Genomic DNA, 57,671 nt, shown 5'->3' with positions numbered 1-57,671 from the left:
CGCGTGAGGCGGCGCGTGTCGATATTGGCGATCGCCACCACCCCGTTACGCTTCAGGTATTCCGGCAGTGTAGCGGTCATGCGCCAATTGGACGCCAGCTTCGGCAGATCACGAATGACCAATCCGGCCGCGTAGCACTTCAGGGATTCCGCATCCTCTTCGTTGGTGCCGGTATTGCCGATATGCGGATAAGTGAGCGTGACCATCTGGCCCATGTAGGACGGATCCGTGAGGATTTCCTGATAGCCGGTCATTGCCGTATTGAATACAACTTCGCCCATGGATTGGCCATCGGTGCCAATCGATGTGCCCCTGAATACGGAACCGTCGGCGAGGACAAGCAGGGCGGGTGAGGACTGAACCAAGGGAGACTCCAGGAGAACCAGACATAACCGCAAGTGGGCACAAAAAACGGGAAAGGCCGGTTGGACCTTTCCCGCGTTTTCATTGCGCGATTAAGAGGCTATTTTAGCCTAGATAGCGGTTCCGGGCAAACCAAAGTGGCAGTCACGCGCGTTCCACGATGAACCGCTACTTGAGCCCCAGTACGTCCTGCATATCGAATAAGCCGGCTTTCCGGCCCAATAGAAATCTTGCGGCCCGCATTGCCCCTTGGGCAAACGTCGACCTTGAAGAAGACTTGTGCGTGATTTCGATCCGTTCGCCAGTACCGGCATACATCACCGTATGGTCGCCAACGATGTCGCCGCCACGAATGGTGGAAAAACCAATAGTCCCGGATTTGCGTTCACCGATGAGGCCATGACGCGAAAATACACCGATCTCGTCGAGCGATTTGCCAATGGATTTTGCAGCGGTTTCGCCCAGCATCAGGGCAGTACCGGAAGGCGCATCGATTTTCGCCTTGTGATGCGCCTCGATGATCTCTATATCGTATTCTTCGTGCAGGGCTTTGGTGGCCATCTCGACCAGTTTGTCAAGAACGTTCATACCCAGGCTCATGTTGGCTGCGAATACGATGGCAATGTCTTTCGACGCCGCGTCAATTTCGCGTTTCTGATCAGCTGTAAACCCGGTCGTCCCGATCACCATGTTTACGCGCTGTTTGCGGCAGACTGCGAGGTGTTGCATCGTACCTTCCGGTCGCGTGAAATCGATCAGGACATGGGCATTCGCCAACCCCGCCACGAGGTCGGCGGTGACAATAATTCCCTTGGCATTGCCCGATATTTCACCCGCGTCATGGCCGAGCAGCGCACTTGCGCCTTGCTCCAGCGCCCCGGTAATCGCGATTCCGGGTTGTGATGCCGCCGCCTCCAGCAGCATGCGGCCCATGCGTCCGCCCGCTCCGGCGATGGCCAGGTTTAGCGCCATGACTATGATTTCGGTGGGGGTGCGCCAGGCGGCAACGCGTTTGGCAGTCCGCGCCGATCACCGCCGCCCGTAAGAATTTCCACAGGCGAAGCCTCGCCTTCAATTTTGGAGACTTTTTCCTTTTCGAAAAAGACCGTCACATGATATTTCTGCGACTCACGGCCAAAGGGGCCGTATTTGGTCGCCTGTTCATTGGTGAAATAGTAGTCCCACCGATTGGCATGAAACACATCCTGCAACAGCGGCGTGCCGAGCGCGTTTTTCACGTCGTTGCGGCTCATGCCTGGCTTCACCTTGGCGAGTTGCGCCTGGGTCACCAGATTGCCCTGCTGGATATCGATGCGGTGAACGCCAAAGCCGGCACAGCCCGCAAGAAGACCCGAACTTGCCACGAAGATTGCCGTAACGATGGCTGGCGAAAAATGGCGCATAAGCTGCTTTCCTGACCGGATAACCTGAACGAATCGGTAATTATAGCCCGTCAGACCATGGCGTCCGAAACGCGTTTCCCCGTTGCAATGCACGCAATAGCCAGAGAACGCCGCACAGCCAAAAACAGCATATGATTCTCGTAACCGGTCAATGAGGTCGCAATGTCCGAATCCAGAGAATTACGCAACATGGGCCTGAAGGCCACATTCCCGCGCCTGAAAGTGCTGGACCTGTTCCAAACTTCAAAGTTGCGGCACATGTCCGCCGAAGATGTATACAAACTGCTGCTGAATGAAAACGCGGACATTGGATTGGCGACGGTATATCGCGTGCTGACCCAATTTGAACAAGCCGGCTTGCTGATGCGGCACCATTTTGAAAGCGGCAAGGCGGTATTTGAACTCAACGAAGGCAGCCATCACGACCATATCGTGTGCGTCAATTGCGGATACGTGGAAGAATTCAATGATCCGGAAATTGAAAAGCGCCAGGATAAGATTGCCCGGCAACTCGGCTTCGTCATCAAGGACCACCACATGATCCTGTACGCTGAACACTGCCCACACTGCCCGCAGACCGCATCGCCAAAATAACACCATGAAGCCAACACTTAAGCCCGGGATATGCCACACGTTTCGATACACGATTCCGGAGTCGAAAACGGTGCCGTATATTTATCGGGAAGCGGTGGATTTTCAGGCGATGCCGCGGGTATTTGCGACGGGCTATATGGTGGCGCTGTGTGAGTGGGCCTGCGTGGATTTGTTGAAGTCGCATCTGGATTGGCCGAATGAACAAAGCGTGGGGACGCATGTCAATCTTTCGCATACCGCCGCCACGCCGCCGGGCCTGACGGTTACCGTTGAAGCCACGTTGGAAAAGGTCGATGGCCGCAGGTTGAGTTTTTCGATCCGCGCGCACGACGGTATCGACTCCATCAGTTCGGGCACTCACGAACGCTTCGTGATTGACCCGGTAAAATTCAATGAGAAACTGGCCGCGAAAGTGGCTTCCGCTTAGTGACCCAAGGAGTAGCGCGTGTCCCGATTACTGAAGTTATTTTTTATGCTTTCACTTTTGAGCCTGACCGGAATGCAGGCGTACGCATTTGAAAACACCGGCGGGTTGTCGGTCATTGCAGCAGCAGATCTGCCGAAAGAAGGGCGGGATACCCTTGCGCTCATCCGCCGGGGCGGGCCGTTTCCGTACAGCAAGGACGGTACGGTTTTCTCCAATCGCGAGCGCAGGCTGCCCAAACAACCGCGAGGCTACTATCACGAGTACACCGTAAAGACACCTGGGTCGCGCGATCGCGGCGCACGCCGCATTATCTGCGGCGGCAAACAGCAACTCAGTTGCTATTACACCGCCGACCACTACACCTCATTCAAAATAATCAAAGAGTAAAAAAGGACTGTCATGCCATCCCCCGAACTCAAGCTTGCCTTTGCCAGCGACGCGCCAAGTGGCGTTTTCTGGCTGAAGGCCCACGCCACGGTGACCGAATTATCCAAACTTGCGCATGGCAAACACATGGCCTTCTTTCATCTGGAAGGCAAGAAGATCGAGAAGAAGGAACAGTTTCTCAATCACGCCGCGGTCGCGATGAAATTCCCGTCGCATTTCGGCAACAATTGGGACGCCTTCTACGATTGCCTCACCGACATGGATTGGGTCGATGAAGAAGGCTATGTAGTCTACTTCGATCACACTGATGCCTTCACCGCCCACCATGAAAGTCAACTGGAAACCGTGATTGAGCTGTTTCAGGATGCGGTGGATTACTGGAAGGGTGAGGGGCGCTCCATGCTGGTATTGCTTTCCGGCGAGCACGCGCCGCCGGGGATCAAGAAATTCTAGAAAATTTTGGGGGTTGCCCCCAGCGAATACTGCGCAAAATCGCAGTTACCAATTTACTTGTAGTTCCACGAGTCACGATCTTCGAATTCGGCGTGTGAATTCATAAACTCCAGCACTGGCGGGCCGTTTCAGGCGTTTTCGGCCTGCGGGCCGCTCCAGCTATTGAGTTTTGTTTCTGTGCCTGCACAGCACAGCATTAATCGCATCGAAGTTGCGCACGAAAGCAACGACAACCCAGACTACCGGCAACGGGAGAAAATGCGACTACTCGGAACTCGCGATCAGCGCCGCATTGCCGCCCGCCGCGGCCGTATTGACCGTGACAGTGCGCTCACTTGCAAAGCGAAAAAGATAATGCGGACCGCCCGCTTTGGGTCCCGTACCTGACAATCCTTCCCCGCCAAATGGTTGTACCCCGACCACCGCGCCGATCTGGTTGCGGTTCACGTACAGGTTACCAACGCGCGCGCGCGCGCGGATGGATTCAATGGTTTCCTCGATACGCGAATGCACACCCAGCGTAAGACCGTAGCCGCTGCCGTTGATAGCGTCGACCAGCTGCATCAACTGATTCGCCTCAAAGGCGAATACATGCAACACCGGGCCGAACACTTCACTTTTGATGGTATCGAAGCTGGGGATTTCAAACGCGCACGGCGCAAAGAAATGTCCTTTTGGCAGGTCGAGCGGCAGCGGCGTTTGGCCGATCTGGCGAAACTGCGAGGCCATACGCTCACGGTGCGCGACCAGCATGTCGAGGGCTTCCCGATCAATGACCGGGCCGATATCGGTATCCAGGCGCCCTGGATCGCCCACCGTCAACTCCTGCATCGCACCTTCCAGCAAAGTCGCGATGCGCGGTGCAATGTCCTTTTGCACGCACAGAATGCGCAACGCAGAACAACGTTGCCCGGCACTGTTGAATGCCGACGCAATCACGTCGTTCACTACCTGCTCTGGCAGGGCGGATGAGTCCGCGATCATCGCGTTCAATCCACCGGTCTCGGCGATAAATGGAATGATGGGACCGCCTCGGTTGGCCAACGCGCGGTTGATCGCTTGAGCAGTTGAGGTTCCGCCAGTGAATGCAACACCGGCGATGCGAATGTCGGATACCAGCTTGGCGCCAATGATTTCGCCGCGCCCAGGCAATAGCGCAATGGCATCCTTCGGCATGCCCGCTTCCAGCAGTAGCCGGACCGCTTCAAAGGCGATGATCGGGGATTGTTCGGCCGGCTTGGCGATCACGGCATTGCCCGCCGCAAACGCTGCCGTGATCTGCCCCAGAAAGATGGCCAGCGGAAAATTCCATGGCGATATGGAGGCAAAGACGCCGCGTCCCTGCAAATAAAGATCGTTGCTTTCCCCGGTCGGCCCCGGAAGCCGCTGCGGCCTCGCAAAATGCTGACGGGTCTGCTCCGCATAGTAGCGGCAGAAATCCACCGCCTCACGCACTTCGCCTAGCGCATCGGGCAGCGTCTTGCCCGCTTCCCGCACGCAAAGCGCCATGAACTCTGCGCGCCGCTCTTCCAGTAGATCAGCCGCGCGATCGAGCACCGCCGCGCGTTCGGTTGCCGGCATGGGCTGATTGATGTAGCCGGCGGTGATCGACAGCGCCAGATCGAGAAGTTGTTCGTCGGCCTCCTCGACAACGCCAATCTTCTCCAGCGTCACCGGACTGATGGCGTCGATCGGCGCGCCGCGCATCGCGTCCCCGGCAATCAATGGGCGCGCGATGAAATCGTTCCGTCCCAATGTCGCCGACATCGCGGCAAACAGCGCGTCAGTCGCCGGAACTTCGGCGAAGCTGAAACCAGACGAATTAAGCCGGCTCACTTCCGATCCCAGGAAGAGTTTTCGCGGTGACGGCAATTTTCCGTTGGCTTTTTCGGTATTGGCCTCGCACAACATGATCGGGTCGGCGACCACATCATCGATTGACACGTCCGGATCGGCGATGCGGTTCACGAACGAAGAGTTTGCGCCGTTCTCGAGCAGGCGCCGCACCAGGTACGGCAGCAAATCTTCGTGGCTTCCCACCGGCGCATACACACGGCAAGCGGCAGGTTTGCCAAACACGGGATGCGCCAGCACGGCGTCATACAGCTCCATGCCCATTCCATGCAAGCGCTGGAACTCGAACCTTGAATCGGGACCGGCCTGCTCCAGGATGGTCGCCACGGTGTGCGCATTGTGCGTCGCGAACTGACAGTAGAACGCCTGCGGCTGCGATAGCATTTTTGCCGCGCACGCGAGATACGAAACGTCGGTATTCACCTTGCGCGTGAATACCGGATAGCCACTGAATCCCTGCATCTGTGCACGCTTGATCTCGCTATCCCAGTAGGCTCCTTTCACCAGCCGCGTCGTGATGCGTCGGCCGTGCGCGCTGGCAAGCGTCGCCAGCCAATCGATTACCTCGCTCGCGCGTTTCTGGTAGGACTGAACCGCGACGCCGAAACCTTCATATCCCGCGAAGCGCGCGTCACTGTAAATGATCCCGAACAACTCCAGCAGCAATTCGATGCGTTCCGTCTCCTCGGCGTCAAGCGTGATGCCGATACCGCCGTCGCGCGCCTGCTCAACAAGTATCATGACTTTGGGCAGCATTTCCGCCATCACCCGCTCACGTTTCGCGAGCTCGAAACGAGGATGCAGGGCAGACAACTTGATCGAGATGCCAGGCGCTTCAAATACGTTTTGCCCGGGCTGCACGTGCCGCGCAATTTCCGCAATGGCCACCTGATACGACTTGAAATAACGTTCCGCGTCGGCCATCGTCATCGCCGCTTCGCCGAGCATGTCGTACGAATGACGATACGTGGCCTGCTCTCCCGACGCCGCGCGCTTCAGTGCCTCGCCAATCGTGCGTCCCATCACAAACTGTTCCGCCATCAGTTTCATGCCCTGCCGCAGCGCGGTACGCACGATCGGCTCACCCGCGCGTCCCGCGAGCCGCGTCAGCCAACCACCAACATCCCCGAAGCTGTCCACTGTCGGCGCGACCAGTTTGCCGGTCAGCATCATTCCCCAGGTTCCGGCATTGACCAGCAAGGAGTCGGACGCGCCCAGATGTTTCTTCCAGTCGCCCTGGGAGAATTTGTCCTTGATGAGCTTGTCCGCCGTAAGTGTATCGGGAATTCGCAGCAGCGCTTCCGCCACGCACATCAGCAGCACACCCTCCTGCGTGGAAAGGTCGTACTGCGTGAGGAAAGATTGCATCCCCGCATGTTCGCGCTGCCTGCCTCGCACCGCTTCGACCAGTCGCCGGGCAGTCGCGTCGACCGCGGCCTTCTTGTCGGCGGGCAACTTCGCCGATTGCAGCAGCGCGGAAATGACACGCGATTCATCCGCGAGAAACGCTTCGCGTAGCGGAGAGAATGAAGGGAGCATGGCGAGCCTGCGTATTTGGAGTGTGCGCATTATCTCAAATGCAGGAATAAATGCACTGAGTGTTTCTGGTACGTAAAAACGCCCGCATCAAGCGGGCGTTTCAGGAAAAATGTGATTCGGCGACGTTTCAGGCCGGCGCTTTTTCCTGCGCCGCGATCTCGGCATGCACAACCGCCATATCGAGCTCCAGCGATTTCTGCACGACCTGCTCGAACCCTGCCTTGGGCAGCATGCCCGCCTGTGAAAAGATGATGACGTTTTCGCGGAACACCATCAGCGTCGGAATGGAACGAATGTTGAATGACGCTGCGAGTTCCTGCTGGTCCTCCGTGTTGAGCTTGGCGAATACCACATTCGGGTATTGCTCTGACACGGCCTCAAAGGTCGGCGCGAACATGCGGCAGGGCCCGCACCACGGCGCCCAGAAGTCGACGATCACCACATCGTTGTTTTCGATCGTCGCGTTGAAATTGTCTTTGGTCAGTTCAATGGTTGCCATGGCAGGTTCCGTGTCGGTTAAATGATGAGTCAATAATTGGAGTTGAATTAGTCGATTTCAATATCACTTCTCGATCAACGCCCTGAGCATCCACACCGTCTTCTCATGTGTCATCTACTGAATGGATTCGATGACGTGAATTTTGCGCGACGATCCGGCGGCGCGCCAATGAAAAATTGCGATGGAAACGATAGGACGCGTCAATCGAACGATTCTGGCTGAACGCCTATTATCAGCTACCCCAGCTTGACAATGGTTTGCGTCAACCGCGCACCGAGCCCGGACAACATCTTTTGCGTGCGCTCATTGGTCACGTTGCCGGTGTCGTCAAACGATTTCGCCACGCTTGGCACCGCTACCACCGGCAGCATGAATACGCCCAGGTTCGACAGAATGTACGACACATGCGGCAACGCGCGGATGGTGCCGAACGCGCCGTTGGATGCGCCCATCAGTCCGCCGATCTTGCCCTCGAATGGCGCGCTGCCGCTCTCGCCATCCACGGCTTGTGACAGCCAGTCGATGGTGTTTTTCAATAGTGGCGTGATGGACGCGTTGTACTCGGGACTGGCGATCAGGAGACCGTTGGCGGACATCATCAGCTTTCGCAACTCACGCATACTCGCCGGTACGCCATTCTCGGCGTGCCAATCCGCGTCGTAAATCGGCATGGGGAAGTCGCGCAGGCTGACGATCGTCACCGTAGCACCTGCGTCGCGCGCGCCCGCGGCGGCGACCTCCAGCACTTTGCGGTTCCAGGAGTCCTTGCGGTTGCTACCCGCAAAGGCGAGAATTTTTGCGCTAGTCATATTTTGGTTGTTTCGTAAAATTGTTTCTTGTTGGTTGTGTAGGTTGGTGCGGATCAGGTTTCCGATAGCGTCCCCATTTGTCCAGTGTAATAGGCGCGTTCGGCATGGCGTACCTGCTCGATTGCGTTCATCACAAACGGTCCACTGAAAATCAACGGCCCTTCGGCCGGCGCGCCGCCCAGCAACATCACGTCGAGTGTATCTTCACCAGCATTGGAGAATTCGACTTCCCCGTCCGCGTTCTCAAAAATCACCAATTGACCTTGCGTTGCGCGCTTCTCACCAAAATCTGCGGCGCCTGAAATCACATACGCTGCCAATTCAAAACCTGCCGGGATTTCCGCCCGGAATTTTCCCGTTGGCGTTAGCCCGATGTGCCAAAGCAGTAACGGCATCAGCGTTTCCGCCGGCCCTTTCTGCGTGGTGAAGTCCCCAGCCACCACCCGCACGCTGCCATCTGCAATTGCCACGTCGGGGATCGCCGACGCTTCAATGCGCTGATAGCGCGGCTGCATCATTTTCAGTGCGCGTGGCAGGGTCGTCCATAGCTGGATGCCGTGCATGGTCATCTCGGCTTCGTTTTCGGCCAGCGGTGCTTCCGCGTGAATGATTCCTCGACCCGACGTCATCCATTGCGCGCCGCCGGGGCCGACGATGCCGGTGTGTCCCGCCGAATCGCGATGCTTGTTTCTTCCTGAAAGCAGGTAGGTCACCGTCTCGATACCCGCGTGCGGATGCGGGCCCACGCCATCTTCACCGGGCTTGACCCGAAACGGGCCAAAGTGATCGAGGAACACCCATGGACCCACCGACTTGCGCGCGTGATCGGGCAACGCGCGACGCACGGTGAATGTACCGACCGGCGCGATTTGCGAATCAATGATTCTCTCAATTGTTCTCACGCTATGTTCCCTCTTTGATCCTTTCCTCGCCAGCAACGATGAATTGCATCTCAGGAATTTAGATCGAATACCAGCACTTCCGCATCCTGCGCTTTCTCCAGCACGACCTCCACCGGCCCAATTAATTTCATCGCATCGCCGGCCTCAAGCGCTATGCCATTGACCGTCACGCGGCCTCGCGCAACATGCACATAACCCAGGCGACCGCGCGCCAACGCATGGGTCGCGTGTTCCTCGCCGTCGAGCAGGCTCGCAAACAGTAACGCATCCTGATGAATTAGCACCGATCCGTCACGTCCGTCGGGTGAAGCAATCAGCCGCAACTGGCCGCGCTTGGACGCCGCATCAAAATGCTTTTCTTCGTACGACGGCGTGATGCCGGCCACGCTGGGCTGTATCCATATTTGCAGGAAATGGGTGACGCCATCCTGCGAGTGATTGAATTCACTATGTGTCACGCCGGTGCCCGCGCTCATGCGCTGCACGTCGCCCGGCCGGATGGCGGAGCCGTTACCCATGCTGTCCTTGTGGGCAAGCGCGCCTTCGAGCACGTAGCTGATGATTTCCATGTCGCGGTGGCCGTGCGTGCCGAAACCCATCCCGGCCGCGACGCGGTCTTCGTTGATCACCCGCAACGGGCCGAAGCCCATGTGCGCCGGGTCGTGGTAGTCCGCAAAGGAAAAGCTGTGAAAACTCTTCAGCCAGCCGTGATCGGCGTAGCCCCGCTCGGTGGCACGCCGCAGTGTAGATTTGGATTCTGGCATTTCGGTCGCCTCCGTTGGCCTTCAGACTTCCGCTTGGGAACGTTGCATCTGGTGATGAGGCGGCGATTTTTCAACCCTATCACTGTCTGCAAAAAGAAAACACCAGTGCTGGCGGGGCTTCCAGGCCGAAAACGTCGTAAACACCGCGCCAGTGCTAGGGTTTCAAGTTGACTCTATGGAAAATAGCCTGTGGCAAACGCCCATCACGCCCGCAACTCCGCAGGCAATGAATATCCACCCTCCGCATCCTCCCTAAAATCGAAATGCCGAACAATGGCGCGCAACGGAATCGGCGCATAACTATGCGGAAAATAGACACCACTGCCGATTAAGTCTTCGCGAATGATATTCTGGTCCAGCAGCGCCTCAGCGATTTCCAGCAATACCAGCCCCGACTTGCCCCGGTAATACTTGTTCGCGGTGCGCAAGACCTGATGCAACTCGGATAAATGTATGAACCCTTCGGCCGCCAGATCGGCGCTGGCAAAATATCCGCTTTGCCGGGCTTGCTGCCAATCGGATGATTCGGCGATACGATAGATCATGATCCGCGCGGAAACAGAAGTGAATGACCCACGCTAACACAAAATATGTCGGCCGCTTTGCGCCCTCGCCCACGGGGCCGCTGCATTTTGGCTCGCTGGTGGCCGCCGCCGCCAGCTACCTGGATGCGCGCGCGCAGGGCGGCACGTGGCGGGTTCGTATCGAAGACGTCGACACGACCCGCTGCAACCCGCAATTTGCACATGAAATTCTGGCAACATTGTCAGCATTCGGCTTTGTCTGGGATGGCGAGGTGCTGGTTCAAAGTCAGCGCTCGCTCCGCTACCAGGCGGCGCTCGATCAACTCGCGGCGAGAAACCTCACCTACGCATGCGCCTGCTCGCGAAAGGAAATTGCCGATTCGGCATTGTCGGGAATCGATGGGCCGGTCTATCCGGGAACCTGCCGCGACAAAAGCCTGCATCGGGGTGGCCATGCCGTACGCGTTCGAACGACGCAGGCTGAAATCCGTTTTGCGGACCGCGTGCAGGGCGAGTGCTGCCAGGTCCTGGAGCGCGATATCGGCGATTTCGTGTTGATGCGCCGCGACGGGCTGTTCGCCTATCAGCTGGCGGTAGTGATCGATGACGCTGATCAGGGCGTTACCCACGTGGTGCGTGGTGCCGACCTGCTTGACTCGACGGCGCGCCAGATTTACTTACAGCGGTTGCTGGGTTTACGTACCCCCCGCTACCTGCATGTTCCAGTCGTCACCAACGCGGCCGGTCAAAAGCTGTCAAAACAGACGCTGGCCCCGGCCATTGGCGCCACAGACGCCTGCGAATTGCTTCGCCACGCACTGGCACATTTGGGCCAAAAAATTCCACCCGAGGCGACATGCGCCACGCCGCCCTCGCTGCTGGCGGCCGCCATCCAATACTGGGATGTGGCCACCATCCCGAAACAGCGTGCGCGATACATTTCGTGACATACGCCGATCCGGGATCCTGATAGCGTTGCGCAATCGCCAGTCATTGCCTGCATTCCGTCGCCATAAACTTCGTCCGATTAATCCAAATATGCGTTTCGTCGCATCCAAATAGCGACACAAGCCTGAAAAGCGCACATTCTCGGCATCTCCGGGGATCCGGGAACTCATCAAGAGGACCAATATGCTATTCAAACGCTCCCCTACGTCCACATCGCGTCCCCGCCCCGCCGCTGGTTCAGCCAGTAGCCGTGCCGGCTGGGTAAAAGTTACGGTTGCTGGACTTTCCGCTGCCCTCGTCATCGGCTCACTCGTTGCGTGGCGCGCCACCTCCGCCAAGAAAGAGGAAAAGAAACCGGGCATGGATATCACCCTGGAATTCGCGCCTGCGGATCTGACCACCGTGGAAAATCGGGAGTTGGCGCGGACGCTGCCGTTTTCGGGCTCGCTGTCGCCGGTCATTCAATCGACGGTCAAGTCGAAAGTGTCGGGCGAGGTGCGTCAGATCCTCGCGCGCGAAGGTGAACGCGTCAGCCAGGGACAAGTGCTCGCGCAAATCGATACCGCCGATTTGCAGGCCCGGTTCGATGCGCAAGTGGCGGCCCTCGAGGAAACCAAGGCCAAATGGTCGATCGCCGACAAGAATCGCGAATCCAACCTGAAGCTGCTGAAACAGAACTTCATTTCGCAAAACGCTTTCGATACCACCAACAGCACGCTCGACGCGAGCGCGGCATCGGTAAGATCCGCGGAAGCACAGGTACGCCTGGCACGTAATGCGATGCAGGATGCAGTGATACGCGCGCCGATCAACGGCATCCTCGCCCGGAAAATGGTCAATGCCGGCGAAAAAGTCGGGCCCGACAGCCCGATGTTTACTGTGGTCGATCTCGCCAAGATGGAAATTGAGGCGCCCGCGCCGGCGTCGGAAGTTCCTGGTGTAAGAGTCGGACAAATTGCCACGTTCAAGGTCGATGGCTTTGGCGAGCGCGTATTTGAAGGCAAGGTCGAACGCATCAACCCCATTACCGAACAGGGATCGCGATCCATTACCTTGTACCTGTCGGTTGCCAATCGCGACGGTGTACTGAAGGGCGGCATGTTTGCCAAGGGCCTCCTGGTGCTGGCCAAGTCCCCGTCGACCGCGGTGGTGCCGTTTACCGCCGTACGCGACGAAACCGGCCAGGCATACGTGTTCACGCTTGAAAGCGGCAAGGTCACCAAGCGCAGCGTCACACTGGGCCTGCGTGAAGAGCAGGCCGGATTGGTGGAAGTGAAGAGCGGGCTCGAAAGCGGCATCCAGGTGGTCAGTGCGCGCATGGTAGGGCTGAAAGCCGGCGCGAACGCAGTGGTGAAAGCGCCTGCGACAACGCCGGCGGCGCCCCCTGCTGTCGCCAAAGCCAGTTAGAAAGAGCCATCATGTGGATTACCAAAACCAGCATTAACCAGCCCGTTTTCGCCACCATGGTCATGGTGGCGTTGCTCGTCCTCGGCATTTTTTCCTACAACCGCCTGCCGGTCGAACAAATGCCGGACGTCAGCAATCCCTTCGTATTCGTATCCGTCAATTACCCTGGCGCATCTCCCGAGCAGGTTGAGAACGATCTCATCAAGCCCATTGAGAATGTCCTCAATACCGTCAATGGCGTGAAGAAGATATTCGCCACCACCCGCGAAGGCGTGGGCTTCCTGCAGGCGGAATTTCGCTTGAGCACCGACATGGCCGCCGCCACCCAGGAAGTGCGTGACAAGGTCGCGCAAATACGCCCTGGCTTCCCGCGCGAGGCCAAGGACCCGCTGGTCAGCCGCGCGGATTGGCAGGACCAGCAGCCCGTCGTGAACCTTGCGGTGGTGTCGGAAAAACATAACCCGCGCGAGCTATCCACCATCACCGACCAGATCATCGTCAAGCGGCTGCAAAATGCACCGGGCGTCGGCGCGGTCAATGTCAGCGGCAGCGTGGTGCGTCAGGTGCTGATCAACCTGAAGCCCGCGCAAATGCAGTCCTACGGGGTCGGCGTCGATCAAGTCATCAACGCCATCCAGGCCACCAATCAGGATTTCCCGTCGGGCACCATTACCAGTGGCGCGGGCGAACAACTGGTCAGGGTCGAGGGCAAGATCAAGGATCCGAAGGGGTTTGAAAAAATCATCGTGGCGCGGCAAGGCAACGCACCGGTTTATTTGCATCAGGTCGCCGAAGTGATCGATGGCGAACAGGAAGAGACGTCGATTGCGCGCATAAACGGCAAGCGCTCCATCGGCATCGGCGTTTTCAAGGTTCAGGACGCCAATATCGTCGAAACCGGCGAAGGCATTCGCAAAGCAGTTGACGACCTGAAGAAACTGTTGCCCGAGGGTGTGGAAATCAAGACGATTTACGCCACCTCGGATGGCATCAAGAGCTCACTCGATAACGTCAAGGAAACCATTCTCGAAGGCGCGGTGCTGACCGTGATCATCGTGTTCCTGTTCCTGCATTCCTGGCGCAGCACGGTCATCACCGGGCTCACCTTGCCAATTGCGGTGATTTCAACATTCATCGCGCTCTACGTTTTTCACTTCACGCTGAATTTCCTGACGCTGATGGCATTGAGCCTTTGCATCGGCCTGTTGATCGACGATGCCATTGTCGTGCGCGAAAACATCGTCCGTCATCTCGGCATGGGCAAGAATCACTTCCGAGCGGCCAACGAAGGCACCGAGGAAATTGGCCTGGCGGTCATGGCCACCACATTTGCGATCATCGCAGTGTTTGTGCCGATCGCCTTCATGAGCGGCATCATCGGGCGCTACTTTGTTCAATTTGGCATTACCGTTGCCGTCGCGGTGCTGGTTTCGTTGTTCGTTAGTTTCACGCTGGACCCGATGCTGTCCTCGATCTGGCGCGATCCGCCGGGCGATCGTTTCAAGCGGGTGCCGTGGCTCGGGCGGATGATGGACGCCATCGAAAGGCTGGTGGTGAAGGCGCACGAAATCTACGGCGTGATGCTGAAATGGGCACTGTCAAATCGCAAAAAAGTGCTGGGCATCGCACTGGCGTCATTCGTCGGCAGCTTTTTGATCGTGCCGTTGATCGGCACCGAATTCGTCCCGGAAAACGATCAGGGCTTCATCTCGCTGCGTCTCAATACACCGATCGGTTCGAGCCTGGAATACACCGACGCCAAGACACGCCAGGTGGAAGACGCACTGAAGACCTTCCCCGAAATTGTCATCGCCGATACCAATGTGGGCACCGATGAGGGCAAGAACTACTCACGCATCAACCTGAAGCTTTCCGAGCGGAAGGACACGCATCGACGCTCGCAAAAGGAACTTGAACAGGCGATTCGCGCCAAGCTCGCCACCATTGCCGGGATGGAGCTTTCCGTTGGCTGGAACAAGCCGATTTTCATCTCGATCCTCGGGCCGGATGCGGAAAAACTGACCGAGCTCTCGCAAGGCGTGATGAAGGAAGTGGCGAAAATAAAAGGCATTACCGATCTCGAAAGCAGCGAGCGTGGCGCCAATCCGACGATCGCGGTTCGCATTAATAACGAGCTCGCCAGCGATCTGGGACTGAACACCGCGCAGATTGGCCGCGCACTGCGTCCACTGATTGCGGGCGACACGATTTCGCACTGGCAGGCGGCGGACGGCCAGAACTACGACGTCAATGTGCGCCTGCCGAAATCCGACAGGCGGATCGCCAGCGACCTGGGCGACCTTTACATGACCAGCAGCCGCACCAACGCCGATGGCACGCCGCAGATGGTGATATTGCGGCAAGTGGCGGAGTTCGTTCCCACGTTCAGCGCGCAGCAGGTCAAGCGGCTGGATCTGCAGCGCCGCGTATCGATCTATGCGGGTGTGGAGGGCCGGCCCGCCGGCGACGCCGGCAGCGAAGTCGAGGCTTTGCTGAAAAAAATGGGGCCAGAACTGCCGCCCGGATACCGCTTCAACGTGGGTGGTCAAACCCAGGAAATGAACGAATCCTTTAACGCGATGCTGGCGGCATTGGGAATGGCGGTGATATTCATTTACCTGATCCTGGCATCGCAGTTCGGCAGTTTCCTGCAACCGCTGGCGATCATGGCGTCATTGCCGCTGGCCCTGATCGGCGTGTTCCTCGCGCTGCTGTTGACGGGAACCACGCTGAACCTGTTCTCCATGATCGGATTCATCATGTTGATGGGATTGGTGACAAAGAACGCCATCCTGCTCGTGGACTTCACCAATCAAGGTATTCGCGAAGGCAAGCCGCGCCACCAGGCGATACTTGATGCGGGACAGGTTCGGCTGCGTCCCATCCTGATGACCACGCTGGCGATGGTATTCGGCATGCTGCCGATGTCACTCGGCCTGGGCGACGGCGGAGAGACCCAGGCGCCGATGGGCCGCGCCATCATCGGCGGCGTGATGACCTCGACGCTGCTGACGCTGGTGGTCGTGCCGGTGCTGTATACCTACGTCGATGCCTGGGGCGCGAAAGCGAAAGCGTGGTTCACCCGCAATGCGCATGCCGAAGGCGCCGCGACGATCGGTGCGCATGCGCCGCATGGAAGCGCAGGCGGCGGGGCGGAGCCGGTGCTGTCGGACAAGCGCGCCGACATTTGAACTAGCAAAACTCAAGCACCGGCGCGGCGTTTCAGGCGTTTTTGGCCTGTGAGCCTTGCCAGCGCTTGAGTTTCATATTCATGAAGAAGCCTAGTCCGCGACCGCCTCAAGATCAATATCTTCCGGGCGGATATGACTGCGCGACAGTAGCGCAATGGTCGAATTCTCGGGATAAACCACGACGCGATTGCGCCCGGATGATTTGGCGCTATAGAGTGCCTCGTCGGCGCGGCTGACCAGCCGCTCGATATCTTCGCCGCTATCGCGTATCAACAGCGCCATGCCGACACTGATCGTCAACGGAATTGGCTTGCCACGAAAGGAGAAACCGGCGCGTTCGACGGCGACGCGCACGCGCTCCGCCAATAGCGTCGCCTGCACCAGCGCCACATTCGGCAACAGCACGCAAAACTCCTCGCCACCGTATCGCACCAGCAGATCCTCGCGGCGTAAACAGCCTTGCAGTAATTCGACCACGCATTTAAGCGCCTCATCGCCGGCCTGATGACCGTGCTGATCGTTCACGCGCTTGAAATGATCGAGGTCGAGCATCAACAGCGACAGCGTGCCTTTGGCGCGGCGTGTGCGCGCAATTTCGCGGGCGCCGAGTTCGAGGAAAGTCCGGCGATTGAATGTCCCGGTCAGAGGGTCCGTCACCGCGAGCCGCCGCGCCGCTTCCTCTGCGCGATCCTGATGCATAAGCAGAAATCCCACCGACGTGACGAGGATGACACCAAGCGCGATAAGAAAAGTCGCGCCCTGAAAATAGGATGGCGTGGTGAAGTCCCTGATGATCGTCGGGTCGATGATCATCACGATGGCCCGCGCAAACAAAGTAAACGCGGCTACCAGGAATCCGCCGATTACCATCAAGCGGGCGGGATTGGAGCGGCCCGCATCGAGCCGCTGAAGCATAAGCCCCGCCGCCAGCATGCCACCGCCAAACCCCACGCCGGTCACGACTACCCGTGCAGCAAGGTTGTCCATCAGGAAGGCAAAGAGGCTGACTATCAGCACGGGTGGCAGCAAATGCCAACCCGGCGCAAGCTTTTTGTCATAAAAATCCAGGATTGCCGCCACCTGCAGGGAGATGCACAGGGCAAACAACGCATTCGGCACGATGATGGTGACTTTGTCCGGCCATTCGCCTCGCGCCAGATAAAACACACACACCACGGCCTGCAGGGCCAGCGCGCCGGTCCATTGGCCGACCCCTTCACGAAATCGCATACCGGCTGCAACCGCCATCGATATGGCCAGCAGCAGGCTGGTCGCAATCATCACCACGAACAAGGTTTTTATGTCGAGCATGGTCAATTCGGGTGTCAGTGTGTTTCCTGCGACTCAATATACGCCATGAATCGCGGTCGCGCATGAATTACGCAGTCGGCAATCGCGCGGCCCGATGCACGCGTCACCCGGTTCCCAGGATGCGCGACACCGCGTCGGCACGATCATGCGCATCAAGCCGGAAGAACAGTTGCTTGACGTGATAACTGGCAGTGTTATTGCTGACATTAAGCGCGGTGCTGATTTCCTGATTGCTCTTTCCCTGCGCAAGCAGCAACGCCACCTCACGCTGTTGCGGCGACAAATCCAGCGCACCCATCGCCTCCGCCAACTTCACGACGATATGTTCCTTGCGGCGAACATGGATGCCAATTGTCGCGGGACGTCTGTCTTCTTCGTTTCCCAACGCATAGGCGCTCAGGATAAAGCGGCCCCACGCGGTTTCGACTTGTTCGCGGGGTGCCGCCACCGCCAGGCCGTTCAGTACTTTGTGTAGCCGTTCAATCAACTGCAGGACCACCACTGGCGCGACGTCACCGGTTGCCAGCGGTGGACTGGCCGGACTGAATTGGCTGCGAGTCGCCATGGCCAGCAGCTTGAGCGACAGCGCGGCACCCTGCATGATGGCGCCGCGGCTATCCACGACCACCAGTCCCTCGTCATCCGAGTCAACAAACTGGGCTTTCGGATCCGCTTGCGGGGCCGGACAGCTGACCGCGTGCGCCACATAGCGCGAGATGTCATTGACGGCAACGCGTTCGCGAGCCGTGAACGCCGCCGCACTCTTCGGGCGATACAACGAAAGCTGCCCGAGCGCGTGGCCTTGGTCGCGGATCACCGAGTACATCACGTGGTGCGCGTCAAGGTACCGCAGGATATCGTTGTAGTACGCCGTTTTCAGCAATTCGGGCGATGCGCTGGAGGAAGACACCAATTCCGGTGAACTCGCCCGCTGCAGAAATGCCTGGCGGAACGGGTGTTCTGCGCCGTCGTAATGCCGCTCAAAATACAGCCGCATCAATCCGGGCGAAAGCATGCGTTCCGCAAACAGGTTGGTCATGTCGCCCTGGGCATTCACCCAGAAAAATCCGGCGGAGTCGGCGCCAATGAATTCGCGTACGGCGCGCAACAGGGCAGGCATCAACGACTGGCCCGGGAAGCCCAGGCAGCAGAGCTGGCGAATATGCGCGAGTTGTACGGAGCGCTTCACGATGTGGATGGCTCGCGGGTTTCAAGCAGCCGATAGGCAAGCTGCGAACGTGACAGCCCGCGAATCGAAATTGCACCGAGCGATTCGGTCTTGAATTGCCCGTCTATCTCGGCGTGAACGCGTTGCGACAGATATACCTCGCCAGCCGGCGCTTCGGAACACAGCCTCGCCGCCAGATTGGTGACCGTGCCGATCGCGCTGTAATCGATGCGATCTTCAAAGCCGATCGCACCGAGTGTCGCAAAGCCGTATGCGACGCCAATTCCGGCGCCCAACTCAAAGCCGTGCTTTCGCCAGTTTGCCGCCAGGAGACCGGCCGCATCGCGCATTTCTCGCGCCATTTCGACCGCCCGTTTTGCGGGTTCGGGAATCGGCACAGGATCGTTAAAGAACACCATCATGCCATCACCGGTAAATCGCTCCAAAGTACCCGCATGGCGCTGGACGATGCGCCCCATGGCGGTATGGAATTCGTGCAGAGCCGACATCACCCGTTCCGGCTCGGTATTTTCCGCGAAGGCGGTGAAGCCGCGCAAATCGATAAAGACCACGGCAATTTCCCGGCGGTGGGATTTCAGCGGATCATCGGCGCCGCCCGCCACGATCAGGTCAGCCAACTGCGGCGACACAAAGCGCTTCAGGCGCGCCAGGCGTGCGTTCTTGGCAACCTCATCGGCGACACGCGCCTCGAGTGTTTCATTCCAGGAAGCCAACTCACGCGCCTGGGCTTGTACCTGTTCGTAGAGGTACTTCACGCGGAGCAACGAGCGTACCCGCGCCAGTAATTCCGGCGCGTGAATCGGCTTGGAAAGAAAGTCATCCGCGCCGGCATCCAGCCCCTTCACGCGCTCGTCGTGGGGATCGAGGGACGTGACAAGAACAATGGGCAGCATCTGGTGCCGCGGATCGCCACGAAGGCACCGACAGACAGAAAATCCATCCATGCCGGGCATGATCACGTCGAGCAATATCAGATCCGGAATCTTTTCAGCGACGGCCGCGAGACAGCCTTCGCCATCGTGCGCCGTACGCACCTGATAACCATGAAAGGCGAGGAGATCTGACAACAATCTGACGTTGGCGGCGTTGTCATCCACCACCAGAATTTCGCCCGTCGCGCGCGCACGCCCAGCTTGCGCAGTACCAGAGGTTGGCGGGGTTGGTGGAGTGAGCGATGCAGCCATGATGCCTTTGCGATAATTGTGCGAATTGCGTAATGGGTCAGACGGGAACCAGCCTGCGAATGGTGCTGAGGAATTCCTTGAGGTTCAAGGGCTTCGGTTCGAAGCCATCGAAACCCGCGTCGCGAATTTTTTCTCGCGCGTTACCCATCACCGACGCCGTCACCGCAACGACCGGCGTCGCGGCAATCGACGCGTCACCGCGAATTTCGCGTATCGCCTCCAAGCCCGAAATACCGGGAAGGTGGATGTCCATCAACACCAGCGCCGGCTGAAGTTTGCGCATCAGTTCGACGGCAATTTCCCCCTGGTCTGTCTCCATGACGTCATAGCCCTGATGCTGCAACACGTCACGCATAAGGCGACGGCTTTTTTCATCGTCCTCGACAATCAATATCATGGGTTTCTCCTTGTCCATTTTTTGGCTGCGATGATTATTGCGACGGTGGGTGAGACATCGACTGGGAGGGCGGAAGTTCGCGGTCGGGCAGGGTAAAGGTGAAAGTGGCGCCCTTGCCCAGCTCACTTTCGATCCAGATGCGTCCGCCATGAAGTTCCGTAAACCGTTTTGCGAGGGCCAGCCCCAACCCCGTCCCCTCCTGTTTGGCACTGCCGGTTGTTTTCAATTGGTGGAACTCCTCGAATATGGCAGCCTGGTCGTCATGCGCGACCCCCAGGCCGGTATCCTTCACGGATATCAGGACTTCACTTGTACCACGGGATGCGGTCACCAAAACCCACCCGTTCGGGTGGGAAAACTTGACGGCGTTGGACAGCAGGTTGATCAAAATCTGCTTCAGCTTGCGTTCATCAGCCACCATGTCGCCGATGTCCGCCGAAATGGATGCCTTGAGCTGCAGGTTATGCCGATGCGCCCGTTCGCGAACCAGCACCAGCGCATTGTCGATGGCGGCCGGCAGATTGAAGCGCGTGAGATCGAGATCCATCCGTCCTGCCTCGATTTTCGACAGGTCGAGGATGTCATTAATCAGCGAAAGCAGATGCTGGCCTGACTCATTGATGTCGCGGACATACTCCTGCTGTTTATCGTTCATCGGCCCGAAGTACTGCTCCTTGAGCACCTCCGAGAAGCCGATCACGGCATTCAATGGGGTCCGCAGCTCGTGGGACATGTTTGCCAGAAATTCCGACTTGTGGCGATTGGCAAGCTCCAGCTGCGCGGTCTTTTCAGCGACCATTTTTTCGAGTCCGGTCGTGTACTTTTCGAGTTGGCCCGCCATCTTGTTGAACTCAGCAGCCAGATCCTCGATTTCGTCCCCAGACTGCAGGTCGATGCGCGCGGAAAGATCGCCAGCACCAATCCGCGCCGCGCCACGCTGAACCCGCAATATCGGCGCAGCAAACATGCGCGCCAGCATATAACTGGCGGCAAAGGCGAGCGCCAACCCGAGCAGCACAAAGCCGAGCGTGCGCCTCAGGGTACCGAACACGCTGCTCAGCGCTTCCGAGTAGGGCTGTTCGACCACGATCCACCAGCCGGTGGGATCGATGCGCACCGCGCTAGACAGCACCCGCCCACCCTCAAGCCCGTCGGACTCAAAAAATGCCGACTCCTGCGCAGCATGTGCGGCACCGGGTTCTCCGTTTTTCGCCTCCGCGCGAGTCAAATCCTGATTCTTGCGAACCAGCAAATGGGCCGGCAGCAAGCCGGACACATCCATTCTTCGCAGGACCAGACTCAAATTGGGATGCGCGACAAGCTTGTTCGTACCATCCACGACATACGCATGCCCGGCCTCGCCGAAACGCATCTGCGCAACAACATCCGCAACGAACTTGAGATTGACTTCGGCAATTGTCACGCCACCCGTTCCCCCGGACACAGCCAATGCCAGCGTCACATACGGCACATTGCCTTCGCGCAGGTACGTTGGCGAATACCACTTGATGAGACGTTTGGCGTCCCGGAACGCGCCTTCGCCGGCAGTGCTCGGCTTGACGGACACCTGATTGGGATCGGTCCGCGAAACCCGGATGGCGGTTTTCCCCGAGGCATCGACGTGCTCGATTTCCATGATCGCCGGCACCAGCTTCATCAGGCGTTCATACTCTGAAACGCGATCGGCATCCGTTAGCGCGCTGCCGGCCCAGGGCAGACGATCGATTTCCCCCAGCAGGCGCTCCTGATACTCAAGAAAATTGCTGACCTGCGTGGCGGCCAGGCGCGCCTCGACCGCCTGCAACTGCGCAATATTCGCCTTGTTTTCGCGAAACGCAAAGTAGGCTTCCGGCGCGCTCGTCAACAGTAGCAGGATCGTGACAAAACCACCCAGAAACCAGAAATATCGCCGCCGCAGCACTGGTGAGCGCGCGTGTCCTTCAAGCCCATTGCTCCCATCGCGCCCTTCATGATTCGGGACCGTCATTCGATCACCACGTCGGCGATCTTCAATATCGACTTCGGCGGCTCAATGCCGATGCGCCGGCAGGATTTGAGATTGAGGCCAAAACTGTATCTCGTGCCCTGCACGACAGGAATGTCTTCAATGGCCACACCTTGAAGCAGCGAATCCGCCTGCGCCGCCCAAACGTCCCACACGTCATCGATCCTTGGCTCGTATGCCGCCATTCCGCCCAGATGGACATGGCGCAATCGCGGGTACATCACCGGCCGCCGCAATTGATTGAATTGCTGCACGGTTTCATCGGCATATCGATAGGGCACTCCTGCATAGGCGATGTCCCATGCATCGGCCTCACGCGCATCCGCCCGCCGCAGGATGGCGGCAAGTTCCGAGGGCGTATCACACGTGAATCTGCGCTGTTCAACATGCTTCCATGGTTTCGCCGATGCGACCGATGAACGCTGCAATCCCTCATCGACATACTCTGGACTGACAATTTGGCCCATCACGCGACAATGTGGCGCAAACCTCAGCAGCATTTCCTGCCGTTTCAGCGCGCTGCCCGCACCGAGTGTAAATCCTGTCATGCCTTTGCCAGGACGTATCAGGGAATCAGTCAAGCCATCGACCACCGGATCATCCGCGGAGAAAAACAGTATCGGCACACCCAAATCGAAAGGTCGCACGATCGTGGCAAATCCCGCATTGGCACAAATAATTATGCGCGGACGAAGCGCAGTCAAATCGTCCCGCAAACGCCGGACACTTTCTTCATCCTCCGGCCGCTTTGACGTCACGAATCGCGATTCCGGCAAAACCTTCGCGGTGACAAAGCGGCGTTCTATCGCGGCCAGAAACTTGCCATACGCGTTTCTCGCACCTGGCGTGTCGATATCAATCAACACGAACAAGGGCTTGGAAGACTTTACAACTGCAACCGCCGGCCATGCCGCACCCAGCAGCGCGCCGGCACCCGCCGTAACCAATGTCCTCCTGCGCGCGTCCATTTCCGATCCTCCACGTGCGGTTCGCACAGTGCCTGAATTGTATTGCTTTTCATGCGGCGGCTTGGCTAATATACATTGCGAATTCCATCGCAATTTATTCCCATGGAACGGAGACAAGAAATGGCCAAACCTGTTCGCACCATGTATTTCGCGTTCAAATTAATTGCACCACGCGTCGGCGACAAGCGCCTGCTGGCGGAATCCTCGACCGCCATGAGTTCCATGCAGGTCACGACACATCTTTGCGACGATGGTATCAACCCTGAAGGTACCGGCGCAAGATTCATCCGCATTGGCGCCGGCATGTCGAAAACGATTCCTGGTGTCGCGGGACACTTCACTTCGGCCATTCTCGATTTCAGCGACACCGAGGACCGGAAATGCAAAACGCTTGGCGAGGCCGAGCAACTGGTGAAGAAAAATTACAAGGCATGGCTTGCCGACGCTTACGACTGGTTTGTGGTCCCTGCCACCATCGAGTCTGGCGCGGCACCCGCCAAGGCAAAGCCACGGAAAACCGGCATCAAATAGCCCGCGCATTCCGTGGGAAAACTGCCTGCAAAAAAGGCCCGTGGTGAACCTGCGCTTAACGCCACCGACGTGGTGCGGATTCACCGCGCTTTCAGTATTTCGGAATGCCAGGAGATCATCGCGCTCGCGGAAAATCGCGAGCGCCGCACCGATCAATTCCGTGAATCCGGCGAAGTACGCGGTGCCAGTCTGGTCTGCTGGATACCGCCGGATTCCGCGCCTTCTTGGCTCACCGAACGCGTGTCGGGATTGCTCAGCGAAGCGGCGGCGGCATTCGATTTCGATATCTCCGCGTCACTTGAAGATTTCAAACTGATTCACTACCGGCGCGGCAACCGCGTTGCCTGGCACGTCGATTGTGGAGGCGGCCGCACGGGCACCCGCAAGCTGACGCTGACGGCATTGCTTTCATCGCCCGCAACGTTTGATGGTGGTGCGCTAACCATCCCGGGCCAGATTCGCGAAATGCACCGTGACATCGGCGACGTGGTGATTTTTCCATCATACGTTTCGCACAAGGTCACAACCATCACCCGGGGTGCACGTCACTCTCTCATTGTCTGGGCGCACGGACCCCGATTCCGGTAAGCGATATCGGGTCCGCAACCTTGCAGGTCGCGCTACCCCCTGCATGGGGTAGCCGTCTCGCGGGCGATCCGCGTGCGGATCGAAACCCCGCTGAGCTCTCGGAATGCGTTCCGCCCAACCCGCGCGCACTGGCGCGCCTCTCAGGCTGTTTTCGGCCTGCAAACCCCGCCAGCGCTTGAGTTTAGTACCCGACCGCCAAACCATCCTTGCGATGATCGCTTCCCGCGACATAGCCGTCATCACCAGAACGCCAGATCAATTGGGCGCCGCCAAAGGCGAAATTGACAGCCTCCGCCGCGGCAATTTTGTGCCCGCGTTTCGCCAATGCCTCTACGGTCTGCGGATTGAAACCGGGCTCCAGACCGATTGAGAAATCCGCGTTCACGATCCAGCGCGGCGCATCGCTGGCAGCTTGTGGATTTTGCTGATAGTCGATCATGCGAATCACCATCTGCGCGTGGCCCTGCGGTTGCATGTGGCCGCCCATCACGCCGAAACTCATCAAGGGATTATTTTGCCTGTCGGTCAAGAAGCCCGGAATGATGGTCTGGAATGGCCGCTTGTTCGGGGCAACCTGATTTGGGTGGCCGGGTGCCAAAGAAAATCCATGGCCGCGATTCTGCATCGAGATGCCGGTGCCCGGCACCACGACACCGGAACCAAAACCCATGTAGTTCGACTGGATGAAACTCACCATCATGCCGCTTGCATCTGCTGTCGTGAGGTAAACGGTGCCCCCATGTCGGGGAATGCCGAAAGCCGGTGCATTTGCCACATCGCGGCGAATCAGCTTTGCGCGCTCCGCCAGATATTTCCGGTCAAGCAGCGACGCGACCGGAATATCCATGAACGCCGAATCCGCGACGTAGCGATGCGCATCGGCGAATGCGAGCTTCATCGCTTCCAGTTGAAGATGCACGCTGTCGGCGGAATCGACCGGATAACTCGCCAGGTCGAAGTGCTCCAGCATTCCCAGCGCCAGCAATGCCGCGAGCCCCTGGCCATTGGGCGGAATTTCGTGCAGGCGGACATCGCGATAATCCATGTGAATGGTACCGACCCAATCGCAGCGATGGGAGGCAAGATCCGCTTCAGACAGCGCCCCCCCGCCGGCGCGCGCATGCGCGGCAATCTTCGACGCCAGATCGCCGTTATAAAACGATTCCCCGTTGCTGGCCGCGATTGCTTCAAGCGTTTCCGCCTGACCACGCAATATCCATTTCTCCCCCGGCTTCGGCGCGCGCCCCTGAGGCGTGAAATCACGCACGAAATCCGGCTGCTCCTTCAACATTTCCGCCTGCCGCGCCCAGCTGACCGCCGTGATCGGCGACACCATGTAGCCATCACGCGCGTAACCAATCGCCGGCGCGAACAGCGCCTCGAATGGTAATTTGCCGAATTTCCGCGATAGCTCCACCCATTGGGAAACCGCACCCGGGACAGTGACGCTGTCCCAGCCGCGCACGGGAATCGTCGAAAGTGCGGGATATTTCGCTGAAAAATATTCCGGTGTCCACCCCGCTGGAGAACGGCCCGATGCATTCAAGCCATGCAACGCCTTGCCATCCCACAGAATACAAAACCCGTCCGAGCCAATGCCATTGCTGGTGGGTTCAACCACCGTCAATGCAATCGCCGCCGCGATGGCGGCATCGACCGCATTGCCACCCATCCGCATCATCTGCAGACCCGCTTGCGCGGCGAGTGGCTGTGAAGTCGCGACCATGTTCTTAGCCATCACCGGCATGCGTTGCGAGGTGTAGGGAAAATCGTAATTGAATGGAGAAGACATTGAGTTCCGTAAACGTTTGATGTGGGGACGCTGGCATTCTGCCGCATTGGAAAGCGCGCCAACATGATAAACCTCAACGAAAGGCACTGACCATGGCTCGCCTCGATGCGCGGGTCTTCGATGCATACAACCAAATGGATACGATGCTGGAAAACGTCCTGAGCGGGGACGCGGCTGGTGCCGCGGCTTTAAGTTTCACGGCGTTCTGGGTGAATCGCAACAACGCACCGCATGAGGAAATTGGCGTGGCGCCAGACCATGTGCTGGTCGCTCAGAACGAATTGCCGGATTTCCTTGCCGGCCGGCGCATTGGCTAAACGGGCGCTACGAACGGAGATTCGACAGACGCCAATACTTTCAACGCTTTTTCATAATCGAACAACTCTTCCTCGTAGATATCCATGACGCAGGGAATGCAGCCTGTCCCGCAACACTCATGCGGCTCGGGCTTGCGTGGTGGTAATGGGACAAAGGAAATAGGTTCACTCATTGGCTGGATCGCAGAATATCGAAACTATTTTACGGCACGGTGACCGCGGCGGATGACGCAGAAAAAAGCCCCGCACGCGGCGGGGCTTTTTACTCGATGAAAGAAACTAATCTTCCACAAACGCTTCCTCGCGCCTCTTTCTGATCGCCGGCAACATGATGATGATTAGAAGCAGCAGTGAAATGCCAAGCAGCGTCGCCGACAACGGCCGGTTCAGGAACGTCATCGGATCACCGCGCGACAGCAACATCGCCCGCCGCAGGTTTTCTTCCATCATCGGCCCGAGAATGAAGCCCAACAATAACGGCGCGGGTTCGCATTCGAGTTTGACAAACAAATAACCGATAAACCCGAATATGGCGGTAATGACCACATCGAACGGACTGTTGGACAGCGAATAGACGCCAATTCCGCAGAACACCAGAATCGCCGGGTACAGCAGACGATAGGGCACGGTCAGCAGCTTGATCCACATACCGATCAGCGGAAGATTCAGCACCACCAGCAACAGATTTCCAATCCACATGCTGGCGATCATTCCCCAGAACAGTTGCGGACGTTCCGTCATGACCTGCGGGCCAGGCTGGATACCCTGGATGATCATGGCACCCACCATCAGCGCCATCACCGGATTGGGTGGAATGCCGAGGGTCAGCAGGGGTATGAATGAAGTCTGCGCGGCGGCATTGTTGGCCGCTTCGGGCGCGGCCACGCCGCGGATATCGCCCTTGCCAAACCTAGAGGAATCCTTGGCGAACTTCTTTTCGAGCGTATACGCCGCGAACGACGAAAGAACCGCTCCGCCGCCGGGCAAGATGCCCAATAGTGAACCCAGCGCCGTACCGCGCAATACCGCGGCCCACGCGTCCTTTATGTCCTGCTTGGTGGGCCACAAATGCGTCACTTTCTTGAGAAAAACTTCGCGTTCCTCGCCTTGCTCGAGATTCTTCATGATCTCCGCCAGCCCGAACACACCCATCGCCACGGAAACGAAGCCGATGCCGTCGGTGAGTTCGGGAACGCCGAAGCTGAAGCGCGCCATCCCCGAGTTGACGTCGGTGCCGATCAGCCCCAGCAACAGCCCCAAAACGATCATAGCGATCGCCTTCAGCACCGAGCCATGCGCGAGCACCACCGCGGCAATCAGGCCCAGCACCATCAGCGAGAAATATTCGGCAGGTCCAAACTTGAAGGCGATCTGTGCCAAAGGCGGCGCCGCCGCTGCGAGCAGAAGTGTCGCCACCGACCCGGCGAAAAATGAGGCTAACGCCGCCGTCGCCAACGCTGGCCCGGCGCGCCCCTGTCGTGCCATCTGGTAACCATCCAGCGCCGTCACCACCGACGAAGACTCGCCCGGGATGTTGATCAAAATCGCCGTGGTTGAGCCGCCGTACTGCGCGCCGTAGTAAATGCCCGCCAGCATGATCAGCGCCGACTCGGGCGGCAGCGTGAACGTTGCGGGCAGCAGCATGGCGATGGTGGCGACCGGGCCGATACCGGGCAGCACGCCAATCAGCGTGCCCAGCAGGCAGCCGATCAGGCAATAGAGCAGATTGTTGAATGTGAGTGCGACACCGAAACCGAGCGCAAGGTTTGCAAGTAGCTGGTCCATGTCGTCCCCTTATCCGGAAATAAATGCGGGCCATATCGGGAACGGCAATTTCAGGCCGTACACGAAAATCGCCACCGATCCGGCAGCCAGGACAACACTGGAAATTGCCGCTTCCTTCCATCTGTGTTCGTGCCCGCCATACGATGAAATTACCACCAGCACGACAATAGCAATCACCAGGCCCGCCCATTTGGCGATCAACCCGAAGATGACGAACGCAGCGAGGACCCAGAACAATGGCCGCCATGCGAACTTCGCGACGCGATGCCCCTCGGAAACCCATGCCTGGACAATGATGACAATCCCCAGGATGCCCATGAGGATACCAAGCACGTACGGGAAGTAACCCGGCCCCATTCGGCTGCCAGTACCCATCGGATATTCAAATACTTTGACGATGATCGCGAAGGCAAAACCGATTGCCGCGAACATGACTCCGGACCAGAAGTCTTTGGGATTCCTCAGTTTCACAGCCTCTCCTCCGATTTTGCGATCGATTTATTATGCGGACAATTCTACATGAGCTGTCCGCATTCATGATACTCAGCCGGCCATGCCTGCATCCAGCTTGATGCGGCATCGTATTTTCGGGCATATTGCCAGGAACACGCGGCTCGCCGGGCCCATGAGTAGCCCCTTCGTGAATAGCCCCTTCGCCTACTTCACCAGCCCCATCCGTTTTGCCACCTCGGTGTAGACCTTGGTGCGCTCCGCCATGAACGCCGGCATCTTGTCGTGGGTGATGTCCGTCAGTTCAAAGCCTCCGTCGGCCATGCGCTGGCGAAATTCGGGATCACGATTGATTTCGCTGAACATGTCGGACACTTTCTTGCGCATTTCCGGCGTTGCCGACTTCGGCAAGGCAATGCCGCGATACGCTCCGTCCACCCAGTCGATACCCAGTTCCCTGAAGGTGGGCACATCGGGGAATTGCGGATGGCGTTTCTCGGTGGCGATCGCCAGCATGCGCGTCTTGCCCTTCTGGGATATCGCCAGCGTCACATACGACATGGCCATGTCGACGTGACCGCCCAGGAGCGATGCCACCAGGTCCCCGGTTCCTTTGTAGGGCACGTAGTTGGTCGTGATACCGGCGGCGGCATTCCATCGCTCGGTCGCGACATGATTGGCCGAATTGGTGCCGGAGCCTGCGATGGAAACAACGCCTGGCTTCGCCTTCGCGGCGGCAACGAGGTCTTTGTAGGTCTTGAACGGTGACTCGCTCCTGACCACAATCGCGTCAGGTGTGTAATGGTAAAAATAGACATTATTAATGTCATCGGTCTTGTACTGAACAGTGCCTTCCATCGGCTGCAGTACAAGGTGCGGCAGATTGGTGCTCATCAGCGTGTAACCGTCACCTGGAAAGGTGTTGGTCTGCGACCAGGCCAATGCGCCGCCCGCACCCGGCTTCGATTCCACGATCAGGTCCTGGCCAAATTTCCGTTTGTATATGAGCCCTTGGAGCCGGGCACCAATGTCCGATTCGCCTCCGGGGGCAAACGGAACAATGTAGCGTACCGGCTTGTCAGGGTAAGTCGATTGTGCGACAGCCATTCCCGACAAACATGCAAATGATGCAACCAGCACTCCAGTGATGATGCGTTTCATATTTTCCTCCGAGTTTATTCACGGTAAATAACAAAAATTCAAATCGCGTCGGCAATTGCCTTGCCCACATCCTGCGTGTTCGCGGTGCCACCCATGTCACGCGTGCGTGGTCCCTCGACCAGCACCACTTCAATGGCCTTCACGATAGCATCTCCTGCGGCCTTGTGGCCGAGATGTTCAAGCATCATCGCGCCGCTCCAGATCTGGCCGATGGGGTTCGCAATGCCCTTGCCGTAGATATCCGGCGCGCTGCCGTGCACGGGTTCGAAGCAGGACGGGAATTCGCGCTCGGGATTCAGGTTCGCTGACGGCGCGATGCCGATGGTGCCGGTACATGCCGGCCCGAGGTCGGACAGAATATCGCCGAACAGATTGGACCCCACCACGACATCGAACCAGTCCGGGTGCTGCACAAAATGCGCGGTGAGAATATCGATGTGATATTGCGAGGTGCGAACCGCCGGATATTTCGCCGCCATTTCCTTGAAGCGTTCATCCCAGTACGGCATGGTGATGGCGATGCCGTTCGATTTGGTGGCGGACGTCACATGCTTTTTCTCGCGCGTCATCGCGAGTTCAAACGCATACTTCAGAATGCGATCGACCCCGCGCCGCGTGAAAATGGTTTGCTGCATGCACATCTCGTGCTCGGTACCCGCATACATGCGCCCGCCGATCGATGAGTATTCACCCTCGTTGTTTTCCCGCACCACCCAGAAATCAATATCGCCCGGCTTGCGATTGGCAAGCGGCGATGGAACGCCGGGCATCAGCCTCACCGGCCGCACGTTTGCGTAGAGCTGGAATTCGCGGCGGATGGGAATCAGCAGCCCCCACAGCGAGACGTGATCCGGTACGGTGGGGAAACCGACGGCGCCAAGATATACCGCATCGTGATGGCGGATTTCGCCGAGCCCATCGTCGGGCATCATCTTGCCGTGCGCGCTGTAGTAATCGCAGCTCCACGGTTTTTCGTCGAATTGAAAGCCGATATCGAATTTCCGGCCGGCGGCTTCGAGGACCCGAATGCCTTCGGGGACGACTTCCTTGCCGATGCCGTCACCGGCGATTACTGCAATTTTGTATTTATTCACACAGCCTCCATCAAGTTGACAACTACTCGACATCTCAAATTTTCGACATGCCTGCGTCCCATAGGGACGTCCGTTGGGCGCAGCGGGAATTCAATTTCACGGCAATCGCACCAGCATGAACAACCTTGGATTCCCGCCTGCGCGGGAATGACGGTTTTCGGATATTGACTGGTGAAACTCAGCCGCTGGCGCGCCTTTTCAGCCATTTTTGCCCGAAACGCCTCGCCAATGCTTGTGTTTCATGTTCACATCATGCAAAAAACGCATTCATCTCCCGCAACAATTCGTCCGGAACCTCCTCCGGAATGTAGTGCCCGCACGGCACGGTGCGCCCTCGCACATCATCCGCCACTTGCCGCCAATCCTCCAGCGGCTTAAAGCAACGATTGACCACGCCAAACTCGCCCCACAACACATTAAGGGGGCGAGTGATACGGCGTCCCGCCGCGCGATCAGCACGATCATGCTCCAGGTCGATCGACGCGGACGCGCGATAGTCCTCGCACATGGCGTGCATGGTCGCGGGATCGCTCACATAGGAAAAATAGGCCGCATAGGTTTCTTCGGTGAAAGGTTTCAGTCCGGCGTGGCCCCAGCCGATTTTCTTCTTCAAATAGGTTTCCGGCGCCGCCGCCACCATGTCTTCCGGAAAAGGTGCAGGCTGGATCAGCCAGAACCACCACCAGTACGCGCGCGCGAAATCCATATTGGTCTGTTCGTACATAGAGAGCGTCGGCGAAATATCGAGCAGCATCAGTTTCTTTACCGCTTGCGGATGATCCACCGCAAGGCGATGCGCGACCCGACCGCCGCGATCGTGGCCGCAAAGGTGAAAAGACTCAAAGCCAAGTTGCCGCATCACCTCGACCTGATCCTGCGCCATGGCGCGCTTGCTGTAGCTTGCGTGCTCCGGCAAATCCGGCGGTTTCCCGCTTAGCCCGTAGCCGCGCAAATCGGTGACGACGACCGTGAAGTTTTTCGCCAATGCAGGCGCGACCCGATGCCAGATCAGATGCGATTGCGGATAGCCATGCAACAAGAGCAAAGGCGGGCCGCTGCCACCGATCAGGACATGGATCTCCACGCCATTGGCACGAAGTCTTTTTTTCGCAAAACCGTTGAACATGATTGCCGTTATAACGCAAGATCGGGTACGTCGACATGACGCGGCGCAACACCAAGCCAACGGCACCGTTTTTTCCTGGCGCGCCGATCCGTGAAGCGTGATGATGATCACGTAAAATGGCAGTTCGTTTCCTGCAACCGATTCACATTGCGGACCGTTTCACCTTCCGGGCTGCGCCGCCAATATTTCCCATGCCGACCGCCCCTTCCACGCACCCGCCTCCTCCCATCGCATCGCCGTCCGCCTTCATCACCTGGACCCCGGCGCTGTTCGTCATCCTCTGGAGCACCGGCTTCATCGGCATGCGCTACGGTGCCCCGTTCGCGGAACCGTTCACGTTCATGATGTGGCGCATGGTGATCGTGGTATCGATCCTTGGCATCATTGTGCTCGCCACGCGCGCGCCGTGGCCCGCCAGCGTTGGCGAAGCCGCGCACATCGCCACCGCCGGATTGCTGGTGCACGCCACCTATCTGTGCGGCGTGCTCTACGCCATCAACCTGAAACTGCCACTCGGTTTCGTCGCACTCCTCACTGGCCTGCAACCGATCCTGACGGCGGTCTTCGCCAATCTCTTTTTGCACGAAAAATTGAGCATGCGCCAATGGATCGGCATGGCGCTCGGTCTCGCCGGTGTGGTGATGGTGGTAATGAGCAAGTTCACGCTCGCCAGCGGCAACGTCAGCGCCGCCGCGCTCGGCTGTGCAGGCATCGCGTTACTCGGCATCACCTTCGGCACGCTCTACCAGAAACGCTTCTGCTCGCACATGGATTTGCGTACCGGCGGCGTGATCCAGTTCTCCGCCACCGGAATCGTCATGCTGCTGCTGGCACTGGTATTGGAAACGCGCCAAGTGCAATGGACCGGCCAATTCCTTTTCGCGCTGCTCTGGCTTGCGGTCGTGCTCTCGATAGGCGCCATCAGCCTCCTTTACCTCATGATCCGGCGCGGCGCCGCGTCAAAGGTGGCGAGCCTGTTCTTCCTCACGCCATCTGTCACCGCCATCATGGCGTTCGTGTTGTTCGATGAGGCGCTGACGTGGCTGGCTGTGGCGGGATTGCTGGTGACGGCGGCGGGGGTGGCGCTGGTGATGCGGTCGGTTAGGGTGATCAAGGCTTGAGGGTCGATTTCGTGGACATGCCAACTCAAGCACTGGCGCGGCTTTTCAGTCGTTTTCGCTCCAGGAGGTGCGCGGGTACTGGCGTTTGATATCTGAATACGAGCTAAGATGGAAACCTAAATCAATCGAGAGGCGCGGCCCGGCAAGCTGGGTCACGCATTTCATGTCAATCGTTTGAGGTCGCATGCGCCGCCATACCGCTAAATGAAGATTCTGAAACGGCTTCTGCTGCCCCTTTGTTTTCTTAGCGCGGTCGGCTATGTGTACTGGAAGCTAGCCATCCCAACCCATCATGTCGGCACAAGCTCCGAGCTGGTTATGCTGGGGGACCTGGATGGTGATAACCGATGGACGACCGCTGACCTCGCCGCGCTTGATCACGTACTGCAGAACCCATTCACCCTGCCGAATAGTGTCGCATCGCGCGTCGACATGAACAAGAACGGAATGATCGATGAAGAGGATCTGAAAATTCTCCGCCAACTCGTCGCATCAGCTGGCGATCCATATGCAGCCGAAGAAAAAGCACGATTGAATCGCGAGCCATTCCCGCGCCCGCGTGAACTGTATCGTTACGTTTCGAATTCGGAATATCTACCCCGCCCGCTCTGGGCTCTGACCTATCCACTGGCGAAGGATTCGATCCTTGATTGGCTGACAAGTCTTCCCGCTCCAGTGAGCTTGAATTCGTACCCAGAGGCGCTTGGTGCCGCCGTCTATTCCGAAGCAGTCAGGTTCGATCAAGCGTGGCGGACGCGGCAACCTCAACTCTTGCCAATTGAACGCGAATATGCGGCCGAAAAATTGGCGCACATAAAGATGCTCTATTTGTCTGGCGCAAAATTCGAGTTGCTTCTCGCGCTCATGGAACTTGTCGAGGATGCGGAGACGCTGACGGTGCGGGGACAACCCGATTTCCCTCTCAAACTTCTCATCTTTCGCGATCACCTGCGTGAAATGCTCAGCTCACCACTCTATGATGAATTCAAGTTGGGCAAGCAAGATTGGCGCGCCGTTCTCAAAGTTGTGTCCGGTCACCTCAAGGCCGACCTTGATCTTGCGTACGACTTCGAAACAATCGGGCCGGCGAGAAACCTCACAAATCTCGCGAATTACTTGCAACGTGCCGAATGGCAATATTACAAAAGCACAACACAGGAAACAGATTTCCGCCAGCTCGTCGCATATGCGCAGCATGACGCCCGCTATCTGCGCGCGGTCTCTCGGACCAGCAGGAAGTACCTCGATCCCAATGTCGAAAACCACAACCTTCCCATGGTGCTTCTCTTTCGCGAGGCACTCCGCATTGAGAACGGTGACAAAAAGAAAGCGGCCGGTCTGCTTGACGAGGCCATCCGCATTCCATACGGATGGATTAAATCGATACCTCGCGAGGCGCTACCTAGCTCGCTCGCCCTCGACAACTTCCTTCTTCCCGGGAATAAGGAAGATGGGGCGGACAAGAGTCGGCACTGGAACGTCTTCGGCGGTATTTGCCTTTACAAGTCTCCGCAGGAGGCCCTCGATCTTGCGCTCAAACGCGAAATGAAAGACCTGCGCGATGACGGATATTCCGAGCCGGCGATGCGTGAGTTCTTTCGGGACATGATTGCGAACTTGAACGGCATGTACCATGTGATGTCGGTAGATCCACGCTTGCATTCCGAACAGCACAAATGAAAATGGGAAAGGTGTCTTGCCATTCCATCGACGTGGACGCGAGCGCCAAAGCCACCCATGCCCGCCACTTCGGACTTTGAACGAAAGGAGATTCGCCGTGGAGCTCAACACCGATCGAATTGACGAAGCCGTTCTGGCCCTTCTGCAGTTGGGTCTTCATGAGGGAACAAGGGCGTGGAAGGCTTTCGATTGGGACGCGATGGGCCGACTATATGCGAAGGGTTACATCAGCGATCCCGTCGGCAAGGCGAAATCGGTGGTGTTTACGCAGCAGGGCCTGCGTGAGTCAGAGCGCTTGCTCAATGCTTTGTTTGGAACGCCTGACAAATGAACGCTGACGTGTTGGACATGGAATGATAGTCAACGGCCAGTGTCAAAGTTTTTTTGCATGCCGCTCGAGGCCGAGGCCGCCAATTCGCTCGGCAAACTCCAGCACTGGCGCGCCTTTCCGCGTCCGTTTTGCCCGCAATGCCGCACCAGTGAAGGAGTTTCATATCTTGATGGGGCGGCTTCTCGAGTAAAAGGCACAGCCGCGCACGCGCGGGCCTTGGCCCAACCTGAAGAAGGCAATTCCGGTTTGGAGAACTTGGCAGCCAGCGTGTGCCGGTACGACAGATACTTTGGAAGCTCCCATGTTTACGCCGGCCCGCGGAAGCCGCCTGCTAAAATCCGCCCCATTCAATTGAAGCAACCGAGCCATGCACAGCCTCAAACACCAGATCATCCAATACGCCGCCTTTCGCCGCGACTCCGCGAACGCATGACCGCCACCCTCGCGCTCACTCGCGAACTGGTCTCGCGCCGCTCGATCACGCCCGATGATGCGGGCTGCCAGGAGTTGATCATCGAGCGGCTCGCGCCATTGGGCTTCGTCATGCAGCGGATCGACGTGAATGGTGTTTCCAATCTGTGGGCGCGTCACGGCACCGAAAAACCACTAGTATGCCTCGCCGGACACACCGATGTGGTGCCTGCCGGTCCACTGGACAAATGGCACACCGATCCGTTTGCGCCAACCGAGCATGACGGCAAATTGTATGGCCGCGGCGCGGCCGACATGAAGACCGGGGTGGCGGCGTTTGTCACGGCCGCGGAAAAATTCGTGCGCCAGCACCCTGACCATCCGGGCTCGATCGCGCTGCTGATCACCAGCGACGAAGAAGGCCGCGCGGTGGACGGCACCGTGAAAGTGGTCGACTGGCTGAAGGCGCAGGACGAGCGCATCGACTACACCATCGTCGGCGAACCCTCCTCCACCCACCAGTTCGGCGATACGATTCGCAATGGCCGCCGCGGCTCGCTCTCGGCGCGTCTGGTCGTCAAAGGCGTTCAAGGGCACGTCGCCTATCCGCACTTGGCGAAGAATCCGATTCATCTCGTCGCCCCGGCAATGGCCGATTTGACGACGACGCATTGGGACAAGGGCAACGAATACTTTCCTGAAACGACGCTGCAAATTTCGAATATCTACGGCGGCACCGGCGCATTCAACGTGATTCCGGGAACGGTGGAAATCCATTTCAATATTCGATTTGCCAGTGTCAGCACGCCGGAAAGTTTGCAGACGCGGGTCGAGGCGATTCTCAAGGAGCACGCGCTCGACTTCGACATTTATTGGACGCTTGGGGGCAAGCCATTTTTCACGCCGCGCGGCATGCTGGTGGAGGCGTTGTCGAAGGCTGTCCAGAAGGTTTGCGGCATCACCCCTGAACTTTCGACGGGTGGCGGCACCTCGGACGGTCGCTTCATTGCCGATGTCTGCGATCAGATCGCCGAGTTCGGGCCGATCAACGCGACCATTCACCAGTTGAACGAACGAGTGGAAATTGCCGATATCGAGCGATTGCATGAAGTGTATTTCCGCACACTGGAAAATTTGCTGATTGGTGCCAACTGACATGCCCGGAAAATCTCTTACGTCGCTCGGTGAAGCGGTTGAATTCGCGGAGCGCACATTTCTCGATGCGGAACTTTACTTCGGTCATGGCTCGGCAACGGCATTTGATGAAGCCGTCTATCTCGTGTTACACACTCTCGGCCTGCCACTGGATGAACTCGATGGCGTCCGGGAACGCAAGCTGACAGCCGCGGAATCGGCGGCAATACTCCGCATCGTTGAGCGGCGCGCGGTGGAGCGCATCCCGGCTGCCTACCTCACGCATGAAGCCTGGCTGGGGCCGTTCCGATTCTATATTGATGCGCGCGCCATTGTGCCGCGTTCGTTTATCGCGGAATTGTTGCACGACGAATTGGTGCCGTGGATCGTTGATCCGGATGGTGTGGAATCGGTGCTTGATCTGTGTACCGGTTCAGGCTGTCTGGCGGTACTTGCTGCGCTGGTTTTTCCGAATGCGAAGGTCGACGCGGTAGATCTGTCCACCGATGCGCTGGAAGTAGCAAAGCAAAACGTCAACGACTACGAACTGAACGACCGCGTGAATTTGATTGTCTCCGACATGTGGAATGCACTTGCCGGCAACAAATATGATCTCATCATCAGCAACCCTCCGTACGTGACCGGCGAATCGATGGCGGCACTGCCTGACGAATACCATCGCGAACCGGCGATGGCGCTTGCCAGCGGCGAAGACGGCCTGGATCACGTGCGCACGATATTGAAGAGCGCGGCGGCGCATCTCAACGAAGACGGGTTGCTGGTCGTGGAAGTTGGCTTCAATCGCGAAGGCGTCGAAGCTGCGTTTCCCAATGTGCCGTTTACCTGGGCTGAGGTGAGCGCCGGCGACGAGGTAGTATTTTTATTGACACGCGAGGAACTGGTGCGGATGCACGGCGGTGCTGACTGCGGCTGAATCAGGAATTACCTTCACCTCCGGTGTTGCCGGCATTGCCACCGCCAGCTGAATTGCCGCCTGACCCACCACCCATTTCACCGCCACCACTATTTTCGTTTCCGGTTGCGTTTCCACCGCCACCCTCGCCACCGCCTTCACCACCACCTTTCGCACCCCGATTGCGTCCACCACGTCCACGAAAATTGCGCCGCTGACGGCCGCCTCGTGGCCCTTTACGCGGGGCGCCCTCTCCGGGTGGACGCTCGGGAGATACCTTGTTCACAAGATTTCCCACCGCGTCGACCGCATTGCCGTTTGCTTCATGCGTTTGATGATTTTCATGAAAACTTTCAATTGGGGGCGGAACATTTCCGCGCGAGTCGGCCCGATTGCCAAACCCCTCGTCATTGACGGCGTTTACGCTATTCCCCGCTCCGCCTGCGTTGACCATATTGGGGTCGCGTTTCACGCCTTTGCCGCCACGACGATTCCGGCGTGGGCGGGGACTTCCATTGCCGCGTTCCACGCGTTCCGCTGTCTCAGGGCCAGCCGCATTGCCAATCGCAACACCGCCCACGCTGACGCCTGCATTGTCTACGCGCGGTGGTCGCCCACCTTGCCTGCCTTGACCGCCTTGGCGCCCCTGGCCTTCGCGGGGCGGCGATTTGGCGCCTTGCGCGCCGCGCGGGCCGCGCCCACCTCGTGGATCACGCGCGCCCGCATTGGGCATCGCCGCTTCCGCCTCATCCTTCATGCCCGCCCCCGCGAGCACGCTGCGCACCTGATCGGGCGAGAGTTCCATCAGCTTGCCGCGCAACAGGCGCGGCGGCAGTTCTATCTTGCCGAAGCGTGTGCGAATCAGGCGCGATACGGTGAGTCCCTGCGACTCGAACATTTTTCGCACTTCCCGATTGCGCCCTTCCTTGATCGTGACCTGATACCACTGATTTGCGCCTTCTCCACCGCGTTTTTCGATGGTATCGAAACGGGCTGGCGCGCTCGGTTCATGTTCCTCGTCATCGTCCTCGTGGTCGTCATCGCTCATGTCGATGTTCACGCCAGTCAGCAATGCCTGCGTTTGTTCCTCTGTCAGTTCACCCAAAATCCGGACTGCATACTCGCGCTCAACTTCATATCGAGGATGCATGAAACGATTCGCGAGTTCGCCATTTGTCGTGAAAATCAGCAGCCCCGAGGTATTGATATCAAGGCGACCGATTGCGATCCATTTGCCGTTTTCCACTGGCGGCAGATTGTCGAATACGGTGATGCGGTTGCCCGGATCGCTGGTGGTGACAATCTCCCCCTCGGGCTTGTGATACAGCAGGATGCGCGGCAGTTCTTCGCTGAATTTCAGCTTCACCGGACGCTGGTCGACCAGAACGTTGTCACCGGGCGACACTTGCGTGCCGGTGGTGGCTACGATGCCGTTGACCATCACACGACCGGTCGAAATCATGATTTCCATATCGCGCCGCGAGCCGATCCCCGATTGGGCCATGACCTTGTGCAAACGTTCGCGCTTTACATTGGCCTGAGCAGCCAACGCTTCGGCAAATTGTCCGGATTTGGCTTCTTCCCCGATACGGCGAGTATCGCCAACCTGCGATGGCGATGGCACCAGCGCTTCTGACATGGGCATCTTGCGAAATGGCGTTTTCCTGCCGGCCGTATTCTTGCGCGACTGGGTGCGCGGTGGACCACCCGCACCACGGGGGCCACGCGGACCACGCGGCGGCCGGTCGCCCTGCGGCAAACCGATACCGTTGCCAATGCCGGCAGTTTGTCCGACAACATTGCCAACCTGCGTCTGCCCGTCCTTGGCGCCACGACCCTGTGATTTACCGCGCCGGCCGCGCTTGCCGGCGATGGTGTTGCCGAAGTTGTCGTTGGCAGCCGTACCGCCTTGGGCGGGACCGCGTTTCTTGCCGCGCTTTCCAACACCTGCTCCAGCACCCATCGGGCCACCGGACTTGGCGCGGCGTGTGCGGCCGCGCAGCACATCTTCGCCCCTGGCATTGGGTTCCTTTTTTTCCTCGCCGACATACCTGCCATCGACATAGCCACGCGCTTTCAGGCCCGTGACGACAATGCGCTTTACCATGATGGCGATTCCTCGGTAGACGGCGGTTCAGAAGGCGGTTCGCTTGGCGAAGCCGTTTCCGTTTCAGACGCGGCGGGCTCCGCTGTGTTGACCGATTCGGTATCAGTTGAAGCGTTACCTGCCGTCACGTCCGCGCTCGGTCCGGCCGGCGCCACGCCCGGCAGGGACGCCATCGCGCCCGCTGTCATCGCCGCACCGGCTTGCGTCATATCGAGTGTGGCTTGCAATTCGTGCAGCGGCGGCAGCTCTTCGAGCGAACGCAAATTGAGATCGTCCAGAAAATGTTTGGTGGTGGCAAACAACGCCGGGCGACCGACTACTTCCTTGTGGCCGATCTCATCGATCCAGCCACGATCCTGCAAAGTCTTGAGAATGTGCGGAGAAACCTGCACGCCACGAATGTCTTCAATATCACCGCGCGTCACCGGTTGACGGTAGACGATAATCGCGAGAGTTTCCAGCACCGCACGCGAATAGCGCGGCGGCTTGTCGCTGGAAAGCTTGTCGAGATATTTCTGGAATTCAGGCTTGACGCGAAAGCGATAGCCACTGGCGACCGCCGCCAGTTCAACGCTGCGATCCGCCCACTCGGCACGCAATTCCTCCAGCAAGTTGCGGACAGTGTCGCCGCTTAGTTCACCGTCAAAGATGCGTTTGAGTTCGTTCACCGCCATCGGTTCGGCGGCCGCCATCAGTACGGCTTCCAACGCACGCTTGGCTTGGTCGATTTCAATGGTGCGCGGACGCGCGGCGCCATTTTCACCATTGCCATCTTCCGGCGTGACCATTGCCGTTTCAGACGTTGATTCGACGGGAATTTCCGCGGGCGATTCGTTCAGGTTTGCTTGTTCATTTGACATATTTTGGACTGCCTGTTTACAGCAATATTAGAGCGCCCCTCACTTGGCATATCCCGGGTGACAGGGCAAGAACATATTCCGGAGGTAAAGAGCATTCATCCCGCCGGTCTATCAGATCGACAGCTCGAGTGTCGGCGGTTCCGCGTCGCGAAGCTTTACGTAAATCGGCTCGAAAGCAGCGCTCTGAGTAATGTCGATCAACGATTCACGCGCCAATTCCAGCACCGCCAGAAAGCTTACGACCACCACAGCCACGCCCTCTTCCGGCTGAAACAATTCATCAAAACGCACAAAACCCAATCCATTCAAATGCCGCAGGATGCGTGACATATGCGAACGAACCGACAGCTCTTCGCGGGAAATGCGGTGCCGTTGTGTTGCTTTGGCACGATTGAGAATGACGCGCCAGGCTTCGGTGAGATCCGCGACCAGTACCGTTGGTACCCGCGCAACCAGTGACTGCTCAATCATGACGTCGACTGTCGAGAAATCGCGATCCTTCCGCGGATGCTGGTCGATCGCATGCGCGGCCGCTTTCATTTGTTCGTATTCGAGCAGGCGGCGAACCAGTTCGGCACGCGGATCTTCCGGTTCTGACGCATGCTCGCGCGGTGGACGCGGCAGCAGCATGCGCGACTTGATTTCAATTAGCAGCGCCGCCATCAGCAAATACTCTGCGGCCAGTTCAAGCTGGCCTTCGCGCATGGCCTCGACGTAGGTCATGTACTGCCGCGTGAGATCGGCCATCGGGATATTCAGGATATCCAGGGAGTGCTTGCGAATCAGGTAGAGCAACAAATCCAGAGGGCCTTCAAACTCATCGAGGATGATCGATAACGCATCGGGCGGAATGAACAGATCAGCCGGCAAGTCGGTCAACGGCTCGCCCTTGATGCGGGCCATCGGCATCGCCATGTCCAGCGACGGCTGCTGGGTGTTATCGACGACGAGTTCCACGCTCATTCAGTTCCCGCCCATTTGCGATAAATGCGCATTTTCACAAAAGTGCTCACGAAAAACTCAGCCCCATCGCGTCGCGCACTTCGCGCATGGTTTCTTCGGCTATGCCGCGCGCCTTCTCGCAACCGTCGGCCAGAATGTTCTTTACCAGCGTCGGATCTTCTTCAAACGGCGCCGCGCGTTCACGCATCGGCGTCAATTCTTTGATGATGCTGTCGATCACCGGTTGCTTGCATTCCAGGCAGCCGATGCCGGCGCTCTTGCAGCCTTCAATTACCCATTTGTGTACCGCATCGTCGGTATAAACCTGGTGCAGATTCCACACTGGACATTTTTCCGGGTCGCCAGGGTCGGTGCGACGGACACGCGCGGGATCGGTGGGCATGGTCCGCACCTTGGTGGTGACCGTCTCGGGTTTGTCGCGCAAATCAATGGTATTACCGTAACTCTTCGACATTTTCAGGCCATCGGTGCCGACCAGACGCGAGGTCGCGGTGAGCAGTGCCTGTGGCTCCGGCAGAATCACCTTGCCACCACCTTCGAGGAATCCGAACAGCCGTTCGCGATCTCCCATTGATAAATTTTGCACATCACCCAGCAACTCACGCGCCTCCACCAGCGCGGCTTCGTCGCCCTCCTGCTGAAATTTGGTGCGAAGCTGGTTATAGAGTTTGGCCTTTTTTGCGCCCAGCTTCTTGATGGCGGCTTCGGCTTTTTCCTCAAAGCCTTTTTCTCTCCCAAACAGGTGATTGAACCGCCGTGCGACTTCGCGCGTCAGTTCAACATGCGAGACCTGGTCTTCACCGACCGGTACCTGGTTGGCACGATAGATGAGAATGTCCGCCGCCTGCATCAACGGGTAGCCGAGAAAACCGTAGGTGGCCAGATCGTGTCCGCGTTCGCCCAGCTTTTCGATCTGGTCCTTGTACGTCGGCACCCGTTCCAGCCATGAAAGCGGGGTGAAGAACGATAACAGCAGCGTCAGTTCAGCGTGTTGCGGAACCTTGGATTGCGCGAACAGCGTCGCCTGCGCGGGATCGATGCCGGCCGCGATCCAGTCGATCACGGTGTCGTAGGTGTATTCCTCGATCACGTTAGGCGTTTCGTAATGCGTCGTCAGGGCGTGCCAATCGGCGACAAAGAAAAAACACGGGTGTTCATGCTGTAACTTCGCCCAGTTTTTCAGCGCGCCATGGTAATGGCCCAAATGCAGGCGTCCGGTCGGACGCATGCCGGAAAGTACTCTGTCAGGAAACATGGTTAGGGTCTATACCCTTGGGAAGCAAGATGATGGTTTGCAAGTAAAGTGGCGAATCAATCGGCAATAGAGCCAACGGCGCGAAAAAATATTGCGTATATGTGGAACAAGCGTATCTGTATGGAACGTATGGACCAGAACGGGCGGCCTTTTAAACTTCGTGGGCTTTCGGTACCGCGTTCGATCAGTAGCAGTGAGATTCTCGCCGGGAGGCGAATCGAGTCTCTAAACCAAGACTGCCGCTATCAAGATAAACCTATTATAGCGTATATCGATTTCATGCTGATATCGATCAGTGGCCACAAAAATTTACCCATAATACCGCTCAACATCAGGGCGATCAGGATGAACATGCCGTAAGGCTCCGTGCGCGAAAAGGAATAGGCGAGGCGATTCGGCAAAAGTCCCGTCAGAATCCGCCCGCCATCCAGGGGCAGCAGCGGAAACAGATTGAACACCATCAGCAACGCATTCACAAAGATACCCGCTTCACCCATCAATGCCAGGAAAACCGTCGGCCCGGATTCCGGCAGGCTGATGGCGATTTTGGCAACAACCGCCCAGATAATCATCATCGTCAAATTCGCGAGCGGCCCGGCTGCCGCAACCCAGATCATGTCGCGTTTGGGATTGCGCAAGCCGCCAAAGTTAACTGGTACCGGCTTCGCGGCCCCGAATACCAGCGGCGTGAAAAGTAACGTCACAATCGGCACCAATATCGTCCAAACCGGGTCGATGTGCTTGAGGGGGTTGAGTGTCATGCGACCCAGCATGTAGGCGGTAGCGTCGCCAAAATAGCGCGCGGCAAAGGCGTGGGCCGCCTCGTGCAGCGTAATCGCGAAGATCAGTGGAATGGCATAGATCGTGATCTTCTGGATGAAGTTTGCGTCCATTAAAGCCTTGAATGTTGAAAGTCAGGTTACTCGTCAAACCCGAACGAGGAGATATCGCCTTTGCCGCGCCTTATCAGAATCGGGGCATCTCCCGACAAATCAATCACCGTGGTTGGCTCGACACCGCAGGCGCCGCCGTCGAGGATCAGATCAAGCTGATGTTCGAGTTTCTTGCGGATCATTTCAGCATCATTGAGCGGTTCAGCCTCACCGGGCAACATGAGCGTGGATGACAACAGAGGCTCGTTGAGTTCCGTCAGCAACGCATGCGTCACCGGGTGCTCTGGCACGCGCACACCCACGGTCGCGCGTTTCGGGTGCGCCAGCCGCCGGGGCAACTCACGCGTCGCGTCGAGAATGAAGGTATAGGTGCCCGGCGTGTGGGTCTTCAACAAGCGGTACTGGGCATTGTCCACCTTCGCAAAGGTACCGATATCCGACAGATCCCTGCACATGAGCGTGAAATGGTGGCGTTCGTCGACGCCGCGAATCCTGCGCATCCGCTCCATGGCGTGCTTGTCGCCAATGTGGCAACCGATCGCATAGCAGGAGTCGGTAGGATAGGCGATGATGCCGCCTTTGCGCACGATATCCACCGCTCGCTTGATCAGGCGCGTTTCGGGATGAGTCGAGTGGATGGCAAAGAACTGGGACATGCAGGTGGATTCTTGATTCTTGTTGGTTAGCTAAAGTGCGTGCCACACCGGGATCAAGTCCGCGGGAAGTGGCGGGAGCTTGCCGGGCTGAAAGTGGCTTTCGCCGGGTCCGTGATAGTCCGAGCCGCGCGAGGCCAGGAAATCCATCTCCCGCGCGATTATGGCGTATTCGCGGTATTGATGCGGCTGGTGGCTACCGGTGACCACTTCAATTGCCCGGCCGCCAGCCGCCTTGAAATCGTCCATGAGTATCCTGATTTCGGCCCGAGTCAGTTTGTAGCGCCCTGGATGAGCGACTACCGGCACGCCGCCTGCGACGCGGATCCATGTCACGGCTTCAGCCACCGACACCCATTGATGCGCAACATAGCCGGGGCGGCCAAACGTCAGGTACCGCTCAAAGGCCTTTCCCACGCTTTTCACCAGTCCTCGCCCGGCGAGCGCACGCGCGAAATGGGTGCGCCCGATCATCGTCTTGTTTTCGGCAATATCGAAAGCATCCTCGAATAATCCATTAATGCCGACCCGCTCAAAATCCTCGCCCATACGTCGTGCGCGCTCGAGACGTCCGGCACGAATGGACTCAAGCCCGCTCGCCAAGACCGTGTTCGCAGGATCGATGCCGAGGCCAACAATGTGAATGGTGGTGGGTTTGATGTCCGCGTGGCGGGCGCTTCCATGTGGGGCCAGTGGCCAGGTAACCGAGATTTCCACGCCGCAAATGAATCGAAGGTTCTTTTCGCGCGCCGCCTGCCCGGCTTCGTGCAATCCGTCCGTGGTATCGTGATCTGTCAAGGCAATCGCATCACATCCCATTTCGACCGCAAGCTCGATCAGGCCGCGTGGCGTCAACAAGCCATCGGATGCGTTACTGTGACTGTGTAAATCAAAATTCTGCAATTTTTCCCGAACTTTTTCACTTGATACGCAGCCGATCATCATAGCAAACTGCCCGGCTCGGCCTAAAGAACACCTACGCAAACAACATGTCCGAACGCAAAACCAGCGCCAAACCGATTCAAATACATCTAATTAACGCCGATGACACCAATCTCGCCGACCATGCACTCCTGCGCGAACGCTTTGCCGCCCTGGCGGCCTCGGTCAACGAGGCTTACCAGCAGCGCTTCGGTGGATCTGGCGGCGCCACGGATGCGGTCGGGCTGATCTCCATCATCAGTGAGTTTCTACCACTGATGCAAAACCTCGATTCGCAATACGGTGCGGATAGCGAACTGCCCGTGAATGATGCCGCCCGGGCCGTCGACGAGGCGCTTCGCTGCCTGGCCGAACTGGATGCCTGGCTTGACCGGCTGGAAAATACCGATCAGCGGGAAATCCTGCACATGGTGCAGATTGGCATCGGCTACTGGGCAATGCGTCATCAGTTGCCCATTCAAGCGGCGGAACCCATCGCCAACGCGCTCGCGGCCCAATCCAATCGCGCTGAAACTCGCCAGGACGCGGCGGCGGTCTATGCGCTGATGCAGGGCTTCGTGCAGCATCTGACACCCGCGCTGAAAGCCGATATGGAACGCTCAAACCCGGAACGGGCCTGGCGCCTCCTGAATCTCAATTTCGCCATTACCGCCATTCGCACGGCTGACGCTGCAATGATGCGCTTCGCCTTTGATACCCTGAATGCTCACCTTCCCGATGAGTCCGCAGGTTTCTACGAGGAAGCCTGCGCGCTGGCCTCCCAACCTGGATTCCCCGAGGAAACGCGGGCCCTGATTGAAACAGAACATGCGCGGTGGACACGAACTCATTAGTCGGTTGGCCGGTCGAACAATCAGATTTGTGCACCTGCCCTGAACATGCGAAAATGCCAAGTTATTGATTTTCTGTCCTCTTTGCCATAATGTTCGCTCTTTTCGTCCGCAATTAATGAAGCTTCTGTTCGATTTCCTGCCGGTCATCCTGTTTTTCGCGGCCTACAAGTTCGCCGACATTTATGTCGCGACTGGCGTCGCCATTGCGACGGCGATTGTGCAAATCATCTGGTGCCTTGTTCGCAAGGAAAAAGTCAAGCCGGTGCAATGGATCGGACTCGGGTTCATCCTCATATTCGGAACCGCGACAATCCTGCTGCAGGATGAGTTCTATATCAAGATCAAGTGGACCCTGTTTTACAGCTTGATGGGCACGCTCATCATTGCAGCCGCGGCACTCGGCAAGAACCCCCTCAAATCCATTCTCGGCAATGAAATCGAGCTGCCTGCTGAAGCGTGGAAAAAGCTTTCCTATTCCTGGGGCGGTTTTTTCCTGCTGCTGGCGGGACTGAACCAATACTTCGCCATGACACTCTCACTCGACGCTTGGGTAAAGGTGAAAGTCTTTGGCGGCACGGCGTTAAGCCTCGTGTTCGTTTTGGCCCAGGCATTCTGGCTGGCGAAATATCTACCGGATGAGCCGGCGGAGCCAGTGACCAAAGCCAAGGAAATTTGATGCTGTACGCAATTATTTGCGAGGAGATGCCCGGCGCGCTGGACAAGCGTCTCGCCAATCGGCCGGCGCATGTTGAGCGTCTTAAACTGTTGCAGGCAGAGGGTCGTTTGATTGTCGCTGGCCCGCATCCGTTGATCGACAGCGAGGACCCGGGGCCTGCAGGATTTTCGGGTTCTTTGATCGTGGCGGAATTCGCCTCGCGCGAATCCGCCATTGCGTGGGCGTCAGAAGATCCTTATTGCAAAGCCGGCGTATTTTCCAGCGTCGCCGTCAAGCCTTTCAAAAAAGTGTTGCCGGCCTAACCGGCAAGATTGAATCGATATGAACATACAAACCATCATCCGCGAACGTCTGGCGCCGCTTCATCCGGTCACACTTGAAATCATCGATGATTCCGCTTCACACGCCGGGCATGCCGGTGCGCGCGATCACGCGGCTCGCACCGGTGCGCACGATAGCTCGCATTTCGAACTCACCATCGTTTCGCCCGTTTTTTTGGGTCAGTCCTCCGTGGCACGCCACCGGATGATTTACGACCTGCTGGGCGATTTGATGCAAACCCGCATTCACGCGCTCAAGATCGATGCGCGTGCGCAATAAGCCCCAGTAACAATTTTCATGTTCAATTACCACACAGAAGGAAGACCCATGCAACTCAAATTGAAATCCCTCGTTGTCGCTGTTGCTGTCGCGTTTGCGGCACCCGCCGTCATGGCGCAAACTGCTGAAAAAGCCGAAAAGCCCGCCAAGGCATCCAAAGCCGCAAAGGCCGAAGCCAAAGCGGAAGGAAAAATCAGCGTCAATGGCGTGACCATTCCGCAAGCGCATTTCGACGCAATGAACAAGGAGCGTGAGGCGAGCGGCCAACCTGCTTCCCCCGACGTGGCAAACGCCATTCGCGAAGAACTGATCAGCCGCGAGGTACTCGCCCAGGCCGCTAAGAAAAAGGGTCTCGACAAGGATGCAACGGTCGCCGCACAAATGGACATGGCCCGTCAGGCCGTGTTGATCCGCGCATACTTCGACGACTTCGTCAAAGCCAACCCGGTTACCGACGAGAAGCTCAAGGCAAATTACCAGCAATTCGTGGCACAAATGGGCGACATGGAATACAAGGCACGCCATATCCTGGTTGACAAGGAAGACGATGCCAAGGCAATCATCGCGTCACTGAAGCGTGGCGATGCCTTCGACAAACTGGCCAAGGAAAAATCCAAGGACACCGGCTCGAAAGACAATGGTGGCGATCTAGATTGGGGTCCGGCCGGCCGCTATGTACCTGAGTTCGGCAATGCCATGAAAGCGCTGAAAAAAGGCGAGACCACCGACGTACCGGTCAAGTCACCTTTCGGCTATCACGTCATTCGTCTCGACGACTCACGCGCGATGAAAGTGCCGACGTATGACGAAGTGAAAGACAATTTCCGCCAGCGTGCGCAGCAGGAACAGGTTTCAAAGCTGGTGCAGGAACTGAAAAGCAAGGCCAAGATAGACCTCAAGTAATTCATTGTCCGCCACACGGCGACAATCAATCATCCTGGACGCGGCGAAAGTTTTGTTCGGGGATGGCGGCGCAGAAGGAAGAAAAAAGGGCAGCTACGGCTGCCCTTTTTTTCGTTCCCCAGTCGGGAGTCAATGATGCTAATCCAAACTTTCGTCTTTGCCTAGCATTGCGCCATGGCAAAAGTTCCATTAACGTAAACTCATGAATACTCCCGTCCACGTGCAATTCGCCAAAGCCGGCAACCTCTATCGACTCGATCTGAGTGCATCGCCATTGCTGCCGCGCGAAGTACCGTCGGTGGTCGAGGCATTCACGGCCAATTGGGCGAAACCCCAGGAAGTGGAACGCGCCCGCGTTGGCGATGCGATGGCCATTACACTTTCCGCCGAGCACGAGATCCGCGCCGGCGAGCGCCCCGCGGATATTGCGCGTACTTTGACCTATGCGATCTGGCAAAAGCTTGATCGATACGTCAAGGTCACGGTGGAAGCCACCTACCTCGGTGAGACGCCCGATGCGCATTTCGAGTATGGCGAGAGCGCGTATGCCGAAGCCTTCGGAGCACGCTTCGAAAGCTAGTCGCAACAGCATGCCCAATGCGGATACGCGCGCCAAGAATAATGTGCACCTGTTCGCTCCGTTGATCTGGAACAAAGCAGGACGATTCCGGGACTGGACAATGGACGAACCCAAACTCGACGCTGGCCCGCCATGAATCTTGCGGAATCACTCCTCATCGCGCTCAAGGCCCACGGCGCACGCCAGATCTTCGGAATCCCTGGTGATTTCGTTTTGCCGTTTTTCAAGGTAATCGAGGAATCCGCAATCCTGCCGCTCTACACGCTCAGTCATGAACCTGCAGTCGGGTTCGCCGCCGATGCGGCCGCGCGGATCTCCGGCGCGCCCGGCGTGGCGGTCGTCACTTACGGCGCTGGCGCACTGAACATGGTGAATGCCGTGGCCGGTGCGTACGCCGAAAAATCACCGCTGGTGGTGATCTCGGGAGGTCCCGGGCGAGGTGAATCCGGCAGCGGATGGCTGCTGCACCACCAGGCAAAACGGTTGGACTCGCAGCTGCAAATCTACCGCGAGATTACTTGCGACCAGACTCGCCTGGACGATGCCGCCCGCGCGCCCGGCGCCATCGCACGCGTGCTGGCAAGTTGCATCCGCGAGACGCGACCAGTCTATATCGAGGTGCCGCGCGACATGCCAAACGTGCCATGCGCGCCCGTTACACCAGACGTTCCCGCACCGATTGATACGGATGCACTCACCGCATGCGTCACTGAGATCCTCGAACGCCTGTCTCGCGCAAGCCAGCCTGTTTTGATGGTCGGTGTTGAAGTGCGACGCTTCGGTCAGGAAGAAGCCGTTGCCAAACTGGCGGCACGTCTGCGCATCCCGGTGGTGACCAGTTTCATGGGCTGTGGGTTGCTTGCTGAATCGGCGAATCCCGCGCTGGGCGCCTATCTGGGCATGGCGGGGCGACCCGAGGTGACGGAACTGGTTGAGAACGCCGACGCGTTATTTCTGCTCGGCGTCATTCTCTCCGACACTAACTTTGGAATTTCACAGCGGCAAATTGATTTGCGCCACACCATTCACGCGAATGATCGCGAAGTCACGCTCGGATACCACACGTATTCAGATATTCCGCTTGCGGCACTGATCGCCGCGCTCCTTGAACGCACGGCAATCAAGTGGACGCCTGCCTACGCCAGCGACAAGGCGTGCACACAACCTGTGCCCTGCCCCGCCGGCCTGGTCGCCGATGACCACACCATCGCGCCGGATGACATCGCGCGCGCCATCAACGATCTCATGGCCCGGCATGGCCGCATGCCGCTCGCCGTGGACGTCGGCGACTGTCTGTTCACGTCCATGGATATCGATCACACACATCGTGTAGCCCCCGGCTATTACGCCACCATGGGCTTCGGCGTTCCCGCCGGGCTGGGATTGCAGGCCGCCAGCGGCCGACGCGCACTGATTCTGGTCGGCGATGGGGCATTCCAGATGACTGGCTGGGAACTGGGCAATTGTCCTCGATACGGCTGGGATCCAATCGTGGTGGTATTCAACAACGCTGGCTGGGGCATGCTGCAAAGTTTCCAGCCGGAGTCTGCTTTCAATCATCTCGGTGAATGGAATTTCGCCAGCATGGCGGCAGGCATGGGCGGCGATGGCATGCGTGCCCGTACCCGTGCGGAGCTTGCCGATGCACTCGCGCAGGCCGTTGCCACACGCGGAAAATTTCAGTTGATTGAAGCCATGATTCCGTCGGGCGAACTCTCGTCGACACTCAAACGCTATGTCGCGGGTGTAAGACGAGTGTCAGCGGAAAAGTCACCGCTGCGCTGATTTCGGGTCGGCAAACCCTAGCACTGGTGCGGCTTTCATGGCATTTTATGCGCGGAAGCCGCACCAGCGCTAGTGTTTGCCGTCAAGCAGGTCAACCGACCCAACGCCTGGCATTTTGAAACATGCGCATCCACGGGCTGAACGCCGGCTTTCCATCCACATCAGCCACCGGCCAATCGACCGGTCGCCACGACAGATTCACATTCAGCGCGACCCGCTCCGGGTGCGGCATCATGATCGTAAAGCGCCCATCCGGCGTCGTAAAGGCGGTCATGCCCAGTGGTGATCCGTTGGGATTGGCCGGGAATTGTTCAGTCGCGCGGCCCTGATTGTCGACGAACTGCGCCGCGCACAGCCAGCGAACGGCATCTTGCTGCGCGGCATCACGAAACACTGCGCGGCCTTCGCCGTGCGCGGTTGCCACCGGCAGTCGCGAGCCGCTCATGCCGGCAAACAGGATAGACGGAGATTCACGGACCTCGACAAGCACGGTGCGCGCTTCATATTGTTCGCTGCCGTTGCGTTCAAGATGCGGCCAGTTTTCCGCGCCCGGAATGATTTCGTGCAGGTTGGACATCATCTGGCAGCCATTGCACACACCGAGCGCGAAAGAATCGCTACGCTGAAAGAAAGCCCCGAACTCGTCGCGTGCACGCGGATTGAACAAGACAGATTTCGCCCAGCCCTCGCCCGCGCCGAGTACGTCACCGTAGGAAAAACCCCCGCAGGCGGCGAAGCCCTTGAAATCGGCCAGCGATATCCGGCCACTGATGATGTCGCTCATGTGCACGTCGATGGCATCGAATCCGGCACGGGTAAAGGCATGCGCCATTTCCACCTGACCGTTGACACCCTGCTCTCGGAGAATTGCAATCCTCGGTGCTGCCGCCACACCGATAAATGGCGCCGCGACGTTTTCAGCAGGATCGAAGCTGACCTTGGCGTTAAGCCCCGGATCGGTCGCGTCCTGCAGCCGCTCGAATTCCTGTTTCGCGGTAACGGGATTGTCACGCAGCGACTGAATCAGAAAGCTCGTCTCACTCCAGGCCGACTGCAGGTCAACGCGTTTTTCGCACAGCAGCGACCGCGTGGCGCGAATCACCCTCAGTTCATCGCTGTCGTTGGGATGGCCGATGACATGACTGCATGTGGCGAGCCCTGCGCCGCGCAGTACCTGCATCACCACCGCACGATCTGCCTTGCGAATCTGTATTACCGCGCCGAGTTCTTCGTTGAACAGCGCGGCCAGAACCGCTTCGCTTTCGCCGAGTTTCGTCGCGGTGCTGCTGACGTCGTAATCGTCGACATCCGCTTCGCGTTCAGAATAGGTGAGCGCATCCAGATTGATGGTCAGCCCGCAGCGCGACGCAAACATCAACTCGGCAAGTGTCACGAGCAGTCCGCCATCCGAACGGTCGTGGTAGGCGAGGATTTTGTGCCCGCGCGTAAGCAGCCGTATCGCGGCAAAAAAATGTCTGAGTTGCGCGGGGTCGTCCAGGTCGGGAGCTGCGTTGCCCACCTGTCCGTATACCTGTGCGAGTGCCGATGCGCCCAGCCGGTTCCTGCCTGCCCCGAGATCGATCAGCACCAACTCGGTATCACCGGCACCGCGATCGAGTACCGGTGACAGTGTCTTCCCGGCATCCGCCACATGCGCAAATGCGGTAATCACAAGAGAAACCGGCGCGACGACCTGCTTCTTTTCGGCCCCGTCGTCCCACACCGTTTTCATCGACAAGGAATCCTTGCCGACCGGAATGGACATGCCCAGCGCGGGGCACAATTCCATGCCCACCGCTTTCACTGTCTCGAACAAGCGCGCATCTTCACCTGGAAAACCTGCCGCCGCCATCCAGTTTGCCGACAGTTTGATATCGCTGATCGCTGCCACATCCGCTGCTGCGATGTTGGTGATGGCCTCGCCGACCGCCATGCGGCCTGACGCGGGCGCATCGATAATCGCGACCGGCGCGCGTTCCCCCACCGCCATCGCCTCGCCTTGCAGCGTGTGATAACCCATCAGCGTGACCGCGCAATCGGCAACCGGCACCTGCCAGGGACCAACGAACTGGTCGCGTACCGTCAGCCCGCCAACGGATCGATCGCCAATCGTGATCAGGAATGATTTGTCCGCCACGGCCGGCAGCCGCAATACGCGATAGGTGGCGTCCTTCAATTCCATATCGGCCGTATTCAATGCAGGTAGTGTCACCGCTACCGACACAACGTCCCGATGCATGCGCGGCGGCTTGCCAAGCAGCACATCCATGTCCATATCAACCGCATTGTTTCCGAACAGGGGATCAACAACCACGAGTTGCTGCGCCTCGGTCGCGGTACCCAACACTGCAAACGGGCAACGCTCGCGCTCGCAGATCTGCCGGAACCGATCCAGCGATTGCGGCGCGATGGCCAGCACATAACGCTCCTGCGACTCGTTGCTCCAGATTTCCCGCGGGCTCATACCCGGTTCTTCTGACGGCACCGCGCGTAAATCAAACCGTGCGCCAGCACCACCGCCATGCGCGAGTTCAGGCAAGGCGTTGGAGATACCTCCCGCACCGACATCGTGGAGACTCAAGATTGGATTGGCATCCTGCATTTGCCAGCAGGCATCGATTACTTCCTGGCAACGGCGCTGCATTTCCGCGTTGGCACGCTGCACCGAATCAAAATCCAGCGCTTCCGTATTGGTGCCCGAAGTCATCGACGATGCCGCGCCACCACCGAGGCCAATGCGCATGCCGGGACCACCGAGTTGAATCAGCAGCGTACCCGGCACCAGCGGTTTCTTGTGAGTGTGACGGCTGGAAATATTTCCCAGGCCGCCGGCGATCATGATGGGTTTGTGATATCCACGCACCACGCCATCGGCCCATTGCTCGTAGGTGCGGAAGTAACCGGTGAGATTGATGCGGCCGAATTCATTGTTGAAGGCGGCGCCGCCTATCGGCCCCTCGATCATGATCGTCAACGCGGAGGCAATACGCGCGGGCTTTCCGTATGGATTTTCCCAAGGCTGGCGATGCCCGGGGATGTTCAGGTTTGATACCGAGAACCCGGTGAGCCCGGCTTTGGGCTTCGCACCAACGCCGGTCGCACCTTCGTCGCGAATCTCGCCGCCGGAACCGGTCGCCGCACCCGGCCACGGTGCAATGGCGGTCGGGTGATTGTGCGTTTCCACCTTCATCAGGATATGGGTTTCATCTTTGTGAAAACCAAAGCTCCCATCTCCGTCCGGATAGAAACGTTCAATGGTTGCACCCTGCATGATCGCCGAATTGTCCGAATACGCGACGATCGTCCCGCGCGGCGCCAGCTGATGCGTGTTTCGTATCATTGCAAACAGGCTTTTGTCCTTCGCTTCGCCGTCGATGGTCCAGGAGGCATTGAAAATCTTGTGACGGCAGTGCTCGGAATTCGCCTGCGCGAACATCATCAATTCAACATCGGTCGGGTCGCGCTTGATGCGTTGATAGTAGTCGTGGAGATAGTCAATCTCGTCGGCCGCCATGGCGAGTCCCATGTCGATGTTCGCGCGGCTCAATGCCTGCTTGCCGTCCGCCATCAGGGGCACGTGCGCCAACGGCACCGGCGCCTGTTCGACAAATAGTTCAGCCGCATCGTCAAGCGAAAAGCGCACGGTCTCCGTCATGGGGTCATGAATTGCGCCGGCGACGGCATCGCGAATATTTGCGGACACGGCGCCTTCGCATTTCACGGTGAACAACGCGCCGCGCTCGATCCGATGCACGCTATCCAGTCCGCAATTGCGAGCGATATTGGTCGCTTTCGATGCCCAGGGCGAGATCGTGCCAACGCGTGGAATCACGAGAAAACTCTCCCCCTCGTGCGCGGGGGATGCGGGGCCGCCGTAGGTCAACAACTTATGCAGGATCGAGGATTCGCGTTCGTCGAGCGTTCGCGTCGCGTGGACAAAATGCACGAATGCACTGTCGATCGACCGGATCGCCGGATGCGCTTGCATCAGCATTTGCCGAAGTTTATCGAGACGAAATGCCGATAGCGCCGGCGAGCCGCGCAGCACCAAAACAGGGGGCGCTACGGGCGGAACAACTTGAGGGGAATTCATTGGCAGGGCCGGGAAGAAAAGGTGGTACCGGAGGTGAAATTATACCGGAGGCCATCCCGTCTCTTACCGTCCTTGCCGTGCCGTGCCGTGCTAGATGCGTCGATTTGGCACTGCGTGGACTACTTCCACTTGAGGGCCACGCGAATCCCGCGAAAATCACCCGCATCGAGGCTATCCGCCCAAAGCGGTATGACACGCGGCCACCAGCGCCGCCAGGCGGCATCTCCGGGCAGGTGATAACGCAATGCCGTGAACCAGGGCGATACAAATGCCCTTGTCAGTACAAGGCCATTTTGCTCGCTGGATGCGGGATGATTCGCTGCATTCGCAAAGCGGATGCGTATCCCCAGCCGGGGCGAGTCCGCGCGAACTTTCTTCTTCATGCCCGATGGATCGGGCGCCGCCAACGGTGAAACGGGATCCAGGTCAAACAAGTAGAATGCGCCGACCGAATCCCTTCCTTTGAGCAATATCAGCTGCAAGTCCCACGCCATGGACGCCACAAACCCTGCCAGCAGCGACATGCGGATCCACACATCCATTCCGCCGATCAGCATCATCACGGGGAACGCCAGCAGTGCACCGAAGATGGTGATGCCGAGATTGATACGTGAAACCCGCAACGTAATCCAGCGCGGATCGAAGGATTTGTTTTCAGGGGCTTGAACTTCGGACATATGAATAAATCTACAATGGGGCCAATGTGGCGCTGGATGCCTGTTGGCGACATATAACTGCTTGCCTGCCGAATCGTAACCGAGAATAGTGTCCCATGAGCGAGCGCTGGATTTCCGAACTCACTGACCAAGGTGCACGTTTTGCCGATGGGCGGATCGCTGATTTTGGGGACCCGACGCGTGAGTCGTCGGCCATCAATAGTCGAGCCGTCCTATGCGATCTGTCGCACGATGGCCTGATCCTCGTGAGCGGCGATGACGCCGCTTCATATTTGCAGGCCCAGTTCTGCAACGATGTGCTGACACTTGCCGATGGCGTGGCCCAGTGGAATGGCTGGTGCTCACCCAAAGGCAGGCTGCTGGCAACTTTCCTTGTCTGGAAAGGCAAGCAAGGATATTTCCTGCAACTGCCGCGCTCATTGCAGCCCGTCATACAGAAGCGCATGCAGATGTTTGTACTGCGCTCGAAGGTCACGCTTAGCGATGAGAGTGCAAACTGGGTACGTTTTGGAATCGCCGGCGCGGACGCCGAATCAATGGTCAGGGCCATCACCGGCCAGGTTCCAGAACCCTCGATGAGCACATTGCATGTCGACGGCGGAAGGATTGTGCGACTGTCGGCCAATCGATTCGAAATCATTGCGAGCGCGGACAATGCGATTGCATGGTGGCGTGAGCTATCGCGTCAGGCAATGCGCGTCGGTGCGTCAGTCTGGGATGACCTCAAGATTCGCGAGGGTATTCTCACGGTACTGCCAAGCACACAGGACCAATTTGTCCCGCAGATGGCGAACTTTGAATTGGTCGGCGGCGTCAGTTTCAAAAAGGGCTGTTATCCCGGCCAGGAAATCGTTGCACGCACGCAGTACCGGGGCATACTGAAACGTCGCATGGCCTGGGTTCATTCGACGACGGCAGTTCCGAAACCGGGCGATTCCGTTTATTCGCAGGAGTTTGCCGATCAGGCGGCGGGCATGATCGCAAATGCCGCGCCCGCGCCGGGCGGTGGATTCGATGCACTGGTCGTCGCGCAGATCGAGGCCATCAAAGGTGGTTCGCTTGCGCTGGGGGCTCTCGACGGTCCCAAGCTTGTGGTAAAGCCACTGCCCTATCTGGTGCCTGAGTTGGCCTAGCAGCCCGTCGGACTTAGATGGAATCGGCTGCAAAATGATGTGGCCGGCGCAAATTTCCCCGCCTTTCGGCGCCAATGGAACAACCATTGGCTTGAAAAGCGTAGAAATTTTCCCTCGCCCAAATCATTTTTCGCGTCGATTCTCTAAGTCCGACAGGCTGCTAGATCTTCTTGCGCATTTCCTGATGTGGAATGCCCGCCTCAACAAATTCCGGACCGTGCGAAAGAAATCCGTGTTTGAAGTAAAACGGTGTGGCGTGCGTCTGCGCATTCAGCGTGACTTCGGAATATCCACGCAGCTTTGCATCGCGGCACAGCATCCGCAGGATGGCCGCGCCGACGCCAGCGCGCCGCCAAGGCTTCAATACCGCCATGCGACCGATCCGTGGCAGTGGCGACGGCAAAATCAGCCGGCCTGTGCCAATGACATTTCCACCCGCGTCCCGCGCGATGGCATGCACGGACATTGCATCCAGTTCATCTAGCTCGATTTCCCGCGGAACTTTCTGCTCTTCCACGAAGACGGCATGACGTACTTCTGCAAGCGCAGCCTGATGTTGCGACCAATCGCAAATTTCGACACTAAAGGGTTCGGGAAGGATCATGGCTCACAATACATTGGCAATTGGGCACGCGAATCATACCCAATTTTTGCGCTCATTCGCGTGTAATAAATTCGCACTGGCGAATTGAACACGTGGCGACGGCAAATCATCTGCTTGCGAGCTTCAAGGCCGCCGGCGCGAAACCGCGATCAGCCGCGGCAGAGCGGCGTGCTCAACGCTTGCAGGATTTCTCCAGTACGTGAATTTTGCACAAAAGCGACGATCGATAAATCGCTGCGTTTCCAGTCCGGCGCGAGCGCAAGAATTCGCCGGACCGGAAAATTGCCCTGCGCCCGGTCTTTTGCGTCGACCGCAAGTGGACCAATCAAGGCGCGCACCACGTGGTCGTGCTTCAGAAGTACGCCCTTGTTTTCACCCGCCGAGACGGGGCTGGTCAGCTTATCTTCTGTGACACCGAGGAATACCACTGCATCGACGCGATCCGCAGGCAGCGCAACCGTTGCCAGCAGTGCCGCCTCGACGCTACTTTCTGAGTATTTCGCATCAACCATGAGATTTGCACGCGGCGTGCGGGCTGACACCTCACGTACTCGCGATTGAA

At 58.2% G+C, this 57,671-nt stretch carries 56 protein-coding genes (1 of these 56 running past the window's edge); 23 read left to right on the top strand and 33 right to left on the bottom strand.

Going from position 1 to position 57,671, the window contains the following annotated elements; genetic code table 11:
• The 3 genes from carA to IPP88_20025 form a co-directional block, all read right to left on the bottom strand.
• Positions 1 to 365, bottom strand: partial view of a glutamine-hydrolyzing carbamoyl-phosphate synthase small subunit gene (gene carA, locus IPP88_20035; protein ID MBL0124905.1) — the 5' end (the start) only. It extends 778 nt beyond the left edge of the window; only the first 365 of its 1,143 coding nucleotides appear in the window; the start codon lies at positions 363 to 365; the stop codon falls past the left edge of the window.
• Between the two features lie 166 nt (positions 366 to 531).
• A complete protein-coding gene (dapB, locus tag IPP88_20030) occupies positions 532 to 1,335 on the bottom strand; it encodes a 4-hydroxy-tetrahydrodipicolinate reductase (GenBank protein MBL0124904.1) in 804 nt (267 codons plus the stop codon).
• Positions 1,336 to 1,337: 2 nt separating this feature from the next.
• The gene (locus IPP88_20025; protein MBL0124903.1) at positions 1,338 to 1,766 is read right to left on the bottom strand and encodes an outer membrane protein assembly factor BamE; all 429 of its coding nucleotides are present in this window, start codon (positions 1,764 to 1,766) and stop codon (positions 1,338 to 1,340) included.
• 162 nt (positions 1,767 to 1,928) lie between these two features.
• Here IPP88_20025 and fur point away from each other — a divergent pair, with 162 nt between their 5' ends.
• Genes fur through IPP88_20005 form a run of 4 tightly spaced genes read left to right on the top strand, consistent with a single transcriptional unit; the run spans position 1,929 to position 3,627 of the window.
• Positions 1,929 to 2,360 (top strand): ferric iron uptake transcriptional regulator, encoded by a 432-nt coding sequence (gene fur / locus IPP88_20020; protein MBL0124902.1) that lies wholly within the window; start codon positions 1,929 to 1,931, stop codon positions 2,358 to 2,360.
• A gap of 4 nt (positions 2,361 to 2,364) precedes the next feature.
• Complete coding sequence (locus IPP88_20015; protein MBL0124901.1) at positions 2,365 to 2,787, top strand: thioesterase family protein; 423 nt, start codon at positions 2,365 to 2,367, stop codon at positions 2,785 to 2,787.
• 45 nt (positions 2,788 to 2,832) lie between these two features.
• A complete protein-coding gene (locus IPP88_20010) occupies positions 2,833 to 3,174 on the top strand; it encodes a ribonuclease (protein MBL0124900.1) in 342 nt (113 codons plus the stop codon).
• Between the two features lie 12 nt (positions 3,175 to 3,186).
• Complete coding sequence (locus tag IPP88_20005) at positions 3,187 to 3,627, top strand: barstar family protein (GenBank protein ID MBL0124899.1); 441 nt, start codon at positions 3,187 to 3,189, stop codon at positions 3,625 to 3,627.
• 264 nt (positions 3,628 to 3,891) lie between these two features.
• Here the strand turns inward: IPP88_20005 and putA are convergent, their stop codons facing one another.
• From putA to IPP88_19975, 6 genes are all read right to left on the bottom strand, one after another.
• Positions 3,892 to 7,050 carry a bifunctional proline dehydrogenase/L-glutamate gamma-semialdehyde dehydrogenase PutA gene (putA, locus tag IPP88_20000; GenBank protein MBL0124898.1) on the bottom strand — a complete coding sequence of 1,053 codons (3,159 nt, stop codon included), beginning with the start codon at positions 7,048 to 7,050 and terminating at the stop codon, positions 3,892 to 3,894.
• A 97-nt stretch (positions 7,051 to 7,147) separates the two neighbouring features.
• Positions 7,148 to 7,519 carry a thioredoxin gene (trxA, locus tag IPP88_19995; protein ID MBL0124897.1) on the bottom strand — a complete coding sequence of 124 codons (372 nt, stop codon included), beginning with the start codon at positions 7,517 to 7,519 and terminating at the stop codon, positions 7,148 to 7,150.
• A gap of 236 nt (positions 7,520 to 7,755) precedes the next feature.
• Positions 7,756 to 8,328, bottom strand: a complete 573-nt coding sequence (locus tag IPP88_19990; protein MBL0124896.1) for an NAD(P)H-dependent oxidoreductase — start codon at positions 8,326 to 8,328, stop codon at positions 7,756 to 7,758.
• 53 nt (positions 8,329 to 8,381) lie between these two features.
• Positions 8,382 to 9,230 (bottom strand): pirin family protein, encoded by an 849-nt coding sequence (locus IPP88_19985; GenBank protein ID MBL0124895.1) that lies wholly within the window; start codon positions 9,228 to 9,230, stop codon positions 8,382 to 8,384.
• Between the two features lie 50 nt (positions 9,231 to 9,280).
• Positions 9,281 to 9,994: a pirin family protein gene (locus IPP88_19980; protein MBL0124894.1), complete on the bottom strand. Its 714-nt coding sequence runs from the start codon at positions 9,992 to 9,994 to the stop codon at positions 9,281 to 9,283.
• A gap of 203 nt (positions 9,995 to 10,197) precedes the next feature.
• A complete protein-coding gene (locus IPP88_19975) occupies positions 10,198 to 10,539 on the bottom strand; it encodes a DUF952 domain-containing protein (GenBank protein MBL0124893.1) in 342 nt (113 codons plus the stop codon).
• A 23-nt stretch (positions 10,540 to 10,562) separates the two neighbouring features.
• Here IPP88_19975 and gluQRS point away from each other — a divergent pair, with 23 nt between their 5' ends.
• The 3 genes from gluQRS to IPP88_19960 all read left to right on the top strand — a co-directional run bounded on the left by gluQRS (position 10,563) and on the right by IPP88_19960 (position 16,064).
• Positions 10,563 to 11,465, top strand: coding sequence for a tRNA glutamyl-Q(34) synthetase GluQRS (gluQRS, locus tag IPP88_19970; GenBank protein MBL0124892.1), 903 nt, complete (start codon positions 10,563 to 10,565; stop codon positions 11,463 to 11,465).
• A gap of 184 nt (positions 11,466 to 11,649) precedes the next feature.
• Positions 11,650 to 12,873 (top strand): efflux RND transporter periplasmic adaptor subunit, encoded by a 1,224-nt coding sequence (locus IPP88_19965; GenBank protein ID MBL0124891.1) that lies wholly within the window; start codon positions 11,650 to 11,652, stop codon positions 12,871 to 12,873.
• An 11-nt stretch (positions 12,874 to 12,884) separates the two neighbouring features.
• A complete protein-coding gene (locus IPP88_19960; GenBank protein MBL0124890.1) occupies positions 12,885 to 16,064 on the top strand; it encodes an efflux RND transporter permease subunit in 3,180 nt (1,059 codons plus the stop codon).
• Between the two features lie 90 nt (positions 16,065 to 16,154).
• Here IPP88_19960 and IPP88_19955 read toward each other — a convergent pair whose 3' ends face one another.
• From IPP88_19955 to IPP88_19930, 6 genes are all read right to left on the bottom strand, one after another.
• Positions 16,155 to 17,375, bottom strand: coding sequence for a GGDEF domain-containing protein (locus IPP88_19955; GenBank protein MBL0124889.1), 1,221 nt, complete (start codon positions 17,373 to 17,375; stop codon positions 16,155 to 16,157).
• Between the two features lie 103 nt (positions 17,376 to 17,478).
• Complete coding sequence (locus IPP88_19950) at positions 17,479 to 18,564, bottom strand: helix-turn-helix transcriptional regulator (protein MBL0124888.1); 1,086 nt, start codon at positions 18,562 to 18,564, stop codon at positions 17,479 to 17,481.
• Positions 18,561 to 19,748 carry a response regulator gene (locus tag IPP88_19945; protein MBL0124887.1) on the bottom strand — a complete coding sequence of 396 codons (1,188 nt, stop codon included), beginning with the start codon at positions 19,746 to 19,748 and terminating at the stop codon, positions 18,561 to 18,563. The genes IPP88_19950 and IPP88_19945 overlap by 4 nt, the downstream gene beginning before the upstream one ends.
• Before the next feature lie 37 nt (positions 19,749 to 19,785).
• On the bottom strand, positions 19,786 to 20,145 hold the full coding sequence (locus IPP88_19940) for a response regulator (GenBank protein ID MBL0124886.1): 360 nt from the start codon (positions 20,143 to 20,145) through the stop codon (positions 19,786 to 19,788).
• 34 nt (positions 20,146 to 20,179) lie between these two features.
• Positions 20,180 to 22,132: a sensor histidine kinase gene (locus IPP88_19935; GenBank protein ID MBL0124885.1), complete on the bottom strand. Its 1,953-nt coding sequence runs from the start codon at positions 22,130 to 22,132 to the stop codon at positions 20,180 to 20,182.
• Positions 22,129 to 23,118, bottom strand: a complete 990-nt coding sequence (locus tag IPP88_19930) for a hypothetical protein (protein MBL0124884.1) — start codon at positions 23,116 to 23,118, stop codon at positions 22,129 to 22,131. The genes IPP88_19935 and IPP88_19930 overlap by 4 nt, the downstream gene beginning before the upstream one ends.
• A gap of 120 nt (positions 23,119 to 23,238) precedes the next feature.
• Between IPP88_19930 and IPP88_19925 the strand changes: the two genes are divergently transcribed.
• Positions 23,239 to 23,649, top strand: a complete 411-nt coding sequence (locus IPP88_19925; protein MBL0124883.1) for a hypothetical protein — start codon at positions 23,239 to 23,241, stop codon at positions 23,647 to 23,649.
• Between the two features lie 12 nt (positions 23,650 to 23,661).
• Positions 23,662 to 24,237, top strand: coding sequence for a 2OG-Fe(II) oxygenase (locus tag IPP88_19920; protein ID MBL0124882.1), 576 nt, complete (start codon positions 23,662 to 23,664; stop codon positions 24,235 to 24,237).
• A 181-nt stretch (positions 24,238 to 24,418) separates the two neighbouring features.
• Here the strand turns inward: IPP88_19920 and IPP88_19915 are convergent, their stop codons facing one another.
• On the bottom strand, positions 24,419 to 25,984 hold the full coding sequence (locus tag IPP88_19915; GenBank protein MBL0124881.1) for a gamma-glutamyltransferase family protein: 1,566 nt from the start codon (positions 25,982 to 25,984) through the stop codon (positions 24,419 to 24,421).
• A 137-nt stretch (positions 25,985 to 26,121) separates the two neighbouring features.
• Between IPP88_19915 and IPP88_19910 the strand changes: the two genes are divergently transcribed.
• Positions 26,122 to 26,346, top strand: coding sequence for a hypothetical protein (locus IPP88_19910; GenBank protein ID MBL0124880.1), 225 nt, complete (start codon positions 26,122 to 26,124; stop codon positions 26,344 to 26,346).
• On the opposite strand, the gene IPP88_19905 is transcribed toward IPP88_19910, so the two are convergent.
• The 6 genes from IPP88_19905 to IPP88_19880 all read right to left on the bottom strand — a co-directional run bounded on the left by IPP88_19905 (position 26,343) and on the right by IPP88_19880 (position 31,962).
• Complete coding sequence (locus IPP88_19905; protein ID MBL0124879.1) at positions 26,343 to 26,519, bottom strand: hypothetical protein; 177 nt, start codon at positions 26,517 to 26,519, stop codon at positions 26,343 to 26,345. The genes IPP88_19910 and IPP88_19905 overlap by 4 nt on opposite strands.
• 106 nt (positions 26,520 to 26,625) lie before the next feature.
• Positions 26,626 to 28,131 carry a tripartite tricarboxylate transporter permease gene (locus tag IPP88_19900; GenBank protein ID MBL0124878.1) on the bottom strand — a complete coding sequence of 502 codons (1,506 nt, stop codon included), beginning with the start codon at positions 28,129 to 28,131 and terminating at the stop codon, positions 26,626 to 26,628.
• Positions 28,132 to 28,140: 9 nt separating this feature from the next.
• Positions 28,141 to 28,602, bottom strand: coding sequence for a tripartite tricarboxylate transporter TctB family protein (locus IPP88_19895; protein ID MBL0124877.1), 462 nt, complete (start codon positions 28,600 to 28,602; stop codon positions 28,141 to 28,143).
• Positions 28,603 to 28,788: 186 nt separating this feature from the next.
• Positions 28,789 to 29,742 carry a tripartite tricarboxylate transporter substrate binding protein gene (locus tag IPP88_19890; GenBank protein ID MBL0124876.1) on the bottom strand — a complete coding sequence of 318 codons (954 nt, stop codon included), beginning with the start codon at positions 29,740 to 29,742 and terminating at the stop codon, positions 28,789 to 28,791.
• 38 nt (positions 29,743 to 29,780) lie between these two features.
• Complete coding sequence (locus IPP88_19885; protein ID MBL0124875.1) at positions 29,781 to 30,869, bottom strand: tartrate dehydrogenase; 1,089 nt, start codon at positions 30,867 to 30,869, stop codon at positions 29,781 to 29,783.
• Between the two features lie 217 nt (positions 30,870 to 31,086).
• Positions 31,087 to 31,962, bottom strand: coding sequence for an alpha/beta hydrolase (locus IPP88_19880; GenBank protein ID MBL0124874.1), 876 nt, complete (start codon positions 31,960 to 31,962; stop codon positions 31,087 to 31,089).
• A 191-nt stretch (positions 31,963 to 32,153) separates the two neighbouring features.
• Between IPP88_19880 and IPP88_19875 the strand changes: the two genes are divergently transcribed.
• From IPP88_19875 to prmB, 5 genes are all read left to right on the top strand, one after another.
• A complete protein-coding gene (locus IPP88_19875; GenBank protein ID MBL0124873.1) occupies positions 32,154 to 33,083 on the top strand; it encodes a DMT family transporter in 930 nt (309 codons plus the stop codon).
• Positions 33,084 to 33,287: 204 nt separating this feature from the next.
• Positions 33,288 to 34,763 carry a hypothetical protein gene (locus IPP88_19870; GenBank protein MBL0124872.1) on the top strand — a complete coding sequence of 492 codons (1,476 nt, stop codon included), beginning with the start codon at positions 33,288 to 33,290 and terminating at the stop codon, positions 34,761 to 34,763.
• Between the two features lie 97 nt (positions 34,764 to 34,860).
• Positions 34,861 to 35,094, top strand: a complete 234-nt coding sequence (locus IPP88_19865; protein ID MBL0124871.1) for a hypothetical protein — start codon at positions 34,861 to 34,863, stop codon at positions 35,092 to 35,094.
• Positions 35,095 to 35,523: 429 nt separating this feature from the next.
• Positions 35,524 to 36,660, top strand: a complete 1,137-nt coding sequence (gene dapE / locus IPP88_19860; GenBank protein MBL0124870.1) for a succinyl-diaminopimelate desuccinylase — start codon at positions 35,524 to 35,526, stop codon at positions 36,658 to 36,660.
• Between the two features lies 1 nt (position 36,661).
• Positions 36,662 to 37,573 (top strand): 50S ribosomal protein L3 N(5)-glutamine methyltransferase, encoded by a 912-nt coding sequence (gene prmB, locus IPP88_19855; GenBank protein MBL0124869.1) that lies wholly within the window; start codon positions 36,662 to 36,664, stop codon positions 37,571 to 37,573.
• A gap of 1 nt (position 37,574) precedes the next feature.
• On the opposite strand, the gene IPP88_19850 is transcribed toward prmB, so the two are convergent.
• The 7 genes from IPP88_19850 to IPP88_19820 all read right to left on the bottom strand — a co-directional run bounded on the left by IPP88_19850 (position 37,575) and on the right by IPP88_19820 (position 45,225).
• Positions 37,575 to 39,659: an rRNA pseudouridine synthase gene (locus tag IPP88_19850; protein ID MBL0124868.1), complete on the bottom strand. Its 2,085-nt coding sequence runs from the start codon at positions 39,657 to 39,659 to the stop codon at positions 37,575 to 37,577.
• Complete coding sequence (scpB, locus tag IPP88_19845) at positions 39,653 to 40,447, bottom strand: SMC-Scp complex subunit ScpB (GenBank protein MBL0124867.1); 795 nt, start codon at positions 40,445 to 40,447, stop codon at positions 39,653 to 39,655. Before scpB ends, IPP88_19850 begins: the two co-directional genes overlap by 7 nt.
• 183 nt (positions 40,448 to 40,630) lie before the next feature.
• On the bottom strand, positions 40,631 to 41,482 hold the full coding sequence (locus tag IPP88_19840) for a segregation/condensation protein A (GenBank protein MBL0124866.1): 852 nt from the start codon (positions 41,480 to 41,482) through the stop codon (positions 40,631 to 40,633).
• Between the two features lie 46 nt (positions 41,483 to 41,528).
• Positions 41,529 to 42,737, bottom strand: coding sequence for a tryptophan--tRNA ligase (locus IPP88_19835; GenBank protein ID MBL0124865.1), 1,209 nt, complete (start codon positions 42,735 to 42,737; stop codon positions 41,529 to 41,531).
• Between the two features lie 245 nt (positions 42,738 to 42,982).
• Positions 42,983 to 43,630 (bottom strand): site-2 protease family protein, encoded by a 648-nt coding sequence (locus tag IPP88_19830; protein ID MBL0124864.1) that lies wholly within the window; start codon positions 43,628 to 43,630, stop codon positions 42,983 to 42,985.
• Positions 43,631 to 43,656: 26 nt separating this feature from the next.
• Entirely contained in the window at positions 43,657 to 44,286 is a 630-nt protein-coding gene (locus IPP88_19825) for a threonylcarbamoyl-AMP synthase (protein MBL0124863.1), read from the bottom strand.
• A gap of 30 nt (positions 44,287 to 44,316) precedes the next feature.
• On the bottom strand, positions 44,317 to 45,225 hold the full coding sequence (locus IPP88_19820) for a PHP domain-containing protein (protein ID MBL0124862.1): 909 nt from the start codon (positions 45,223 to 45,225) through the stop codon (positions 44,317 to 44,319).
• Positions 45,226 to 45,272: 47 nt separating this feature from the next.
• Between IPP88_19820 and IPP88_19815 the strand changes: the two genes are divergently transcribed.
• From IPP88_19815 to ipdC, 7 genes are all read left to right on the top strand, one after another.
• Positions 45,273 to 46,058, top strand: coding sequence for a hypothetical protein (locus IPP88_19815; protein MBL0124861.1), 786 nt, complete (start codon positions 45,273 to 45,275; stop codon positions 46,056 to 46,058).
• 115 nt (positions 46,059 to 46,173) lie between these two features.
• Positions 46,174 to 46,734: a septation protein A gene (locus IPP88_19810; protein MBL0124860.1), complete on the top strand. Its 561-nt coding sequence runs from the start codon at positions 46,174 to 46,176 to the stop codon at positions 46,732 to 46,734.
• Positions 46,734 to 47,036 (top strand): YciI family protein, encoded by a 303-nt coding sequence (locus IPP88_19805; GenBank protein MBL0124859.1) that lies wholly within the window; start codon positions 46,734 to 46,736, stop codon positions 47,034 to 47,036. Before IPP88_19810 ends, IPP88_19805 begins: the two co-directional genes overlap by 1 nt.
• A 19-nt stretch (positions 47,037 to 47,055) precedes the next feature.
• Positions 47,056 to 47,334 carry a BolA family transcriptional regulator gene (locus IPP88_19800; protein ID MBL0124858.1) on the top strand — a complete coding sequence of 93 codons (279 nt, stop codon included), beginning with the start codon at positions 47,056 to 47,058 and terminating at the stop codon, positions 47,332 to 47,334.
• Between the two features lie 48 nt (positions 47,335 to 47,382).
• On the top strand, positions 47,383 to 48,237 hold the full coding sequence (locus IPP88_19795; protein ID MBL0124857.1) for a peptidylprolyl isomerase: 855 nt from the start codon (positions 47,383 to 47,385) through the stop codon (positions 48,235 to 48,237).
• Between the two features lie 202 nt (positions 48,238 to 48,439).
• Positions 48,440 to 48,817, top strand: a complete 378-nt coding sequence (locus IPP88_19790; GenBank protein ID MBL0124856.1) for a hypothetical protein — start codon at positions 48,440 to 48,442, stop codon at positions 48,815 to 48,817.
• 132 nt (positions 48,818 to 48,949) lie between these two features.
• Positions 48,950 to 50,602, top strand: coding sequence for an indolepyruvate/phenylpyruvate decarboxylase (gene ipdC / locus IPP88_19785; protein ID MBL0124855.1), 1,653 nt, complete (start codon positions 48,950 to 48,952; stop codon positions 50,600 to 50,602).
• 91 nt (positions 50,603 to 50,693) lie between these two features.
• Here ipdC and purL read toward each other — a convergent pair whose 3' ends face one another.
• Both purL and IPP88_19775 read right to left on the bottom strand, forming a co-directional pair.
• Positions 50,694 to 54,695, bottom strand: coding sequence for a phosphoribosylformylglycinamidine synthase (purL, locus tag IPP88_19780; protein ID MBL0124854.1), 4,002 nt, complete (start codon positions 54,693 to 54,695; stop codon positions 50,694 to 50,696).
• A gap of 119 nt (positions 54,696 to 54,814) precedes the next feature.
• The gene (locus IPP88_19775) at positions 54,815 to 55,372 is read right to left on the bottom strand and encodes a hypothetical protein (GenBank protein ID MBL0124853.1); all 558 of its coding nucleotides are present in this window, start codon (positions 55,370 to 55,372) and stop codon (positions 54,815 to 54,817) included.
• Between the two features lie 95 nt (positions 55,373 to 55,467).
• Here IPP88_19775 and IPP88_19770 point away from each other — a divergent pair, with 95 nt between their 5' ends.
• Positions 55,468 to 56,505, top strand: coding sequence for a folate-binding protein YgfZ (locus tag IPP88_19770; protein ID MBL0124852.1), 1,038 nt, complete (start codon positions 55,468 to 55,470; stop codon positions 56,503 to 56,505).
• 160 nt (positions 56,506 to 56,665) lie between these two features.
• Here the strand turns inward: IPP88_19770 and IPP88_19765 are convergent, their stop codons facing one another.
• Positions 56,666 to 57,109 carry a GNAT family N-acetyltransferase gene (locus IPP88_19765; GenBank protein MBL0124851.1) on the bottom strand — a complete coding sequence of 148 codons (444 nt, stop codon included), beginning with the start codon at positions 57,107 to 57,109 and terminating at the stop codon, positions 56,666 to 56,668.
• Between the two features lie 149 nt (positions 57,110 to 57,258).
• The coding region (locus tag IPP88_19760; protein MBL0124850.1) for a DUF1223 domain-containing protein at positions 57,259 to 57,671 on the bottom strand (413 nt) is incomplete at its 5' end.

This window comes from Betaproteobacteria bacterium (assembly GCA_016720925.1).
Taxonomy (GTDB): domain Bacteria; phylum Pseudomonadota; class Gammaproteobacteria; order Burkholderiales; family Usitatibacteraceae; genus UKL13-2.
This window is presented reverse-complemented; position numbering and strand designations above follow the sequence as displayed.

Bases quoted from the DNA above. Each gene is read 5' to 3' on its own strand.
- dapB (MBL0124904.1), bottom strand. From the start codon at position 1,335: ATGGCGCTAAACCTGGCCATCGCCGGAGCGGGCGGACGCATGGGCCGC.
- IPP88_20025 (MBL0124903.1), bottom strand. From the start codon at position 1,766: ATGCGCCATTTTTCGCCAGCCATCGTTACGGCAATCTTCGTGGCAAGT.
- fur (MBL0124902.1), top strand. From the start codon at position 1,929: ATGTCCGAATCCAGAGAATTACGCAACATGGGCCTGAAGGCCACATTC.
- IPP88_20015 (MBL0124901.1), top strand. From the start codon at position 2,365: ATGAAGCCAACACTTAAGCCCGGGATATGCCACACGTTTCGATACACG.
- IPP88_20010 (MBL0124900.1), top strand. From the start codon at position 2,833: ATGCTTTCACTTTTGAGCCTGACCGGAATGCAGGCGTACGCATTTGAA.
- IPP88_20005 (MBL0124899.1), top strand. From the start codon at position 3,187: ATGCCATCCCCCGAACTCAAGCTTGCCTTTGCCAGCGACGCGCCAAGT.
- putA (MBL0124898.1), bottom strand. From the start codon at position 7,050: ATGCGCACACTCCAAATACGCAGGCTCGCCATGCTCCCTTCATTCTCT.
- trxA (MBL0124897.1), bottom strand. From the start codon at position 7,519: ATGGCAACCATTGAACTGACCAAAGACAATTTCAACGCGACGATCGAA.
- IPP88_19990 (MBL0124896.1), bottom strand. From the start codon at position 8,328: ATGACTAGCGCAAAAATTCTCGCCTTTGCGGGTAGCAACCGCAAGGAC.
- IPP88_19980 (MBL0124894.1), bottom strand. From the start codon at position 9,994: ATGCCAGAATCCAAATCTACACTGCGGCGTGCCACCGAGCGGGGCTAC.
- IPP88_19975 (MBL0124893.1), bottom strand. From the start codon at position 10,539: ATGATCTATCGTATCGCCGAATCATCCGATTGGCAGCAAGCCCGGCAA.
- gluQRS (MBL0124892.1), top strand. From the start codon at position 10,563: ATGACCCACGCTAACACAAAATATGTCGGCCGCTTTGCGCCCTCGCCC.
- IPP88_19965 (MBL0124891.1), top strand. From the start codon at position 11,650: ATGCTATTCAAACGCTCCCCTACGTCCACATCGCGTCCCCGCCCCGCC.
- IPP88_19960 (MBL0124890.1), top strand. From the start codon at position 12,885: ATGTGGATTACCAAAACCAGCATTAACCAGCCCGTTTTCGCCACCATG.
- IPP88_19955 (MBL0124889.1), bottom strand. From the start codon at position 17,375: ATGCTCGACATAAAAACCTTGTTCGTGGTGATGATTGCGACCAGCCTG.
- IPP88_19945 (MBL0124887.1), bottom strand. From the start codon at position 19,748: ATGGCTGCATCGCTCACTCCACCAACCCCGCCAACCTCTGGTACTGCG.
- IPP88_19940 (MBL0124886.1), bottom strand. From the start codon at position 20,145: ATGATATTGATTGTCGAGGACGATGAAAAAAGCCGTCGCCTTATGCGT.
- IPP88_19935 (MBL0124885.1), bottom strand. From the start codon at position 22,132: ATGACGGTCCCGAATCATGAAGGGCGCGATGGGAGCAATGGGCTTGAA.
- IPP88_19930 (MBL0124884.1), bottom strand. From the start codon at position 23,118: ATGGACGCGCGCAGGAGGACATTGGTTACGGCGGGTGCCGGCGCGCTG.
- IPP88_19925 (MBL0124883.1), top strand. From the start codon at position 23,239: ATGGCCAAACCTGTTCGCACCATGTATTTCGCGTTCAAATTAATTGCA.
- IPP88_19915 (MBL0124881.1), bottom strand. From the start codon at position 25,984: ATGCCGGTGATGGCTAAGAACATGGTCGCGACTTCACAGCCACTCGCC.
- IPP88_19910 (MBL0124880.1), top strand. From the start codon at position 26,122: ATGGCTCGCCTCGATGCGCGGGTCTTCGATGCATACAACCAAATGGAT.
- IPP88_19905 (MBL0124879.1), bottom strand. From the start codon at position 26,519: ATGAGTGAACCTATTTCCTTTGTCCCATTACCACCACGCAAGCCCGAG.
- IPP88_19900 (MBL0124878.1), bottom strand. From the start codon at position 28,131: ATGGACCAGCTACTTGCAAACCTTGCGCTCGGTTTCGGTGTCGCACTC.
- IPP88_19890 (MBL0124876.1), bottom strand. From the start codon at position 29,742: ATGAAACGCATCATCACTGGAGTGCTGGTTGCATCATTTGCATGTTTG.
- IPP88_19885 (MBL0124875.1), bottom strand. From the start codon at position 30,869: ATGTCGAGTAGTTGTCAACTTGATGGAGGCTGTGTGAATAAATACAAA.
- IPP88_19880 (MBL0124874.1), bottom strand. From the start codon at position 31,962: ATGTTCAACGGTTTTGCGAAAAAAAGACTTCGTGCCAATGGCGTGGAG.
- IPP88_19875 (MBL0124873.1), top strand. From the start codon at position 32,154: ATGCCGACCGCCCCTTCCACGCACCCGCCTCCTCCCATCGCATCGCCG.
- IPP88_19870 (MBL0124872.1), top strand. From the start codon at position 33,288: ATGAAGATTCTGAAACGGCTTCTGCTGCCCCTTTGTTTTCTTAGCGCG.
- dapE (MBL0124870.1), top strand. From the start codon at position 35,524: ATGACCGCCACCCTCGCGCTCACTCGCGAACTGGTCTCGCGCCGCTCG.
- prmB (MBL0124869.1), top strand. From the start codon at position 36,662: ATGCCCGGAAAATCTCTTACGTCGCTCGGTGAAGCGGTTGAATTCGCG.
- IPP88_19850 (MBL0124868.1), bottom strand. From the start codon at position 39,659: ATGGTAAAGCGCATTGTCGTCACGGGCCTGAAAGCGCGTGGCTATGTC.
- scpB (MBL0124867.1), bottom strand. From the start codon at position 40,447: ATGGTCACGCCGGAAGATGGCAATGGTGAAAATGGCGCCGCGCGTCCG.
- IPP88_19840 (MBL0124866.1), bottom strand. From the start codon at position 41,482: ATGAGCGTGGAACTCGTCGTCGATAACACCCAGCAGCCGTCGCTGGAC.
- IPP88_19835 (MBL0124865.1), bottom strand. From the start codon at position 42,737: ATGTTTCCTGACAGAGTACTTTCCGGCATGCGTCCGACCGGACGCCTG.
- IPP88_19830 (MBL0124864.1), bottom strand. From the start codon at position 43,630: ATGGACGCAAACTTCATCCAGAAGATCACGATCTATGCCATTCCACTG.
- IPP88_19825 (MBL0124863.1), bottom strand. From the start codon at position 44,286: ATGTCCCAGTTCTTTGCCATCCACTCGACTCATCCCGAAACGCGCCTG.
- IPP88_19820 (MBL0124862.1), bottom strand. From the start codon at position 45,225: ATGATCGGCTGCGTATCAAGTGAAAAAGTTCGGGAAAAATTGCAGAAT.
- IPP88_19815 (MBL0124861.1), top strand. From the start codon at position 45,273: ATGTCCGAACGCAAAACCAGCGCCAAACCGATTCAAATACATCTAATT.
- IPP88_19810 (MBL0124860.1), top strand. From the start codon at position 46,174: ATGAAGCTTCTGTTCGATTTCCTGCCGGTCATCCTGTTTTTCGCGGCC.
- IPP88_19805 (MBL0124859.1), top strand. From the start codon at position 46,734: ATGCTGTACGCAATTATTTGCGAGGAGATGCCCGGCGCGCTGGACAAG.
- IPP88_19800 (MBL0124858.1), top strand. From the start codon at position 47,056: ATGAACATACAAACCATCATCCGCGAACGTCTGGCGCCGCTTCATCCG.
- IPP88_19795 (MBL0124857.1), top strand. From the start codon at position 47,383: ATGCAACTCAAATTGAAATCCCTCGTTGTCGCTGTTGCTGTCGCGTTT.
- IPP88_19790 (MBL0124856.1), top strand. From the start codon at position 48,440: ATGAATACTCCCGTCCACGTGCAATTCGCCAAAGCCGGCAACCTCTAT.
- ipdC (MBL0124855.1), top strand. From the start codon at position 48,950: ATGAATCTTGCGGAATCACTCCTCATCGCGCTCAAGGCCCACGGCGCA.
- purL (MBL0124854.1), bottom strand. From the start codon at position 54,695: ATGAATTCCCCTCAAGTTGTTCCGCCCGTAGCGCCCCCTGTTTTGGTG.
- IPP88_19775 (MBL0124853.1), bottom strand. From the start codon at position 55,372: ATGTCCGAAGTTCAAGCCCCTGAAAACAAATCCTTCGATCCGCGCTGG.
- IPP88_19770 (MBL0124852.1), top strand. From the start codon at position 55,468: ATGAGCGAGCGCTGGATTTCCGAACTCACTGACCAAGGTGCACGTTTT.
- IPP88_19765 (MBL0124851.1), bottom strand. From the start codon at position 57,109: ATGATCCTTCCCGAACCCTTTAGTGTCGAAATTTGCGATTGGTCGCAA.